The sequence below is a fragment of the Plantibacter flavus genome (assembly GCF_051487245.1).
GTDB classification, from domain to species: domain Bacteria; phylum Actinomycetota; class Actinomycetes; order Actinomycetales; family Microbacteriaceae; genus Plantibacter; species Plantibacter flavus_B.
Map to the genome: position 1 here is coordinate 227,589 of NZ_JAHVDH010000002.1, position 57,671 is coordinate 285,259.

49 protein-coding genes, 1 tRNA gene and 1 pseudogene (2 of these 51 cut by a window edge) are annotated in these 57,671 nt (G+C 67.9%); 4 read left to right on the forward strand and 47 right to left on the reverse strand.

Annotated elements, in window-relative coordinates:
- A protein-coding gene (gene pgl / locus KXS11_RS04910) for a 6-phosphogluconolactonase (RefSeq protein WP_437384380.1) crosses the window boundary here: on the forward strand, positions 1-722 show its 3' portion. It extends 67 nt beyond the left edge of the window; 722 of the gene's 789 nt are visible here — the last part of the coding sequence; the start codon falls outside the window, past its left edge; it ends in the stop codon at positions 720-722.
- A gap of 77 nt (positions 723-799) precedes the next feature.
- Here pgl and KXS11_RS04915 read toward each other — a convergent pair whose 3' ends face one another.
- From KXS11_RS04915 to coaE, 12 genes are all read right to left on the reverse strand, one after another.
- Entirely contained in the window at positions 800-1,162 is a 363-nt protein-coding gene (locus KXS11_RS04915) for an RNA polymerase-binding protein RbpA (protein WP_437384381.1), read from the reverse strand.
- An 88-nt stretch (positions 1,163-1,250) separates the two neighbouring features.
- Positions 1,251-1,499 carry a preprotein translocase subunit SecG gene (gene secG / locus KXS11_RS04920; protein ID WP_056005661.1) on the reverse strand — a complete coding sequence of 83 codons (249 nt, stop codon included), beginning with the start codon at positions 1,497-1,499 and terminating at the stop codon, positions 1,251-1,253.
- A 134-nt stretch (positions 1,500-1,633) separates the two neighbouring features.
- Positions 1,634-2,437 carry a triose-phosphate isomerase gene (gene tpiA, locus KXS11_RS04925; protein ID WP_437384384.1) on the reverse strand — a complete coding sequence of 268 codons (804 nt, stop codon included), beginning with the start codon at positions 2,435-2,437 and terminating at the stop codon, positions 1,634-1,636.
- Entirely contained in the window at positions 2,425-3,642 is a 1,218-nt protein-coding gene (locus KXS11_RS04930; protein ID WP_437384386.1) for a phosphoglycerate kinase, read from the reverse strand. Before KXS11_RS04930 ends, tpiA begins: the two co-directional genes overlap by 13 nt.
- A gap of 135 nt (positions 3,643-3,777) precedes the next feature.
- A complete protein-coding gene (gap, locus tag KXS11_RS04935) occupies positions 3,778-4,785 on the reverse strand; it encodes a type I glyceraldehyde-3-phosphate dehydrogenase (protein ID WP_437384388.1) in 1,008 nt (335 codons plus the stop codon).
- Positions 4,786-4,907: 122 nt separating this feature from the next.
- Positions 4,908-5,534, reverse strand: coding sequence for a superoxide dismutase (locus KXS11_RS04940; protein ID WP_437384389.1), 627 nt, complete (start codon positions 5,532-5,534; stop codon positions 4,908-4,910).
- Positions 5,535-5,690: 156 nt separating this feature from the next.
- A complete protein-coding gene (whiA, locus tag KXS11_RS04945) occupies positions 5,691-6,668 on the reverse strand; it encodes a DNA-binding protein WhiA (RefSeq protein ID WP_437384391.1) in 978 nt (325 codons plus the stop codon).
- Between the two features lie 129 nt (positions 6,669-6,797).
- The gene (gene rapZ, locus KXS11_RS04950; RefSeq protein ID WP_437384864.1) at positions 6,798-7,679 is read right to left on the reverse strand and encodes an RNase adapter RapZ; all 882 of its coding nucleotides are present in this window, start codon (positions 7,677-7,679) and stop codon (positions 6,798-6,800) included.
- A 33-nt stretch (positions 7,680-7,712) separates the two neighbouring features.
- A complete protein-coding gene (gene uvrC, locus KXS11_RS04955) occupies positions 7,713-9,641 on the reverse strand; it encodes an excinuclease ABC subunit UvrC (RefSeq protein ID WP_437384393.1) in 1,929 nt (642 codons plus the stop codon).
- Between the two features lies 1 nt (position 9,642).
- Positions 9,643-12,534 carry an excinuclease ABC subunit UvrA gene (gene uvrA, locus KXS11_RS04960; RefSeq protein WP_437384394.1) on the reverse strand — a complete coding sequence of 964 codons (2,892 nt, stop codon included), beginning with the start codon at positions 12,532-12,534 and terminating at the stop codon, positions 9,643-9,645.
- Between the two features lie 79 nt (positions 12,535-12,613).
- Positions 12,614-14,680, reverse strand: a complete 2,067-nt coding sequence (gene uvrB, locus KXS11_RS04965; protein WP_437384395.1) for an excinuclease ABC subunit UvrB — start codon at positions 14,678-14,680, stop codon at positions 12,614-12,616.
- Positions 14,681-14,754: 74 nt separating this feature from the next.
- Positions 14,755-15,372, reverse strand: coding sequence for a dephospho-CoA kinase (gene coaE, locus KXS11_RS04970; RefSeq protein WP_437384396.1), 618 nt, complete (start codon positions 15,370-15,372; stop codon positions 14,755-14,757).
- An 80-nt stretch (positions 15,373-15,452) separates the two neighbouring features.
- On the opposite strand from coaE, the gene KXS11_RS04975 reads away from it, so the two are divergent.
- Positions 15,453-16,043, forward strand: a complete 591-nt coding sequence (locus KXS11_RS04975; RefSeq protein ID WP_437384398.1) for a DUF4126 domain-containing protein — start codon at positions 15,453-15,455, stop codon at positions 16,041-16,043.
- Positions 16,044-16,134: 91 nt separating this feature from the next.
- Here KXS11_RS04975 and rpsA read toward each other — a convergent pair whose 3' ends face one another.
- The 4 genes from rpsA to polA form a co-directional block, all read right to left on the reverse strand.
- Positions 16,135-17,589, reverse strand: a complete 1,455-nt coding sequence (gene rpsA, locus KXS11_RS04980) for a 30S ribosomal protein S1 (RefSeq protein WP_437384400.1) — start codon at positions 17,587-17,589, stop codon at positions 16,135-16,137.
- A 180-nt stretch (positions 17,590-17,769) separates the two neighbouring features.
- A complete protein-coding gene (locus KXS11_RS04985; RefSeq protein WP_437384402.1) occupies positions 17,770-18,753 on the reverse strand; it encodes an epimerase in 984 nt (327 codons plus the stop codon).
- Positions 18,750-20,426 carry a DUF885 domain-containing protein gene (locus tag KXS11_RS04990; protein WP_437384403.1) on the reverse strand — a complete coding sequence of 559 codons (1,677 nt, stop codon included), beginning with the start codon at positions 20,424-20,426 and terminating at the stop codon, positions 18,750-18,752. The genes KXS11_RS04985 and KXS11_RS04990 overlap by 4 nt, the downstream gene beginning before the upstream one ends.
- A 58-nt stretch (positions 20,427-20,484) precedes the next feature.
- Positions 20,485-23,145: a DNA polymerase I gene (gene polA, locus KXS11_RS04995; RefSeq protein WP_437384405.1), complete on the reverse strand. Its 2,661-nt coding sequence runs from the start codon at positions 23,143-23,145 to the stop codon at positions 20,485-20,487.
- A 55-nt stretch (positions 23,146-23,200) separates the two neighbouring features.
- Here polA and KXS11_RS05000 point away from each other — a divergent pair, with 55 nt between their 5' ends.
- Positions 23,201-23,623, forward strand: a complete 423-nt coding sequence (locus KXS11_RS05000) for a hotdog fold thioesterase (protein WP_437384406.1) — start codon at positions 23,201-23,203, stop codon at positions 23,621-23,623.
- An 81-nt stretch (positions 23,624-23,704) separates the two neighbouring features.
- Here the strand turns inward: KXS11_RS05000 and KXS11_RS05005 are convergent, their stop codons facing one another.
- Positions 23,705-24,310, reverse strand: a complete 606-nt coding sequence (locus KXS11_RS05005; RefSeq protein WP_347868777.1) for an ANTAR domain-containing response regulator — start codon at positions 24,308-24,310, stop codon at positions 23,705-23,707.
- A 54-nt stretch (positions 24,311-24,364) separates the two neighbouring features.
- On the opposite strand from KXS11_RS05005, the gene KXS11_RS05010 reads away from it, so the two are divergent.
- Positions 24,365-24,448: transfer RNA gene (locus KXS11_RS05010), tRNA-Leu, on the forward strand.
- A 99-nt stretch (positions 24,449-24,547) separates the two neighbouring features.
- Here KXS11_RS05010 and KXS11_RS05015 read toward each other — a convergent pair.
- The 30 genes and pseudogenes from KXS11_RS05015 to nusB all read right to left on the reverse strand — a co-directional run.
- Positions 24,548-25,210, reverse strand: a complete 663-nt coding sequence (locus KXS11_RS05015) for a histidine phosphatase family protein (RefSeq protein ID WP_437384408.1) — start codon at positions 25,208-25,210, stop codon at positions 24,548-24,550.
- Positions 25,211-25,294: 84 nt separating this feature from the next.
- Positions 25,295-26,710 (reverse strand): pyruvate kinase, encoded by a 1,416-nt coding sequence (gene pyk / locus KXS11_RS05020; protein WP_437384410.1) that lies wholly within the window; start codon positions 26,708-26,710, stop codon positions 25,295-25,297.
- 92 nt (positions 26,711-26,802) lie between these two features.
- The gene (locus KXS11_RS05025) at positions 26,803-28,260 is read right to left on the reverse strand and encodes a glutamate synthase subunit beta (protein ID WP_437384412.1); all 1,458 of its coding nucleotides are present in this window, start codon (positions 28,258-28,260) and stop codon (positions 26,803-26,805) included.
- The gene (gene gltB, locus KXS11_RS05030; RefSeq protein ID WP_437384413.1) at positions 28,253-32,815 is read right to left on the reverse strand and encodes a glutamate synthase large subunit; all 4,563 of its coding nucleotides are present in this window, start codon (positions 32,813-32,815) and stop codon (positions 28,253-28,255) included. Before gltB ends, KXS11_RS05025 begins: the two co-directional genes overlap by 8 nt.
- A gap of 122 nt (positions 32,816-32,937) precedes the next feature.
- A complete protein-coding gene (gene lgt, locus KXS11_RS05035; protein WP_437384415.1) occupies positions 32,938-33,945 on the reverse strand; it encodes a prolipoprotein diacylglyceryl transferase in 1,008 nt (335 codons plus the stop codon).
- A 126-nt stretch (positions 33,946-34,071) separates the two neighbouring features.
- Entirely contained in the window at positions 34,072-34,884 is an 813-nt protein-coding gene (trpA, locus tag KXS11_RS05040; protein WP_437384417.1) for a tryptophan synthase subunit alpha, read from the reverse strand.
- On the reverse strand, positions 34,881-36,125 hold the full coding sequence (gene trpB, locus KXS11_RS05045) for a tryptophan synthase subunit beta (protein WP_437384418.1): 1,245 nt from the start codon (positions 36,123-36,125) through the stop codon (positions 34,881-34,883). Before trpB ends, trpA begins: the two co-directional genes overlap by 4 nt.
- Positions 36,122-36,898, reverse strand: coding sequence for an indole-3-glycerol phosphate synthase TrpC (gene trpC, locus KXS11_RS05050; RefSeq protein ID WP_437384420.1), 777 nt, complete (start codon positions 36,896-36,898; stop codon positions 36,122-36,124). The genes trpB and trpC overlap by 4 nt, the downstream gene beginning before the upstream one ends.
- Before the next feature lie 2 nt (positions 36,899-36,900).
- The gene (locus tag KXS11_RS05055; protein ID WP_437384421.1) at positions 36,901-37,131 is read right to left on the reverse strand and encodes a DUF6704 family protein; all 231 of its coding nucleotides are present in this window, start codon (positions 37,129-37,131) and stop codon (positions 36,901-36,903) included.
- 114 nt (positions 37,132-37,245) lie between these two features.
- The gene (locus KXS11_RS05060) at positions 37,246-37,950 is read right to left on the reverse strand and encodes a Trp biosynthesis-associated membrane protein (RefSeq protein WP_437384422.1); all 705 of its coding nucleotides are present in this window, start codon (positions 37,948-37,950) and stop codon (positions 37,246-37,248) included.
- 79 nt (positions 37,951-38,029) lie between these two features.
- Positions 38,030-38,407: a phosphoribosyl-AMP cyclohydrolase gene (gene hisI / locus KXS11_RS05065; protein ID WP_437384424.1), complete on the reverse strand. Its 378-nt coding sequence runs from the start codon at positions 38,405-38,407 to the stop codon at positions 38,030-38,032.
- Positions 38,404-39,168 (reverse strand): imidazole glycerol phosphate synthase subunit HisF, encoded by a 765-nt coding sequence (gene hisF, locus KXS11_RS05070; protein WP_437384425.1) that lies wholly within the window; start codon positions 39,166-39,168, stop codon positions 38,404-38,406. Before hisF ends, hisI begins: the two co-directional genes overlap by 4 nt.
- Before the next feature lie 48 nt (positions 39,169-39,216).
- Entirely contained in the window at positions 39,217-40,056 is an 840-nt protein-coding gene (hisG, locus tag KXS11_RS05075) for an ATP phosphoribosyltransferase (protein ID WP_437384427.1), read from the reverse strand.
- A gap of 68 nt (positions 40,057-40,124) precedes the next feature.
- Positions 40,125-40,388, reverse strand: a complete 264-nt coding sequence (locus KXS11_RS05080) for a phosphoribosyl-ATP diphosphatase (protein WP_437384429.1) — start codon at positions 40,386-40,388, stop codon at positions 40,125-40,127.
- Between the two features lie 78 nt (positions 40,389-40,466).
- The gene (gene rpe / locus KXS11_RS05085) at positions 40,467-41,135 is read right to left on the reverse strand and encodes a ribulose-phosphate 3-epimerase (protein ID WP_437384430.1); all 669 of its coding nucleotides are present in this window, start codon (positions 41,133-41,135) and stop codon (positions 40,467-40,469) included.
- A gap of 10 nt (positions 41,136-41,145) precedes the next feature.
- On the reverse strand, positions 41,146-42,636 hold the full coding sequence (locus KXS11_RS05090) for an RsmB/NOP family class I SAM-dependent RNA methyltransferase (protein ID WP_437384432.1): 1,491 nt from the start codon (positions 42,634-42,636) through the stop codon (positions 41,146-41,148).
- Complete coding sequence (gene fmt / locus KXS11_RS05095) at positions 42,633-43,559, reverse strand: methionyl-tRNA formyltransferase (protein WP_437384434.1); 927 nt, start codon at positions 43,557-43,559, stop codon at positions 42,633-42,635. The genes KXS11_RS05090 and fmt overlap by 4 nt, the downstream gene beginning before the upstream one ends.
- A 28-nt stretch (positions 43,560-43,587) precedes the next feature.
- The gene (locus KXS11_RS05100) at positions 43,588-45,546 is read right to left on the reverse strand and encodes a primosomal protein N' (RefSeq protein WP_437384436.1); all 1,959 of its coding nucleotides are present in this window, start codon (positions 45,544-45,546) and stop codon (positions 43,588-43,590) included.
- Positions 45,547-45,548: 2 nt separating this feature from the next.
- Positions 45,549-46,742 (reverse strand): methionine adenosyltransferase, encoded by a 1,194-nt coding sequence (gene metK / locus KXS11_RS05105; RefSeq protein WP_437384438.1) that lies wholly within the window; start codon positions 46,740-46,742, stop codon positions 45,549-45,551.
- Positions 46,743-46,940: 198 nt separating this feature from the next.
- Complete coding sequence (gene rpoZ, locus KXS11_RS05110) at positions 46,941-47,198, reverse strand: DNA-directed RNA polymerase subunit omega (protein ID WP_437384440.1); 258 nt, start codon at positions 47,196-47,198, stop codon at positions 46,941-46,943.
- A 68-nt stretch (positions 47,199-47,266) separates the two neighbouring features.
- The gene (gmk, locus tag KXS11_RS05115) at positions 47,267-48,187 is read right to left on the reverse strand and encodes a guanylate kinase (protein ID WP_437384441.1); all 921 of its coding nucleotides are present in this window, start codon (positions 48,185-48,187) and stop codon (positions 47,267-47,269) included.
- Positions 48,180-49,022 carry an orotidine-5'-phosphate decarboxylase gene (pyrF, locus tag KXS11_RS05120; RefSeq protein WP_437384443.1) on the reverse strand — a complete coding sequence of 281 codons (843 nt, stop codon included), beginning with the start codon at positions 49,020-49,022 and terminating at the stop codon, positions 48,180-48,182. Before pyrF ends, gmk begins: the two co-directional genes overlap by 8 nt.
- A complete protein-coding gene (gene carB, locus KXS11_RS05125; RefSeq protein WP_437384444.1) occupies positions 49,019-52,309 on the reverse strand; it encodes a carbamoyl-phosphate synthase large subunit in 3,291 nt (1,096 codons plus the stop codon). The genes pyrF and carB overlap by 4 nt, the downstream gene beginning before the upstream one ends.
- A complete protein-coding gene (carA, locus tag KXS11_RS05130; protein ID WP_437384446.1) occupies positions 52,309-53,472 on the reverse strand; it encodes a glutamine-hydrolyzing carbamoyl-phosphate synthase small subunit in 1,164 nt (387 codons plus the stop codon). The genes carB and carA overlap by 1 nt, the downstream gene beginning before the upstream one ends.
- Complete coding sequence (locus KXS11_RS05135) at positions 53,469-54,062, reverse strand: PH-like domain-containing protein (protein WP_437384448.1); 594 nt, start codon at positions 54,060-54,062, stop codon at positions 53,469-53,471. Before KXS11_RS05135 ends, carA begins: the two co-directional genes overlap by 4 nt.
- On the reverse strand, positions 54,062-55,429 hold the full coding sequence (locus tag KXS11_RS05140; RefSeq protein ID WP_437384450.1) for a dihydroorotase: 1,368 nt from the start codon (positions 55,427-55,429) through the stop codon (positions 54,062-54,064). The genes KXS11_RS05135 and KXS11_RS05140 overlap by 1 nt, the downstream gene beginning before the upstream one ends.
- The gene (locus KXS11_RS05145; RefSeq protein ID WP_437384452.1) at positions 55,422-56,381 is read right to left on the reverse strand and encodes an aspartate carbamoyltransferase catalytic subunit; all 960 of its coding nucleotides are present in this window, start codon (positions 56,379-56,381) and stop codon (positions 55,422-55,424) included. The genes KXS11_RS05140 and KXS11_RS05145 overlap by 8 nt, the downstream gene beginning before the upstream one ends.
- A pseudogene (gene pyrR, locus KXS11_RS05150) lies at positions 56,378-56,923 on the reverse strand (bifunctional pyr operon transcriptional regulator/uracil phosphoribosyltransferase PyrR); the annotation flags it as partial. The gene KXS11_RS05145 and the pseudogene pyrR, both read right to left, overlap by 4 nt.
- Before the next feature lie 69 nt (positions 56,924-56,992).
- A complete protein-coding gene (locus KXS11_RS05155) occupies positions 56,993-57,403 on the reverse strand; it encodes a VOC family protein (RefSeq protein WP_437384453.1) in 411 nt (136 codons plus the stop codon).
- Between the two features lie 2 nt (positions 57,404-57,405).
- Positions 57,406-57,671 carry the 3' portion of a transcription antitermination factor NusB gene (gene nusB, locus KXS11_RS05160; protein ID WP_437384455.1) on the reverse strand. Its footprint extends 151 nt past the window's final position, so the window shows 266 of its 417 coding nt (coding positions 152-417); the start codon falls outside the window, past its right edge — the gene reads right to left on this strand; its stop codon occupies positions 57,406-57,408.

Sequence of the window (57,671 nt, forward strand, 5' to 3'; positions counted from 1 at the left end):
GGTTCCTGTCACGTACCCGCGAGCTGCTGGAGTCGCAGGACACTGTGCATGTGGTGCTCACCGGCGGCACCGTCGGTATCGGCACCCTCGCCGCCGTCGCCGTGTCGAAGGATCGCGACCGCGTCGACTGGTCGCGCGTCCACCTGTGGTGGGGTGACGAGCGGTGGGTCGCTCGCGACCATGCCGACCGCAATGAGCTGCAGGCTCGAGAGGCGTTGCTCGACACGCTCCTGGCGCTTCCCGAGCGCGCGCTCCTCGAGGAGCACGTGCACGGCTATCCCGCGACGGACGACGGCATCGACCTCGATGCCGCCGCCGTGCGGTATGCCGATGAGTTGCGACGGTTCGCGCCGGAGGGCGAGGACCACCCGCGCTTCGACATCACCTTCCTCGGCGTCGGACCGGACGGCCACGTCGCATCGCTCTTCCCCGAGCGCGCCGAGGTGTCCGTCACCGATGTGTCGGTCGTCGCCGTGCGGAACTCCCCCAAGCCGCCGCCCGAGCGTCTCAGTCTCACCAGACCGGCGATCAACTCCTCGGTGCGGGTGTGGCTCGTGCTCGCCGGCGCTGACAAGGCCTCAGCGCTTGGCCTCGCCCTCGCCGGTGCGAGCTACAACGAGGTGCCGGCAGCCGGAGCCAAGGGCCGCAAGCGGACGGTGTTCTTCGTCGACCAGGATGCAGCCGCCGAAGTGCCCGACGCTCTGATCCTGCCGGAGTACTAGCCCCGGCGCATCCAGGAGCAACGCAGAGAGGCCGTTCCCTTCGGGGAACGGCCTCTCTGCGTTGCGTGGAGGTGGAGCTACTTCGTCGTCGTGCCTCGACGCGCGCGAAGCTGCTGCAGAGCCTCTTCGAGCAGCTGCTCGGCTTCCTCCTCGGTGCGTCGTTCCTTGACGTACGCGAGGTGCGTCTTGTACGGCTCGAGCTTCGCGACCTCCGGCGGGTTGGCCTTGTCGCGTCCGGCCGGCAGACCGGAGGTCGGGCAGTCGATGGTCTCGGGGATCTCCTCGTCGGGCACGTTCGCCGCGAAGTGACGCACGGTCTCATTGCCGAGGGCATCCCAGTAGGAGATGGCGATGCGGTCGGCGTGGTAGCCGTGGTCCTGTTCGCCCATGGGACCTGCGCCGACGCGTGATCCCCTGATAGCGCTTCCGCCTGATGCCATGGTGTGTCCTCTTTCTCGTGCTGTCGAGAGTGATGCGGGTGTGTTTCGTGGAACCGGAGCGCCGTCGACGGTCTGCTCCGCAGTCGGCTTACGCCGCGGCGAACTTCGTCAGGAGCCCGATGACCACGATGCAGGCGCCCCAGGTGAGCCCGAGGATGACCGTGAAGCGATTGAGGTTCCGCTCTGCGACGCCGGACGAGCCGAGGTTGCTCGAGCTGCCGCCACCGAACATGTCGGAGAGACCGCCACCGCGGCCCTTGTGCAGCAGGATCAGGAAGGTGAGCAGGAGGCTGGTGATGCCGAGCAACACCTGCAGGATGACCTGGAGAATCTCCACGTGAGACCTTTCGCATTCGCGTTCAGAGAGGCTGAACCGTCGTCAAGTATACCTCGACGGTTCAACGGGGAACGGCTCGGCCCGCGGCGGATGCCGCAGAGCCGAGCCGAAGCCGAGAAGCCGTGCCGTCGGGGTCAGAGCCCGACGTGCTGGGAGAAGCGGGCGATGCCGGCGAACTCCTCCGCGAGGAGGCTCGCGCCGCCGACGAGGGCGCCGTCGACGTCGGGCTCGCGCATGAAGCCCGCGATGTTCGAGGACTTCACCGAGCCGCCGTAGAGGATGCGCGTGCGCTGTGCAGCCGCGTCACCGAGCACCTCGGCGAGGGTCGCACGGAGCGCGGCGGCGACCTGCTGGGCCTGCTCGGGCGTCGCGGCCTGGCCGGAGCCGATGGCCCAGACCGGCTCGTACGCCACCACGATGTCCGCGTCGGCGGAAAGACCGTCGATCGCGGCACGGAGCTGTGCAACCGGCACGGCCGAGGGACCGTGCTGCTCGAGGTCCTCGGCGGTCTCGCCGATGCAGATGACGGGGACGAGCCCGTGCTTCACTGCCGCGGCGGTCTTCGCCTGGACGACGGCATCGGTCTCGTTGTGCAGGGTGCGACGCTCGGAGTGGCCGACGAGGACGTAGCGGCAGTCGAGCTTCGCGAGGAACGCACCCGAGATCTCACCGGTGTACGCGCCCGAGTCGTGCTGCGACAGGTCCTGTGCCCCATAAGCGAGTTCGAGCTTGTCGGCGGCGACGATCGTCTGCACCGAACGGAGATCGGTGAACGGCGGGAAGATGGCGACCTCAGCATCGGCGTAGTCGTGCTTGCCGTCCTTGAGCGTCCAGTCGAGCTTCTGAACGAGCGCGATGGCCTGGAGGTGGTCCAGGTTGAGTTTCCAGTTGCCGGCGATGAGGGGCACGCGCACGCGCCCGGGGGTTACTGCTGCCATCCGAGGACCTCCAGTCCAGGCAGGCGCTTGCCCTCGAGGAACTCGAGGCTCGCGCCGCCGCCAGTTGAGATGTGACCGAACTGGTCATCATCGAAGCCGAGCGCGCGAACCGCGGCGGCCGAGTCACCGCCGCCGACGACACTGAGGCCGTCGGTGCGGGTGAGTGCTTCCGCGACGGCACGGGTGCCTGCGGCGAAGGGGGCGAGCTCGAAGACGCCCATCGGACCGTTCCAGAACACCGTCTTCGAGGCGGCGACGATCTCGGCGAACGCCGTCGCGGTCTCCGGACCGATGTCCAGGCCGAGGCCCGCGGTTCCGAAGGGGGTGTCCTCGATGCGGTCTGCAGGCCGCACGACGTGCTCGGCGTCGGCGCCGAACTTCGAGGCGACCACGACGTCGGTCGGCAGGACGATCTTCACGCCCAACTCCTCGGCCTTGGCGAGGTAGCCGAGCACGGTGTCGATCTGATCGGCTTCGAGCAGACTCGAACCGACGGTGTGCCCCTTGGCGGCGAGGAACGTGAACAGCATGCCCCCACCGATGAGGAGCGTGTCGACGCGCGGCAGCAGGTGGCCGATGACGCCGAGCTTGTCCGAGACCTTCGAGCCGCCGAGGACGACCGTGTACGGACGCTCCGGGTTCTCAGTGAGCCGGTCCAAGACCTCGAGCTCCGCGGCGATGAGCAGGCCGGCCGCGCTCGGGAGGAGATTCGCGAGCTCGTAGACGCTCGCCTGCTTCCGGTGGACGACGCCGAAGCCGTCGGAGACGACGACATCGCCGAAGGCGGCGAGCTTGGCGGCGAACGCCTCGCGCTCCGCGGCGTCCTTGCTGGTCTCGGCGGCGTTGAACCGGAGGTTCTCGAGGACGACGACGTCGCCGTCGGTCTGCGCTGCGACGGCCTCGGTGGCGGCGCTGCCGACCGTGTCGGCTGCGAAGGTCACGGGCTTGCCGAGCAACTCCGACAGGCGCTGTGCGACCGGGGCGAGGCTGTACTTGGCGTCAGGGGTGCCGTCCGGGCGACCGAGGTGCGAGACGATCACGACGCGGGCGCCCTGGTTGACGAGGGCGTTGACGGTGGGGAGCGCCGCGCGGATGCGACCGTCGTCGGTGATGACGCCGTCTTTGAGTGGGACGTTGAGATCGAGGCGGACGACCACGCGGCGGCCACCGAGGGCGCCGAGCGAGTCGAGGGTGCGGAGGGTCATGTGGTGGGTCTTTCTCTGCGCTGAGCCACGGACGCCGGTGAAGCCGAACGGGCGCCCTGAAACTGATTCAGGACGCCCGTTCGGACCATGCGGTGTCTGGCTACTCTGGAAGGAGGTCGGCAGACAGCCGGTTGGTTAGAGGCGGTCCGCGACGTACTCGGTGAGGTCGACGAGACGGTTCGAGTAGCCCCACTCGTTGTCGTACCACGAGGCGACCTTGACCTGCGTGCCGATGACCTTGGTGAGGCCGGCGTCGAAGATCGAGGAGTGCGGGTCGGTGACGATGTCGCTGGAGACGATCGGGTCCTCGGTGTACTTGAGGATGCCCTTGAGGGGGCCCTCTGCAGCAGCCTTGTACGCGGCGTTGATCTCCTCGACCGTGGCCGGGTTGGTCAGCTCGACCGTGAGGTCGGTGATCGAACCGGTCGGGACCGGGACGCGCAGTGCGTAGCCGTCGAGCTTGCCGACGAGCTCCGGGATGACCAGACCGAGCGCCTTGGCTGCGCCGGTCGAGGTCGGGATGATGTTGACGGCCGCGGCGCGTGCACGACGCAGGTCGCTGTGCGGGCCGTCCTGGAGGTTCTGGTCGGCGGTGTAGGCGTGGACCGTGGTCATGAGACCGCGCTCGATGCCGAAGTTGTCGAGCAGCACCTTGGCGAGCGGCGCGAGGCAGTTGGTGGTGCAGGACGCGTTGGAGATGATGTCGTGCGTCGCTGCGTCGTAGGTGCCCTCGTTGACGCCGAGAACGATGGTGGCGACGTCGCTTCCGGTGGCGGGAGCGGAGACGAGGACCTTCTTGGCGCCGGCGGTGATGTGCTTGCGCGCATCGTCCGACTTGGTGAAGCGGCCGGTCGACTCGATGACGATGTCGACGCCCAGCTCAGCCCACGGGAGGTTCGCGGGGTCGCGCTCCTCGAGCACGATGATGGGCTTGCCGTTGACGATGATCTTGTCACCGTCGAGCTCGACCGTCGCGTCCAGACGACCCGTGATCGAGTCGTACTTCAGGAGGTGCGCGAGCGCCTTGTTGTCGGTGAGGTCGTTGACTGCGACGATCTCGAGGTCGCTTCCCTTGGCGAGGGCAGCGCGGAAGAAGTTGCGGCCGATGCGGCCGAAGCCGTTGATGCCGATCTTGACGGACACAGATGACTCCTGATACTGAGGCGCCGACGGCGCGATTGTACGGTCTGCTCGGAGTGAGCGGCCTGCTCAGATGAGCAGGGATTGGTCCGTCCCGGCCCGAGGGACCGGGACGGACCGGTCAACTACGACAGTACCAGCAGCCCGTTGGTCTGCTTGCGCGCGACCTCGAAGCGTGCCTGGACGTCAGCCCAGTTGACGATGTTCCAGAAGGCCTTCACGTAGTCGGCGCGGACGTTCTTGTAGTCGAGGTAGTACGCGTGCTCCCAGACGTCGAGCAGCAGCAGCGGAACGGTTCCGGCGGGGAAGTTCCCCTGCTGGTCGAAGAACTGCTGGATGTTGATGCGCTGGCCGAGGACGTCCCAGGTGAGCGCAGCCCATCCGGAGCCCTGCACGCCGAGCGCGGCAGCGGTGAAGTGCGCCTGGAACTTGTCGAAGTTGCCGAAATACTCGTCGACAGCCGACTCGAGTTCACCGGTGGGCTTGTCGCCGCCGTCCGGGGAGAGGTTGTTCCACCAGATGGTGTGGTTGACGTGGCCGCCGAGGTTGAACGCGAGGTCCTTCTCGAGCTTGTTGACGTTCGTGAAGTCGTTCGCGTCGCGAGCCTCCGCGAGCTTGTCGAGGGCCGTGTTGGCACCCGTGACATAGGCAGCGTGGTGCTTGTCGTGGTGCAGCTCCGTGATCGCAGCGCTGATGTGCGGCTCGAGCGCGCTGTAGTCGTAGGGCAGTTCGGGCAGAGAGTAAACAGCCATTATTCTTCGTGATCTCCTCGTGTTGTCCCGTGCGCTGTCTGCACACGGCTCTGAGCGTCAACACCCAGTCTAGTGAGCGGGAACCGCCACCAGACCTGGGTTCTTCCCAGGATGACGAAACGCGTCGGCCGGCGCAGCCGAGGATTCACCGGATGTTCAGTCCTCGTAGTCCGCCGGGAGGTTCGCATCCGTGCCGGGGATCCCGAGGTCGCTCGCATGCTTGTCGGCCATCGCCAGGAGGCGGCGGATCCGGCCGGCGATCGCGTCCTTCGTCATCGGCGGATCGGCGAAGTGACCGAGCTCGTCCAGGCTCGCCTCGCGGTGGTCCAGACGGAGGGCACCGGCGTAGCGCAGGTGCTCCGGCACCTCGTCGCCGAGGATCTCGAGCGCACGCTCCACCCGCGCGCAGGCGGCAACGGCGGCCTGCGCTGAGCGGCGCAAGTTCGCGTCGTCGAAGTTGACGAGTCGGTTCGCGGTGGCGCGCACTTCCTTGCGCTGGCGCATCTCCTCCCACGAGGTGACGGTGCCGGTCGCCCCCATGAGCGACAGCATGCCGCTGATCGCGTCGCCCTCGCGGATGACGACGCGGTGGATACCGCGGACCTCCCGCGCCTTGGCCGGGATGCCGATCCGTCCGGCGGCGCCGACAAGCGCCATGGCGGACTCGTTCCCCGGACAGACGACGTCCAGTGAGGCCGAACGACCGGGATCGGTGAGGGAACCGGTGGCGAGGAACGCACCGCGCCAGACCGCGGCGAGTTCGTCCCGCGAACCGGTGGTGAGGCGATTGGGGAGGCCACGGACGGCGCGACGACGGGCGTCGAGGAGACCGGTCTGACGTGCCAGGGTCTCGCCGCCTTCGATCACCCGCACGACGAAGAGCGTCGGCTTGCCGGAGCTTCCGGGGTTCTGGACGAGGATCTCACTGCGGATGCCGTACAGCTCACCGATGTCGCGACGGACGCGCTGCGCGAGGGTCGGGCTGTCCAGCTCCGCCTCGATGGCGACACGGCCGGAGATCGTGTGGAGCCCGCCGGAGAAGCGGAGGAGGGACGCGAGCTCGGCCGCACGGACCGAGTTGCGGGTCTCGCGGACGAGCGCCAGTTCGTTCTTGACGTCGGCGGTGAGGGCCACGGTGGTTCCTATCTGTCGTGATGACGCGGTCGCGTTGCGGCGTCGATCATGTTGCGGTGTTGTCGCTCGGCGGCATGCTGACGCCGGTGCGTTCGGCCTCGCAGACCAGTGCTGCGAGCCCGGTGGACGCTATTCGCGTCCGAGGTCTCGGTGCCGGACGTGTACGGCGACGCCGGACTGCGTGCGCAGTCGGTCGGCGAGCTCGAGTGCGACGGCGACGGAGCGGTGCTTGCCACCCGTACACCCGACCGCGATGGTCACGTGCCGCTTGTTCTCGCGCTGGTATCCCGCGAGCACGGGTTCGAGCGCACGGGAATAGCTGTCGAGGAACTCTGCTGCCCCAGGCTGGGAGAGCACGTACCTGCTGACCTCGTCGTCCTGGCCGCTCAGGGCCCGGAGCTCCGGCACCCAGAACGGATTCGGGAGGAACCGCATGTCGGCCACGAGGTCGGCATCCGGTGGGAGACCGTACTTGAAGCCGAAACTCAGCACGGTGACCTGGACGCCGGGCGTCTCGGCCCCGGCGAAGAGCTCGCGCGTCGTCGTGGCGAGTTGGTGGATGTTGAGATCGCTCGTGTCGATGATCACGTCGCTCGACTCGCGGATGTCGCTGAGACGATGGCGCTCGGCCACGATGCCGTCGAGGATCGTCCCTTCGCCCTGCAACGGGTGCGGTCGCCGGACCGCTTCGAAGCGCCTGACGAGGGCGGCGTCGGTCGCCTCGAGGAAGATCATGCGCAGATGTGTGCCGCTCCGCAGCGCCGGAACGATCTCCTGGAGCTCGCTGAAGAAGTCGCGACCGCGGACATCGACGACCGCCGCGATCCTGGGCAAGCGCGAACCGGCTCGCTCGGCGAGGTCGACGAGGGGACGGAGCATCTGCGGTGGCAGGTTGTCGACGACGTACCAGTCGAGGTCCTCGAGCGCGTTCGCGACGGTGGAGCGACCCGCGCCCGACATTCCCGTGACGATGAGCACTTCCTGCTGGTGCTGCGGCTGGCCGGGGGTCATCGACACGCTTTCCTCGAGGGTGGAAGTCCCAGCCTACCCATTCCTCGGAGGCTGTGAAGGCTGACGGGTGGTGCTCGATGCGAGTGCGTCGTGGACCGTCGCGGCGAGTTTGTCGCCGATGCCCTTGACCGCGGTGATCTCTTCGGGTGTCGCGGTCTTCAAACGCGCGACCGACCCGAAGTGCCGAAGCAGTTCTCGCACCTTCGCCGGTCCGAGACCAGGAATCTCGCCCAGGACCGTCGAGATGTCGCGCTTGCGCTTCTGTCTCTGGAAACTGATGGCGAACCGGTGCGCCTCATCGCGGACGCGCTGCAGGAGGAACAGCGCCTCGCTGCCGCGCGGCAGGATGACCGGGTACGGGTCGTCCGGCAGCCAGATCTCCTCGAGCCGCTTGGCGAGTCCGCAGAGGGTGATGCCGGTGAGCCCCGACTCCTCGAGGGCGCGAGCGGCCGCCGCCACCTGCGGCTGTCCGCCGTCGACGATGAGGAGCTGCGGTGGGTAGGTGAACTTGCGGCGCTTCCGCTCCCCCGTCGCCTCGTCGACTGTCTCGACGGGTTCTGTCGAGGTGAGGTGGGCGAGTCGCCGGGACACGACCTGGTAGATCGAGTCGGTGTCGTCGGTGGACTCGGAGACGCCGAAACGGCGGTACTCGTCCTTCCGGGACAGGCCGTCCTCGAAGACGACCATCGATGCGACGATGTTCGTCCCGCTGAGATGGGAGACGTCGAAGCACTCGATGCGCAACGGCGCCTCCGGCATGCCGAGGGCGTCACGGATGTCCTCGAGCGCCTGTGTCCGGGCGACGAAATCGGAGCTGCGGCGCGTCTTGTACAGCATGAGCGCCTGCTTGGCGTTGACGACGGCGGTCTCCATGAGCGTCGCCTTCTCGCCGCGCTGTGCAACACGGACCGCGACCTTCGTGCCGCGTCGCTCCGCGAGCCAGTCCTCGAGGCTCGAAGCGTCCTCCGGCAGCTCAGGGACCAGCACCTCTCGGGGGATGTCGGGGCCGCTCGCGGCGTCGTAGACGCGCTGGACGACACTGTCGACGAGTTCCGCCGTGGACATGTCGAGCTCCTTGTCGACGGTCCAGGACCGCACTCCGCGGATGCGCCCGCCGCGCACGATGAACTGCTGGACGGAGGCTGCGAGCTCGTCGTGATCGATGCCGAAGAGGTCCGCGTCCACAGCGTCCCGCAGCACGACGGCGCTCTTGGCGAGCACCTGGTCGAGCGCCTGGAGCTGGTCGCGGTACTTCGCCGCCGACTCGTAGTCCTGCCGCTCTGCGGCCGCTTTCATGTCGGCGGTGATCCGGGTCGTGAACCGCCGGTCGTTGCCGACCATGAAGGAGACGAAGTCGTCGACGATCGCCCGATGCTCCTCGATCGTGACCTTGCCGGAGCACGGGCCTCCGCAGCGACCGATCTGACCCGGGAAACAGGGTTTGCCCGAGGTCATCGCCCGCTTGTACGCCGAGTCGGAGCAGGTACGGACGGGGAACACCTTGATCATGAGGTCGACGGTGTCGTGGACTGCCCAGATCTTCGGGTAGGGACCGAAGTACTTGGCGCCCGGGATCCGGGTGTTGCGCGTGACCATCACCCGCGGTGCTTCATCGCCGAGGGTCACCGCGAGGTACGGATAGGACTTGTCGTCGCGGAACTTGACGTTGAACGGCGGGTCGTACTCCTTGATCCAGGTGTACTCGAGTTGGAGTGCCTCGACGTCACTGCCGACGGTCGTCCAGGTCACGCCCGTCGCGGTCGTGACCATCCGCCGGGTGCGCTCGTGCAGGGTGTGGAGCGGGGCGAAGTAGTTGCTGAGCCTGGCGCGCAGGTTCATCGCCTTGCCGACGTAGAGTACCCTCCCGGCGTCGTCGCTGAAGCGATAGACGCCGGGGAGGGTGGGGATCTCCCCCGCCTTCGGACGGTACGCGAGGCCGCTGCCGCCGCGGGCTGCCGCCACGTCAGCCCGCCTTGCGGCTGCTGCCGGCCTCTGCCTCGAACAGTTCGTTCAGGAAGAAGCCCGTGTGACTGCCGGCGACGCCCGCGAGGTGCTCCGGAGTGCCCGTGGCGAGAATGGTGCCACCGCCGGCACCGCCTTCCGGACCGAGGTCGATGAGCCAGTCAGCCGACTTGATCACGTCGAGGTTGTGCTCGATCACGATGACCGTGTTGCCCTTGTCGACCAGCCCGCCGAGCACGAGCAGGAGCTTCCTGACGTCCTCGAAGTGCAGGCCCGTCGTCGGCTCGTCGAGCACGTAGACGCTGCGTCCGTTGCTCCGCCGCTGCAGTTCGGTCGCCAGCTTGACGCGCTGGGCTTCGCCGCCCGAGAGCGTCGTGGCGCTCTGTCCGAGCCGGACGTACCCGAGACCGACCTCGACGAGTGTCTTGAGGAATCGGTGGATGGAGGAGATCGGTTCGAAGAAGTCGGCCGCCTCGGCGATCGGCATGTCGAGGACCTCGGCGATGTTCTTGCCCTTGTAGTGGATGGTGAGCGTGTCTCGGTTGTACCGTGCGCCGCCGCACACCTCGCAGGCGACGTAGACGTCGGGCAGGAAGTTCATCTCGATCTTGATCGTGCCGTCGCCCGAGCACGCCTCGCAGCGGCCGCCCTTGACGTTGAAACTGAACCGGCCCGCCAGGTAACCGCGGACTTTCGCCTCCTGCGTCTCGGCGAAGAGGTTGCGGATCTTGTCGAAGACGCCCGTGTACGTCGCGGGGTTGGAGCGCGGCGTGCGACCGATGGGAGCCTGATCCACGTGGATCACCTTGTCGAGGTGCTCGAGGCCGGTGACCCTGGTGTGCTTGCCCGGGAGCTTGCGCGCGCCGTTCAGCTTGTTGGCGAGCACCCGGTAGAGCACGTCGTTCACGAGGGACGACTTTCCTGAGCCGCTCACGCCGGTGACCGCCGTGAGGACGCCGAGTGGGAAGTCCGCGCTCACCTTCTTCAGATTGTTCGCCGAGGCACCGATGACCTGGATCTGGCGCTTCGGATCGATCGGTCGACGCTTCGCCGGGATCGCGATGGCCTTCCGACCGGACAGGTAATCGCCGGTGAGGGACTCGGTGTTGGCGGTCAGCTCCTCGTAGGAGCCTGAGTGCACGACCCGTCCGCCGTTGACGCCGGCACCCGGACCGATGTCGACGATCCAGTCGGCGGTGCGGATCGTGTCCTCATCGTGTTCGACGACGATCAGCGTGTTGCCGAGATCGCGTAGCGCGACGAGCGTCTCGATGAGGCGGCGGTTGTCGCGCTGGTGCAGACCGATGCTCGGTTCGTCGAGGACGTAGAGGACACCGGTGAGGCCGGATCCGATCTGTGTCGCCAGGCGGATGCGCTGGGCCTCTCCGCCCGAGAGGGAACCGGCGGTGCGCGAGAGGTTCAGGTAGTTGAGGCCCACCTGGATGAGGAAGTCGAGACGGAGCTTGATCTCCCGCAGGACCTGTGCGGCGATGTGCGCCTCTCGGTCGCTCAGCTCGAGGCGGTCCATGAACGCCCGAGCGTCGGTGAGGCTCAGCTCGGCGACTTCGGCGATGCTGTGCTCGTGGATGAGGACCGCGAGGACTTCGGGTTTCAGACGGCGGCCGTCGCAGACCTGGCAGGCGACTTCGCGGAGGTACTCCGACCAGCGCACGCGCTGGCTGTCGGTGTCTGCCTGGAGGTACTGGCGCTCGATGTACGGGATGACGCCCTCGAAGCCCGAGGAATAGCTCATCTCCCGACCGAAGCGGTTCTTCCACTTGACCTTGACCTTGAAGTTGTCGCCGCGGAGCACGGCCTCCTGGACGGAGTCGGGCAGCTCTCGCCACGGGGTGTCGAGTGAGAAGTCGAGGTCGCGGGCCAAGCCGTCGAGCAGCTTCTCGTAGTACTGGTAGAGGCCCTTGCCCTGGGTGGTCCACGGGATGATGACACCCTCGTTGATGCTGAGCTCATCGTCGCCCAGGAGCAGTTCGGCGTCGACGGACATGCGCGTGCCGAGACCGGAGCACTCAGGGCAGGCCCCGAACGGCGCGTTGAAGGAGAAGGTGCGTGGCTCGATCTCGGTCAGCTGCAACGGGTGGTTGTTCGGGCACGAGAGCTTCTCGGAGAAGGTTCGCCACGCGTCGTCGCCCTCTTCGTCGACGAAGTTGATCGTGACGAGGCCGTCCGTCAGGGACAATGCCGTCTCGAGCGAGTCGGTGAGGCGACCGAGGATCTCCGGGCCGGCCACGAGGCGGTCGACGACCACCGCGATGTCGTGCTTGACCTGCTTCTTCAGGGTCGGGGGCTCCGAGAGCTGGATGGCCTCGCCGTCGACGATCGCCCGAGCGAACCCCTTGGCGGACAGCTCCTTGAAGAGGTCGACGAACTCGCCCTTCTTCTGGCTGACGACAGGAGCGACGATCTGGTAGCGGCGACGCTCTTCGAGCTCCATGAGCTGGTCGGCGATCTGCTGGACCGTCTGGCGCTGGATGACCTCGCCGCAGATGGGGCAGTGCGGGACGCCGATGCGCGCCCAGAGCAGACGCATGTAGTCGTAGACCTCGGTGATGGTTCCGACTGTCGAGCGCGGGTTGCGGTTCGTCGACTTCTGGTCGATCGACACGGCGGGGCTGAGGCCCTCGATGAAGTCGACGTCCGGGCGGTCGACCTGCCCGAGGAACTGCCGTGCGTAGGCCGAGAGCGACTCGACGTAGCGGCGCTGGCCCTCGGCGAAGATCGTGTCGAACGCGAGGGACGATTTCCCCGAGCCCGAGAGGCCCGTGAAGACGACGAGGGAGTCGCGCGGGATCTCCAGGTCGACGTTCTGGAGATTGTGCACACGGGCACCGCGAACACTGAGCGTTGAGTGGTGATCTACCTTGGCAATTGACACCCTTCGAGTCTACGCAGCACCACCGACACCGGACTCCCGTCAGCGGTGCCGCCACTCCGCTCTGAGCGAAGCCGACTCGCTAGATGTGCCCCGCCTTCGCCATCTGACGCAATTCCTGCTTGAGCTCGGCGACCTCGTCACGCAGGCGTCCGGCGAGCTCGAACTTCAGCTCGGCGGCTGCGGCGAGCATCTGTGCGTTGAGGTCAGCGATGATCGATTCGAGGTCGTTCGCCCCCTCGGCGGCGATGCCCTCGCGGCGCAGGTTCGGCGTCGGGCTCTTCTTCTTGCCGTTGTCACGTCCGGCGAGGAGCGCTGCGGTGTCTGCACCCTCCCGCGCCAGCGCCTCGGTGATGTCGGCGATCCGCTTCCGCAGCGGCTGCGGATCGATGCCGCGCTCCTCGTTGTACGCGATCTGCTTCTCGCGGCGGCGGTCGGTCTCCTCGATCGCGCGTTTCATCGAGTCCGTGAGGACGTCCGCATACATGTGCACCTCGCCCGAGACGTTGCGGGCGGCCCGACCGATGGTCTGGATGAGCGACGTCGACGATCGGAGGAAGCCCTCCTTGTCGGCGTCGAGGATGGCGACGAGTGAGACCTCCGGGAGGTCGAGGCCCTCCCGGAGGAGGTTGATGCCGATGAGGACGTCGTAGACGCCCTGTCGCAGTTCGCTCAGGAGCTCCACGCGGCGCAGGGTGTCGACGTCGGAGTGGAGATAGCGGACACGCACGCCGGCTTCAGTGAGGAAGTCGGTGAGCTCCTCGGCCATCTTCTTCGTCAGCGTGGTGACGAGCACCCGTTCGTCGCGCTCGGCGCGGACCCTGATCTCCTCGAGGAGATCGTCGATCTGACCGTTCGACGGCTTGACGATGATCGCGGGGTCGACGAGGCCGGTCGGGCGGATGATCTGCTCGACGATGCCGTCGGCGATCCCCATCTCGTACTTGCCGGGCGTCGCCGAGAGGTACACCGTCTGACCGACACGATTCTTGAACTCGTCCCACCGGAGTGGCCGGTTGTCCATCGCGCTCGGGAGCCGGAAGCCGTGCTCGACGAGCGTGCGCTTTCGCGAGGCGTCGCCCTCGAACATGGCACCGATCTGCGGCACGGTCACGTGCGACTCGTCGATGACGGTGAGGAAGTCGTCGGGGAAGTAGTCGAGCAGGCAGTTCGGTGCCTCGCCGGCCGAGCGGCCGTCGATGTGCCTCGAGTAGTTCTCGATACCCGAGCAGAACCCGATCTGCTGCATCATCTCGAGGTCGAAGGTGGTGCGCATCCGGAGACGCTGGGCCTCCAACAGCTTGCCTTCGCGCTCGAGGGCTTGGAGACGCTCTGCGAGCTCCTCCTGGATCGTCCCGATGGCACGTTGGATGGTCTGCGGGCTCGCAGCGTAGTGCGAGGCGGGGAACACCGAGACCGCGTCGAGCTTCTTCACGACGTCTCCGGTGAGTGGGTGCAGTGCGTAGAGCGCCTCGATCTCGTCGCCGAAGAACTCGATGCGGATGGCGAGTTCCTCGTAGACGGGGATGATCTCGATCGTGTCGCCGCGCACGCGGAAATTGCCGCGTGAGAAGTCGACGTCGTTGCGGTTGTACTGCATGCCGACGAACTTGCGGATGAGGCGGTCGCGCCCGATGTCCTGGCCGACCTGCAGAGCGGCCATCGCTTCCAGGTACTCCTCCGCTGCACCCAGGCCGTAGATGCAGGAGACGGTGGAGACGACGATGACGTCTCGTCGGCTGAGCAACGAGTTGGTGGTGGAGTGGCGGAGGCGCTCGACCTCGGCGTTGATCGACGAGTCCTTCTCGATGAACGTATCGGTCTGCGGGACATAGGCCTCGGGCTGGTAGTAGTCGTAGTACGACACGAAGTACTCGACCGCGTTGTTGGGCATGAGCTCGCGGAACTCGTTCGCGAGCTGCGCCGCCAGTGTCTTGTTGTGTGCCAGGACGAGCGTCGGCCGCTGCACGGCCTCGATCAGCCACGCGGTGGTGGCCGACTTACCTGTTCCGGTGGCGCCGAGCAGCACGACGTCGGTCTCGCCGGCGTTGATCCGGCCCGACAGCTGCTCGATGGCTGCGGGCTGGTCGCCGCTCGGCTCGTACTCGCTGATCACCTCGAAAGGGCGGACGGCGCGTGTGGGTTCCATGCTTCGAGTCTACGGAGCGCCACCGACACCGCTCCCCCGCTTCGCCCACAGCGGATCGTCCCGTCAGATGAGGATCAGCCGGGGCGGCGGACCTCTGCGGACCCCACGGTGTTCCGCCACACGGCGTCCACCTGGTCGAGCGTGGCGGCGAGCGAACCCGCAGTGTCGATCACGATGTCGGCGGCTGCGGCACGCTGCTCGTCAGTCGCCTGGGCTGCGATGCGACGTTCGGCCTCGACCTGGTCGAGACCTCGGATCGTGGTGAGGCGTTCGGTGCGGATGTCCGCCGGGGCGAACGCGACGACGACGAGGTCGAACTCGTCCCCCCGTCCAGTCTCGACGAGCAGCGGCACGTCGTACACGACGACCGCATCCGGGTCTGCTGAGGCCTCGGCGATGAGTGCCTGAGAACGACGCTTCACCTCGGGGTGCACGATGGCGTTGAGCGCCGCCCGGGCCTGCTCGTCCGCGAACACGATCGCGCCGAGCGCCGCACGGTCGAGCGAGCCGTCCTGGCCGATGACACCCGGACCGAATCGATCGGCGATCGCCGCCAGGCCAGGCGTGCCCGGTTCGACGACCTGTCTGGAGAGGACGTCCGCGTCGATGACGACGGCACCGTGCTCGGCGAAGCGAGCCGCGATGGTCGATTTCCCGGAGGCGATGCCGCCAGTGAGGCCGATGAGGTACATGTCTGCCAGCGTACCCGCGTGGCCGCGGCTACCATGTTCGGACAGGTGGCTCCGGCCGCTGCAGCGGACGAGGAGGGCGCATGCTCGAGATCTTGACGGGAGCCGGGCTCGCCGCAGCGGCCGGCGTGAACGCGTACATCCCGTTGCTCTCCGTCGGCCTGTTGTCCCGGTTGACCGATGTCATCGCGCTGCCGGCAGGTTGGACGTGGCTCGAGAATCCGTGGGTCCTCGGCATCCTCGCCGTGCTGCTCGTGGTCGAGTTCGTCGCAGACAAGATACCGGCGGTCGATTCGGTGAACGACGTGCTCCAGACCATCGTCAGACCGTCTGCTGGTGGCATCGCCTTCGGTTCCGGGGTCGGCACCGAAACCATCGCCGTTCAGGACCCGGGTCGGCTCGTGGACTCCGGGCAGTGGGTCCCGATCGCCGCGGGCATCGCCATCGCACTCGTGATCCACCTGCTGAAGATGGGTGTCCGACCGGTCGCGAACGCGGCCACCGCGGGGTTCGCAGCCCCGGTGCTCAGCGTGCTCGAAGATGTCGGCAGTCTGCTCGCATCGGTGCTCGCGCTCATCGTCCCTGTGCTCGTGGTCGTCGGCGTGCTGCTTGCCGGGGTCGTGGCCTGGCGTCTGATCCGGCGACGTCGGCGTCGCCTCGCGACCGCAGTCTGACGGGCGTCGGACACCTCCCGGAGGAACGCAGCAGGGGGCCGCCCGAAGGCGACCCCCTGCTGGCCGTCGACCGAAGTCGACGTGGGTGTGACTAGTTGCTCGAGAGCTTCTCGCGCAGCGCGGCGAGCGACTCGTCGTCTGCGAGGGTGCCACCACCGGTGGACTCGCTGGAGAACGAGGAACCTGCCGACGAAGCGGAGGACGAGGAGGACTGGTTGGCCTCTTCGACGGCCGCAGCAGCGACCTGCTTCTTGTGTGCTTCCCAACGAGCCTGGGCTGCAGCGTAGTCCTGCTCCCACTTCTCGCGCTCGGCGTCGAAGCCTTCCTTCCACTCCTGCGTCTCGGCGTCGAAGCCCTCGGGGTACTTGTAGTTCCCGAGGTCGTCGTACTCCGTGAGCATGCCGTAGAGGGCCGGGTCGAACTCGGTACCCTCGGGGTCGACACCCTCGTTGGCCTGCTTGAGGCTCAGCGAGATGCGGCGACGCTCGAGGTCGATGTCGATGACCTTGACGAAGACCTCTTCACCGACCGAAACGACCTGCTCGGCGAGCTCGACGTGCTTGCCGGAGAGCTCCGAGATGTGCACGAGGCCCTCGATGCCGTCTGCGACGCGGACGAATGCACCGAACGGAACCAGCTTGGTGACCTTACCCGGTGCAACCTGGCCGATGGCGTGGGTGCGGGCGAAGACCTGCCACGGGTCCTCCTGCGTCGCCTTGAGCGACAGGGAGACGCGCTCGCGGTCCAGGTCCACCTCGAGGATCTCGACGGTGACTTCCTGACCGACCTCGACGACCTCGCTGGCGTGCTCGATGTGCTTCCAGCTGAGCTCGGAGACGTGGACGAGACCGTCGACGCCGCCGAGGTCGACGAACGCGCCGAAGTTGACGATCGAGGAGACGACGCCCTTGCGGACCTGTCCCTTCTGGAGGTTGTTGAGGAAGGTGGTGCGGCTCTCGGACTGCGTCTGCTCCAGGAGCGCACGGCGCGACAGGACCACGTTGTTGCGGTTCTTGTCGAGCTCGAGGATCTTCGCTTCGATCTCCTGGCCGAGGTACGGCGTGAGGTCGCGGACGCGGCGCAGCTCGATGAGCGAAGCCGGGAGGAAGCCACGGAGGCCGATGTCGACGATGAGGCCGCCCTTGACGACCTCGATGACCGAACCGGTGACGACGCCGTCGGATTCCTTGATCTTCTCCACGTCGCCCCAAGCGCGCTCGTACTGCGCACGCTTCTTGGACAGGATCAGACGGCCTTCCTTGTCCTCCTTCTGGAGAACGAGAGCCTCGATCGAGTCACCGACGTTGACGACCTCGGAGGGGTCGACGTCGTGCTTGATGGAGAGTTCACGCGAGGGGATGACACCCTCGGTCTTGTAGCCGACGTCGAGGAGGACCTCGTCGCGGTCGATCTTCACCACGGTGCCCTCGATGAGGTCGCCGTCGTTGAAGAACTTCAGAGTCTTTTCGACCGCTGCGAGGAAGTCCTCAGCAGATCCGATGTCGTTGATTGCGACCTGCTTGGGGGCGGTCGTTGCGCTTGTCATGTAGTAATTGCTCCAGTGTGGACAATGATTCAGGCCGAGCCTCGCGCATCGTTCCGGATTCATGGGAGGCCCACGGACCGTGATCGGGATGATGCTGTTGTGTGTGTTTCCGATCCGAGGATCGGAGCCGCACCGCGAGACGGGCAGGCGGATAGGACGTCACAATTGTGACAGTCCAGCTTAGCGGGATTGGGTCGCCCTGGGCAAGCTGTGAGCGGTGATGATCTCCCGGAGCGTCGGATCGAGCTCGGGGTACGCGAATCGATAGCCTGCCTGCACCAGGCGCTCGGGGAGCACCCACCGACTCTTCAGCACGAGTTCGGTCTCCGTGCGGAGCACGAACATCCCGGTCTCGAGCATCCAGCGCGGCGCGGGAAGGCCGAGCAGCCGCCCGACGGCGAAGCGCAGCGTCCGCATGAATCCGACGTTGTCCGTAGGGTTCGGCGACGAGACGTTGACGACGCCCTCGATCTCCTGGTGGTCGCGGACGAAGTGGATCGCGCCGATGACGTCGTCGATGTGGACCCAGCTGAACCGCTGTCGGCCGCCGCGGGCGCCGAACGCGTGCGCGGTACCGGCTTCACGCCGCGCGCGAGTGATCGGCCAACGGCCGTCGAGCTGCGCGCCGCCGAGTCCGAACCGTGCGAGCGCGAGCAACGGCTTGAGTGCACCGCCGTCACCCAACACGATCGCGATCCGCAGCGCCACGCGGCGGGTGGACGGCAGCTCGGGTGCGAAGAACGCGTGCTCCCACGCGGTGGCGACATCGACCGAGAAGCCGACGCCGATCTCGCCCGACGACTCCGTCATGCCTCGGTCCTCGGCGTGCCGGTAGATCGTCGCCGTCGAGGAGTTGATCCACAGCGGCGGCGGAACGGACGCTGCCTGGACGGCCCGAGCGAGCTCGTCTGTCGTCTCCACCCGCGACCGCAGGATCTCGTCTCGGTTCGCCCGGGTGTAGCGGCAGTTGACGCTCTTCCCCGCGAGGTTGATCACCAGGTCTGCGCCGTCGACGACCCTGGTGATCGCGGCGAGGTCGCCCCATACCGCGTCGGCCCGACTGCGGCCGATGACGTTGACCTCCGCCCCCTCGGCGCGGAGGGCTTCGACGAGATGCTGTCCGATGAAGCCGGAGGCACCCGCGATCACGACCCGAGCGGTCACTCGAGCAGCGCCGAACGCAGCGTGTCGAGGCCGACACCGCCGAGGTCGAGCGCCCGACGGTGGAAGCGCTTGATGTCGAACGACGACCCCTCGCGCTCCGCGACCTCGTCACGCAGCTGTTCCCAGATCCGCTGACCGATCTTGTAGGACGGAGCCTGGCCCGGCCAGCCCAGGTAGCGGTTGACCTCGAACCGGACGAATTCCGGCGACATGTTCACGTTGCGGCCCATGAAGTCGAAGGCGTACTCAGCCGTCCACATGCCGCTGCCGTCCGGGAGCGGCTTGCCGAGGTGCACACCGATGTCGAGCACGACCCTGGCAGCGCGCATACGCTGACCGTCGAGCATGCCGAGTCGATCGGCCGGATCGTCGAGATACCCGAGCTGTTCCATGAGCCGCTCGGCGTAGAGCGCCCAACCCTCGGCGTGTCCCGAGGTCCCGGCAAGCTGGCGCCGCCAGAGGTTCAGCGTGCCGCGGTTGACGACCGCCTGGCCGATCTGCAGGTGATGCCCTGGCACACCCTCGTGGTAGACGGTCGTCAGTTCCCGCCAGGTGTCGAACTCGGTGACGCCTGCGGGGACCGACCACCACATACGGCCAGGACGCGAGAAGTCGTCTGTCGGACCGGTGTAGTAGATGCCGCCCTCCTGGGTGGGCGCGATCATGCACTCCAGAGCACGGATCTCCTGTGGAATGTCGAAGTGCGTGCGCCCCAGTTCCTCCACCGCGCGATCGCTCGTCTCCTGCATCCAGCGCTGGAGCGCCTCGGTGCCGTGGAGCTTGCGAGCCGGATCCTGTTCCAAGAAGGCGACGGCTTCCTCGACGCTCGCTCCCGGGAGGATCTCGTTCGCGATGGACTCCTGCTCCGCCACCATCCGCGCGAGCTCCTCGATCCCCCACTCATAGCTCTCGTCGAGGTCTACCGTCGCACCGAGGAACCGGCGCGACTGCAGCGCGTACAGGTCGCGACCGATCCCGTCCTGCTCGGTCGCCACCGGGAGCAGCTCGTGCGCGAAGAAGTCTGCGAGACGGTGGTAGGCGACGACAGCGGCGCCGGCGCCGGCGGACAGTTCAGCGGCCAGGGACGCCGGCAGCTGGCCGGTGTCGGGCGACGCGTTCGCAGCGAACTCGACGAAGAAGCCGTCGTCGGCGCCGGTCCGGAGCACCTGCTCGTAGACCTCCGCAACCTGGCGCTTGGCCGGGGTGATGCCCCGCGAGATCCCTTCGCGCAGCGTGGCGATGTATCCGTCGATGGCGTCCGGGACGTTGCCGAGGCGAGTGCGGATGGTGCTCCAGTCGTCGACGGAGGCCGTCGGCATCAGGTCGTAGACCTCGCGGAGTTCCTGAACGGGTGATGCGATGACGTTGAGATCCCGGTACTGCAGACCGGCGTCGGAGGAGGCGATGTCGAGTTCGAGCTCGGCGGAGAGGTCGGTCTGGGTGACGCGGTCGACCGCGTCGACCGGCGAGGCGGCGCGCAGCTCGGCCAGCGTTCGCGACGCCTGTTCGAGATACGCGGCGTGCCCCTCCGGCGAGTAATCGCTGTAGCGTTCACCGACGTCGTTCCGGCCGATGTAGGTTCCGAGTTCTGGACGCAGCTGGACGAGGGTCTCCACCCAGGCCTCGGCGATGGCGTCGATCGGCGTGCTCTGACGAGGTTCTTCGTGCGACATGCCTTCGAGCCTAGTCCGCACCCGGCGTGAGCGCCGGATGCGGTTGCGAGCCCTCGGATCAGTGCGCGGCAGCGTCCCAGTTCGCGCCGCGACCGACCTGGACGTCGAGCGGCACGGAGAGGTCCGCAGCGCCCGCCATCCGAGCGCGGACGACCGTCTCCAGTGCGTCCCACTCCCCCGGAGCGACCTCGAAGATCAGTTCGTCGTGGACCTGGAGCATCATGCGGGAGGACAGCGATTGCTCGCTGAGATCGGACTCGATGCCGATCATCGCGCGCTTCATGATGTCGGCTGCTGAGCCCTGGATGGGCGCGTTGAGCGCTGCCCGCTCCGCGTTCTCCCGCACGAGACGGTTCGGGCTCGACAGCTCGGGGAACAGCCGACGTCGACCGAAGATCGTCTCCGTGTAGCCGTCGAGCTTGGCCTGCTCGACCACGTTCCGCAGGTAGTCGCGCACCGCACCGAACCGCTCGAAGTAGTCGACCATGAGCTGCTTGGCCTCGGCGCTCGAGATGCGCAGCTGTTTGGACAGGCCGAAGGCGCTCAGGCCATAGGCGAGGCCGTAGGACATGGCCTTGACCTTGTTTCGCATCGCCGGTGTGACCTCCTCGGCCGCGACACCGAAGATGCGGGATCCGACGAAACGGTGCAGGTCCTCGCCCGAATTGAAGGCCTCGATGAGGCCGGCGTCACCCGACAGGTGCGCCATGATCCGCATCTCGATCTGCGAGTAGTCGGCGGTGAGCAGCGTCTCGAATTCCGCACCGGGCTGGAACGCCGCACGGATGCGGCGGCCCTCCTCGGTGCGGACGGGGATGTTCTGAAGGTTCGGGTCCGTCGACGAGATCCGCCCTGTGCTCGTGCCGATCTGGACGTAGGTCGTGTGGATGCGGCCGTCGGAGGTGATCGCCTTGTCGAGCGTCTCGACGATCTGCCGGAGCTTCGTCGCGTCGCGATGCTCGAGCAGCAATCCGAGGAAGGGGTGCGGGTTCTTCTCCTGGAGGTCGGCGAGGGCTCCGGCGTCGGTGGAGTAGCCGGTCTTGTTCGCGCGGGTCTTCGGCATCTGGAGCTGGTCGAAGAGCACCTCCTGGAGCTGCTTCGGGGAGCCGAGGTTGACCTCCCGTCCGATCTCCGCGTAGGCGCTGCTCGCCAGCTCGGCGGCCGTGTTGGCGAGCTGCTCCGAGAGCCCGCTCAGAATGCCGTGGTCGACGCTCACGCCGTTCAGTTCCATGTGAGCGAGCACCTGCAGGACCGGAAGCTCCATGTCGAGGAGGACGCTGAGCGACCCGGGGTCGAGGGCCGCGCGGGTGGCCTCTGCGACGCGCACCGCGTACCAGGCGGTGCCGCCAGCGCCCACCGGGTCGGTCTCCGGCACGAGCTGGTTCGGGTCGGAGACCGGCAGGGTCTCGTCGAGGTAGCGCGCGACGAGGTCGCCGACGGTCTTGTCGCCGCCGCTCGGACGGAGCAGCCAGCCGGCCACGATCGTGTCGTATCCGAGCGCTGCGAAGCGCAGCCCGGCGCGCGTGATCGCCTGCAGCTGGGGCTTTGCGTCGTGCATGATCTTGGGGGCGTCGCTCGCGAGCCAGGCCTCGAGCGGTGCGTAGTCCGCCTCACCCGGCTTCCAAGCGAGGGTGACGACCTCCGTGGGCGTGGCCAGTCCGGCCGCGACGGGCAGGCCCTCGGACAGCTCGACATGGAGGCCGATGCCGCCCGGGTGGGCGGCGACCGAGCGTGTGAGCCAGGCCTCCAGCTCCTCGTCGAGGAGTTCCTTCTGCGGAGGCATGACGACACCGGCCGGAACCGGAGCGCTGACGTCCGTGTTTGACTCGAGTCCGTCGAGCTTCAGGACGCGATCCAGCAGCGTGCGGAACTCCAGGCGACCGAAGATCGCTGCGACGGCGTCGGCATCGAGCGGCCGCCGCTCGAGATCCTTCGGGCCCACCGGCAGCTCGACATCCGTGAGGAGCCGGTTGAGGCGGCGGTTCCGGATCGCGTTCTCCTTGTGCTCCCGCAGGCTCTCGCCGACCTTGCCGGTGATCTCGTCGGCCCGTTCGAGGATCTGCTCGAGCGACCCGAACTGATTGAGCCACTTCACCGCGGTCTTCTCCCCCACCTTCGGGATGCCCGGCAGGTTGTCGCTCGTCTCGCCGACGAGCGCGGCGATCTCCGGGTACTGCTCCGGACGGATGCCGTAACGGTCGAAGACCTTCGCGCCGTCGTAGCGGGTGAGGGCGGACACGCCCTGGCTCGAGGGGTACAGGAGGGTGACGTCGTCCGTCACGAGCTGGATCGTGTCACGGTCGCCGGAGACCACGAGGACGCGGAAGCCCTCCTCGGCGCCCTGCTTCGCAAGGGTCGCGAGGATGTCGTCCGCCTCGTAGTCCTCCTTGCTGATGGTCGTGATGTTCATCGCCTTGAGGGCTTCCTCCAGCAGCGGCACCTGACCCTTGAACTCGGCGGGGGTCTCACCGCGGGTGCCCTTGTACTCCGGGTACTCGCGCGTGCGGAAGGAACGACGCGAGATGTCGAACGCCACGGCGATGTGGCTCGGGTTCTCGTTCTTCAACAGACTGATCAGCATCGAGATGAAGCCGTGGATGGCGTTCGTGTGCTGGCCGTCGCGGGTTTGGAAACTGTCCACCGGCAGGGCGTAGAACGCCCGGAAGGCGAGCGAGTGGCCGTCGACGATGAGGAGGGTAGGCTTTTCTGATTCCGACACGCGCCCAGCCTACAAGCCGGTGCCGACACGGTTCAGGCACGATCCGAAGGTGGACATGACGAACGAGACCAACGAAGCCCTCGAGTTCCTGCGCACGAGAGGCAGTGGAGCCCTCGCCGCGAAGATGGGGATCGAGTTCACCGAGTTCACCGTGCAGCGCTCAGTCGCCACGATGCCCGTCGAAGGCAACACGCAACCCGCCATGCTGCTCCACGGCGGAGCCTACGTCGTGCTCGGCGAGTCGCTCGGCTCCATGGCGGCCAACCTGTTCGCCGGTCCTGGCAAGCTGGCCGTCGGCATCGACATCAACGCCACCCACACCCGCTCGGCGACGAGCGGCTCCGTGACCGGCGTTTGCACGCCCATCCACCTCGGTCGGTCACTCACCGTGCACGAGATCGCCGTGAGCGACGAGCAGGGCCGACGCTGCTCGACGATCCGCATCACCAACCTGATCAAAGACGCCCCGGGCACCTGACAGGCCACGGCGAGGACCCCGGACGCAGCAGAGCGGCCCGCCCCGAGGGGCGGGCCGCTCTTGCGACGAGGTGGGAGTGCGCTACTTCTTGGCGCTGAGCTGCTCGATGATGGCCTGGGCGACATCGTGCATCGTCAGGCGACGGTCCATCGAAGCCTTCTGGATCCAGCGGAACGCCTCGGGCTCCGACAGGCCCATCTTCTCGTTCAGGAGACCCTTCGCGCGATCGACGAGCTTCCGCGTCTCGAAACGCTCGACCATGTCGGCGACCTCGGCCTCGAGCGTGATGATCTGCTGATAACGCGAGAGGGCGATCTCGATCGCGGGGAGCAGGTCGTTCGGGGTGAACGGCTTGACGACATACGCCAGGGCGCCGGCCTCGCTCGCCCGCTCGACGAGCTCCTTCTGGCTGAACGCCGTGAGGAGGACGACGGGCGCGATGTGGGCCTTGCCGATGCGCTCAGCGGCAGAAATGCCGTCGAGCTGCGGCATCTTCACATCCATGATCACGAGATCCGGACGGAGCTCCGTCGCGAGGGCGACAGCCGTCTCGCCGTCGCCGGCCTCGCCGACCACCTCGAAACCGTTGTCACGGAGGATCTCGACGATGTCGAGGCGGATGAGGGATTCGTCCTCAGCGACGACGACGCGCCGCGGGGCTACGGGTGGGGTCTCTTGCTCGGTCACCCTCAAATCCTACGGTACTCTGATGCAGGTTGCTGTTCGCCCTGCGGCGAACGCGCCGGTGTGGCGGAATGGCAGACGCGGAGCACTCAAAATGCTTTGTCGAAAGACGTGTGGGTTCGAGTCCCACCACCGGTACCAAGACTGATGTGGGAATGCCCTCCTGGGGCACTCACAATGCTTTGTCGAAAGACGTGTGGGTTCGAGTCAGCGATAGCCCTGCACAGCAGGGAACGCGTGTCAGAAACCGCGCTCGACGTCGGCCGCCGGGCCGTCGGCGGAGGTCGTCAGTTCGGGTCCGCCCACAGCGTCGCCCGTCCAGGTCTCCACGCGCCAGCCGATCTCCTGGTCGCCGATGACGATGATGACACCCGTGTTGGTGATCGGATGCGCTCCCACGAAGTGTCCGTCGACGTTCGTCGCGCGGAGACCCAGCCAGGAACGCAGCATCGCGCCATGGCTGACGATCGCGGCGGTCTCCACACCGGAAGCCACGATCTCCTCGATCACCGCATCGAAACGCGCGAAGACCTCATGACCGTTCTCGGCCCCCGGCATGCGGGTGTCGAGATCTCCGAGGGCCCACGCGATCATCACGTCGATGTACCGCTGGACCGCCTCGGCATCACTGCGCATCTCGCCGTCGCCGGCGCCGATCTCCCGGAGACCGTCACGGACGACCACCTCGAGACCACGAGCCGCGGCGAGCGGCGCCGCCGTCTGCTGCGCCCGGGCCGCCGTCGACGCATACACCCGGTCGATCGACTCGGCGACGAGCGCACCAGGCAGAGCCGCCGCCTGCTCCTCACCCAGCGGTGTGAGGACGGCGCCCGGGATCGCCGTGTCGAGGAGCCCCGCGACGTTCGATGAGGTCTGACCGTGTCTGATGAGGATGAGGCGCATACCTCAAGCGTAGGCGACCGGCACGCACGAAGGCCGTGATCCCCGTACGGGAGGATCACGGCCTTCGGCGTTCGCCGCTGACGACTACAGGACGTCGCCCACCTTGTGGACGCGGATGTCGTTCGTCGTACCGGGGATCCCGGGAGGGGATCCTGAGATGATGATGACGGGCTCACCGACCGCAGCCTTGCCGGTCGCGACGAGGACCTCGTCCACCTGGGCGACCATCTGGTCGGTGTGCGTCACGCGCTCGACGACGAAGGACTCCACGCCCCAGTTCAGCGCCATCCGGCGACGGATCGCCGGGTCGGGCGTGAACGCGAGGATCGGGATGCGGTTACGCAGACGGGCCATCCGGCGGACGGACTCCCCCGACTCCGTGAACACGCAGAGGAACTTCGCACCGACGAAGTCGGCGACCTCGACAGCGGCCAGCGTGATCGCACCGGCCTGCGTGCGCGGCTTCGTGCCGAGCGGCGGAACACGGTCCAGGCCGTGGATCTCCGTCGACTCGACGATGCGGGCCATGGTCTGGACGGTGATCACCGGGTAGGCGCCGACACTGGTCTCGCCACTCAGCATGACCGCGTCAGCGCCGTCGAGCACCGCGTTCGCGACGTCGGACGTCTCGGCGCGGGTCGGGATGGGGCTGGAGATCATGGACTCGAGCATCTGCGTCGCGACGATGACCGGCTTCGCCATACGGCGGGCGAGTTCGACTGCGCGCTTCTGCACGATCGGCACGGCTTCGAGCGGAAGCTCGACGCCGAGGTCGCCACGGGCGACCATGATGGCGTCGAACGCCTCGACGATGCCCTCGAGGTTCTCGACGGCCTGCGGCTTCTCGATCTTCGCGATGACGGGGACCTTGCGGCCCTCCTCCGCCATGATCTCGTGCACACGGTCGATGTCGGCCGCATCGCGGACGAACGACAGGGCGATGAGGTCCGCTCCGAGACGGAGGCCCCAGCGGAGGTCCGCCTCGTCCTTCTCGCTCAGCGCGGGGACGTTCACGGCGACACCCGGCAGGTTGATGCCCTTGTTGTTGGACACGGGTCCGGCGACGACGACGCGCGTCGTCACGACGGTGTCATCGGCCTCGACGACCTCGACCTTGACCTTGCCGTCGTCGATGAGGAGGAAGTCGCCCGGCTTGACGTCCTGGGGCAGTCCCTTGAACGTCGTCGAGGAGATCTCCTTCGTGCCGAGGATGTCCTCGATGGTGATCTTGAAGATGTCGCCGACCGCGAGGTCGTACGGGCCGCCCTCGAACTTGCCGAGGCGGATCTTCGGACCCTGGAGGTCGACGAGGACGGCGACAGCACGGCCGGAGTCCTCGGTGGCCTTGCGCACGTTGGCGTAGATCGCCTCGTGCACGTCGTAGCTGCCGTGGCTCAGGTTCATCCGGGTGACATCGACGCCTGCATCGATGATGGCCCGGATGTTCTCATAGCTGGAGACCGCGGGGCCCAGCGTTGCGACGATCTTGGCTCGTCTCATGTGTGTGTGTTCTCCATGATTTCTGCGCCGGAGGCGCTTCGGTACTCACTGCTCGGCATGGTTCGTCCGACGCTTGTCGTCCGTCTGAAAGCCTAGAGGGAGATCGGCTGGTCCGTTGGACGGACCGGGAAGGGAAGCTGGGTCTCGCCTTCCAGGTACTGGTCGACGGCGGCGGCCGCAGCACGGCCCTCCGCGATCGCCCAGACGATGAGGGACTGGCCGCGACCGGCGTCACCCGCGACGAAGACGCCAGGCTCGCTCGTCTGGTAGTCGTCCTCGCGAGCCACGTTGCCGCGCCCGGTGAAGGGCAGCTTGAACTGCGACTCGAGGGTGTCGGCCTCGGGGCCGGTGAAGCCCATGGCCAGCAGGACGAGGTCCGCTGGGATCTCGCGCTCGGTGCCGCTCTTCGGGACGCGACGTCCATCGACGAACTCGGTCTCGGCGACGCGCACGGCACGCACCTCACCGGCGGCGTTGTGGAGGAACTCGACGGTCGACACGAGGTACTCCCGCTCACCGCCCTCCTCATGCGCGCTCGCGACCTCGAAGATCGTCGGCTGCATGGGCCACGGCTGGTGATCGGGCCGGTCGTCGCCCGGCTGCTTGCCGATCGCGAGGTTCGTCACCGACGCGGCACCCTGACGGTGCGCGGTGCCGATGCAGTCGGCACCCGTGTCGCCACCGCCGAGGACGACGACGTGCTTGTCCTCCGCCGTGATCTGGCCGGGCACGCTGTCTCCTGCACCGACCTTGTTCGCCTGGACGAGGTACTCCATCGCGAAGTGCACGCCTGAGAGGTCGCGGCCGGGGATCGGGAGGTCGCGCGGGACCATGGCGCCGGTCGCGATCACGACCGCGTCGTACCGGGCACGGAGCTCGTCCCAGGTGATGTCGACGCCGATGTTGACGCCGGCACGGAAACGGGTGCCTTCGTCCTGCATCTGCTTGAGACGCACGTCGAGGTGCTTCTTCTCCATCTTGAAGTCGGGGATGCCGTAGCGCAGCAGGCCGCCGATGCGGTCATCGCGTTCGTAGACGGCGACCGTGTGCCCGGCGCGCGTGAGCTGCTGCGCGGCGGCGAGCCCGGCGGGTCCGGAGCCGACGACCGCGACGGTCTTGCCCGTGAGACGCTCGGGCGGGTGCGACTCGACCCAACCGTTCGCGAACGCCTGGTCGATGATCGAGACCTCGACCTGTTTGATCGTCACGGCGGGCTGGTTGATGCCGAGGACGCACGAGCTCTCGCAGGGGGCCGGGCAGAGCCGACCCGTGAACTCGGGGAAGTTGTTGGTCGCGTGCAGGCGCTCGATCGCAGAGCGTCCTTCACCGCGCCACATCAGGTCGTTCCACTCGGGGATCAGGTTCCCGAGTGGGCAGCCCTTGTGGCAGAACGGGATGCCGCAGTCCATGCAGCGACCGGCCTGCTTGCGCAGTGTCGACGGATCGCCCTGCTCGTAGACCTCTTTCCAGTCCATGATGCGGACCGGCACCGGCCGACGTTTGGGGAGCTCGCGCTCCTGTACCTTCAGGAATCCCTTGGGATCAGCCACCGGTCACCTCCAGAATTCGGTTCCACACGATGTCGCCGTCGGGGTCGAGACCCTCGTCGACGGCGCTCTGCCGGGTCGCGAGGACCGCGGCGTAGTCGCGTGGCAGGACTTTGACGAAACGTGAGACGGTCTGCTCGAAGTCTGCGAGCAGGCGTCCGGCCAACGGAGAACCGGTCTCCGCGACGTGGCGTTCGAGCAGGTCGCGGACGATCTCCACATCCCCGCTGCCGAGGGGCAGCAGGGTCAGCTCACCGGAGGCGAGGGAGTCGCGGTTCACCTGGTCGCGTTCGAGGTCGAACACGTAGGCGGTTCCACCCGACATGCCTGCGCCGAGGTTGCGACCCGTCTGACCGAGGATGAGGGCGAGGCCACCGGTCATGTACTCGAGTGCGTGGTCACCGACGCCCTCGACGACTGCCGTCGCACCGGAGTTCCGCACGAGGAAGCGTTCGCCGACCATGCCACCGAGGAACATCGTGCCCTGCGTCGCCCCGTAGCCGATGACGTTGCCAGCGATGACGTTCTCCTCGGGGGCGAACGTGACGCCCTCCGGCGGTCGGACGACGATCTGTCCACCGGACAGTCCCTTGCCGACGTAGTCGTTGGAATCGCCGATGAGGCGCAGCGCGATGCCTCCGGGGAGGAACGCGCCGAACGACTGTCCGGCGGAACCCCGCAGGGTGATGTCGATGCTGCCGGCCGGCAAGCCGTTCTCACCGTGACGCAGCGTCACCTCGTGGCCGAGCATGGTGCCGACGGCACGCTCGGTGTTCCGGATCGGCAGGTCGACGGCGAAGTGACCGCCGTGCTCCAGGACGTCGGCAGCGGCCCGGATCAGCTGCTGGTCGAAGTGCTTCTCGAGCTCGTGTTCCTGTGGGCGACGGTTGATCCGCGGCTCGTCGTCGGCGAACGCCGGACCGACGAGGACAGGCGAGAGGTCGAGCCCGGATGCCTTCCAGTGCTCGATCGCCCGGTCGGCGTCGATCAGTTCGTTGTGGCCGATGGCCTCCTCGAGCGACCGGAAGCCGAGCTCGGCGAGGTACTCCCGGACCTCCTGCGCGATGAACTCGAAGAAGTTCACGACGAACTCCGGCTTCCCGGTGAACCGCTCCCGGAGGACGGGGTTCTGGGTCGCGACACCGACGGGGCAGGTGTCGAGGTGGCACACACGCATCATGACGCAACCCGAGACGACGAGTGGCGCGGTGGCGAAACCGAACTCCTCGGCGCCGAGCAGCGCGCCGATGACGACGTCGCGGCCGGTCTTCATCTGACCGTCGACCTGGACGACGACCCGGTCGCGCATGTTGTTGAGCATCAGCGTCTGCTGGGTCTCGGCCAGACCGAGTTCCCAGGGCGTCCCGGCGTGCTTCAGCGAGTTGAGTGGACTCGCACCTGTGCCACCGTCGTGTCCGGAGACGAGGATCACATCGGACAGCGCCTTCGCGACGCCCGCCGCGACGGCACCGATGCCGGACTGGCTGACCAGCTTCGTGTGGATCCGCGCCTTCGGGTTCGCTCGCTTCAGATCGAAGATGAGCTGCTTGAGGTCTTCGATCGAGTAGATGTCGTGGTGCGGCGGCGGTGAGATGAGTCCGACGCCTGCGGTCGCGTGACGGGTCCGGGCCACCCAGGGGTAGACCTTCGTCGGCGGCAACTGGCCACCCTCACCGGGCTTGGCGCCTTGGGCGAGCTTGATCTGGATGTCGTCGGCGTGCGTCAGGTACATGCTCGTGACGCCGAAGCGCCCCGAAGCGACCTGCTTGATGGCGCTGCGGCGCGTGGGGTCGAGCAGGCGGTCGACGTCCTCGCCGCCCTCGCCGGTGTTCGACTTCGCACCGATGCTGTTCATCGCGATCGCGAGCGTCTCGTGGGCTTCGCGGGAGATCGACCCGTAGCTCATCGCACCGGTCGAGAACCGCTTGACGATGGACGCGACGGACTCGACCTCGTCCAGGGCGACCGGAGGACGCGCGCCGGTGCGGAGCGTGAACATGCCGCGAAGGGTCATGAGCTGCTCGGCCTGCGAGTCGACGAGGTGCGTGTACTCGCGGAAGATGTCGTACCGTCGCGTCTTCGTGGCGTGCTGGAGCTTGAACACCGTGTCGGGGTTGAAGAGGTGCGGTGAACCGTCGCGGCGCCACTGGTACTCACCGCCCGACTGCAGACGCTCGTGAGCGGTGGAAGCAGCGTCGGCGGGGTACGCGTAGCGGTGACGCTTCGCGTTCTCCTCGGCGATGACGTCGATGCCGACGCCGCCGAGCTTCGACTCCGTGCCGGTGAAGTAGGCCTCGACCAGCTGTTCGCTCAGCCCGACGGCCTCGAAGGCCTGTGCGCCGGCGTACGAGGACACCGTCGAGATGCCCATCTTGGACATGATCTTCAGGACGCCCTTGCCGAGCGCCTTGATCACGTTCTTCACGGCCTGCTCGCGACTGACGCCCTGGATCAGGCCGCTGCGTACGAGGTCCTCGCAGCTCTCCATGGCCAGGTACGGGTTGATCGCCGATGCGCCGTACCCGATGAGGAGTGCGACGTGGTGCACCTCGCGGACGTCGCCTGCCTCGACCACCAGGCCGACCTTCATCCGGTTCTCGGAGCGGATGAGGTGGTGGTGAACGGCTGCTAGCGAGAGCAGCGACGGGATGGGCGCGAGGTCGGAGTTCGAGTCGCGGTCGCTCAAGACGATGAACTCGGAACCCGCCTCGATCGCCTCGTCGACCTCGTCGCACATCTCGCGCAGACGGGCTTCGAGACCGCGCGCGCCGTCCTCGACCCGGTACAGCGCCTTGACGGTCGCCGTGAGCTGGCTGCCGGGCCGGGGGTCGATGTGCTGGATCTTGGCGAGCTCGTCATTGTCGATCACCGGGAAGTCGAGGACGACCTGCTTGGCATGGTCAGGACCCCACGACAGCAGGTTCCGTTCCGGTCCGAGGCCGAGCTTCAGCGAGGTGACGACCTCTTCGCGGATCGAGTCGAGGGGCGGATTGGTCACCTGCGCGAACTGCTGCACGAAGTAGTCGAACAACAGTCGAGGGCGCTCCGACAGCACGGCGATCGGCGTGTCGGAGCCCATGGCACCGAGCGGTTCCGCCCCGTTCTGACCCATCGGCTGCAGGAGGATGCGAACCTCTTCCTCGGTGTAGCCGAACGTGCGCTGACGGCGCGTGACCGAGGCGGGCGTGTGCACGATGTGCTCGCGCTCCGGCAGGTCGCGCAGGTGGATGCGGCCGGCGTCGAGCCACTCCCCCCAGGGCGCTGCACCGGAGAGTTCGTCCTTGATCTCGTCGTCCTCGATGATGCGTCCTGCGACGGTGTCGACGAGGAACATCTTGCCTGGACGCAGACGGCCCTTGCGCTTCACCCGACTGGGCTCGACGTCGAGGACACCGATCTCGCTGCCGAGCACGACCAGGCCGTCCGTGGTCTCGAGCCAGCGCCCGGGGCGCAGTCCGTTGCGGTCGAGCGTCGCACCGACGAGCGTTCCGTCGGTGAAGGTGAGGGCGGCAGGTCCGTCCCAGGGCTCCATCTGCATGGAGTTGAACTCGTAGAAGTCGCGTCGTTCCTGCGTCAGTCCGGTCTGCTTCTCCCACGCTTCCGGCACCATCATCATCATCGCGTGCGGCAGCGACCGCCCGGTGAGGGTGAGGAGCTCGAGCACCTCGTCGAACGACGCCGAATCGCTCGCACCCGGAGTGATGATGGGCAGCAGTGGACGCACGTCTCCGATGAGTTCGGATTCGAGCTGTGACTGTCGGGCACGCATCCAGTTGCGGTTGCCCTCGACGGTGTTGATCTCGCCGTTGTGCGCCATCATGCGCAGCGGCTGCGCGAGCGGCCAGGACGGGAACGTGTTCGTCGAGTAGCGGGAGTGCACGATCGCGAGCTTCGTTGCGAAGCGCTCGTCGGAGAGGTCCGGGTAGAACGGTTCGAGCTGCAGGGTCGTGACCATGCCCTTGTAGACGAGGGTGCGGCTCGACAGGGAGATGAAGTACGCGCCGAGCTCACGCTCCGCTCGCTTCCGCAGCCGGAACGTCAGACGGTCGAGTGCGATCCCGGCGGGCTTCGAGCCGTCGGCACCGGTCACGAAGAGCTGCTCGAACGCCGGCATCGCCGCGCGCGCGAGCTTGCCCAGCTCCAGAGGGTCGACCGGTACCTCGCGCCAGCCCAGCACGGAGAGCTGCTCCTCGGTCGCGATGGTCTCGATCCGCGCCTGGAGCTCGGCGCGCTCGACCTGATCGGTGGGGAGGAAGGCCATGCCGACCGCGTACTCGCCGAGCGGCGGAAGCTCGAACCCGGCCACGCCGCGGAGGAACTCGTCCGGTATCTGCGTCAGGATGCCGGCGCCGTCACCGGTTCCGGCGTCGGAGCCGATGGCCCCACGGTGCTCGAGGTTGCGGAGCGAACCGAGAGCGGCGTCGATGATGCTGTGCGAGGCCTCACCGGTGAGCGTCGCGACCATGGCCAGGCCACAGGCGTCCTTCTCACGGGCAGGGTTGTAGAGGCCCTGTTTGGGCGGAACCGCGCTGAACGAAGCGTACGGTGCGTGCGCCATGGATATACCGTCCTCACGAAAGGGGGATCAGGAAAGGGACGCCACTGGCCCTGGGACGAAACGGTTGCTGAACCCCGCAGACACTCGGGGAACGCCTGGCCGGAGAAAGGTGTGCGCCTGGCCTAGGATGTGGAGCCGGTTCTGCTTGTGGCGACCGTGGCTTCGGACTCCGGAGCGGACGTCGCAGCGCTGTCGGCTCCGTCGGCGTCGTTGTCGTCGGAAGCACTGCGCAGTCCCAGGTTCTCCGCGTCGGTGTCGTAGAAGTCTACAGCAGCCTTCGGGTCCTTCCACTCCCGGCCGGTGACGTACGCCGAGGGCTCGGCACCAGTGTGACGGCGCGTCTGCACGATGATGATCACGATGCCGACGGCGATGGCGAGCAGTGCCGCCCAGACGTTGGCGCGGATGCCGAAGAGGTACTCGCTCGGATCGACGCGGATCGTCTCCCAGACGGTCCGGCCGGCGCCGTACCAGATCAGGTAGACGGCGAACAGGCGGCCCCACTGCGGGTTGAAGCGTTTGCCGATCCAGAGGATGACGGCGACGCCGAGGAGGTTCCAGATGATCTCGTAGAGGAACGTCGGGTGGAAGAGCGTTCCAGCGGGCAGCCCGATGGGGAACGCCGGGTTGCTGGCCTTGATCTCCAGGCCCCACGGCAGGTCCGTCGGCAGGCCGAAGAGTTCGTTGTTGAAGTAGTTGCCGAGTCGACCGAACGCCTGGGCCAGCAGGAGGCCCGGCGCGAGCGCGTCGGCGAAGGTCCAGAAGCGGATGCCGGTCATCCGGCAGCCGATGTACGCACCGACCGCTCCGCCGAGGAGGGAGCCGAAGATCGCGATGCCGCCCTCCCAGATGTAGAGCGTGCGCAGCAGGTCCGCGCCGGGGTAGAAGTAGTCGCCCGGGTGCGTGAGCACGTGGAAGACGCGTGCGCCGATGATTCCGAGCGGGATGGCCCACAGGATGATGTCGAGCACGATGCCCGGCTCGGCACCGCGTTTGGTGAGGCGGCGAGAGGTGAGGATCGTCGCGGCGATGATGCCGGCGATGATGCAGAGCGCGTAGAAGTGCACCGTGAACGGGCCGACACTGAAGCTCGAGACGTCGGGGCTCGGGATGCTAAGGGGTGCAATCACTGCGGTGGTCGCCTTTCGTGGGGAACTCTGATCGAGTGTACGGCCTCGGTCGGCGCATCGGTGCTGAGGTTACCCTCACCGCTCACCTGCCGACGGGCACGTCCGGGACGTGGCGTGGGTCGCCGTTCAGCGCGCCGCGCCTGCGGCGAGGGCACGCGTGACTTCGGCGACTGCTGGCACGCCGCCGTCGGCGAGAGCCTTCACGAACACCGAGCCGACGATCGCTCCGTCGGCGTATTCGAGCACGGAGCGCACCTGGTCGGCGGTCGAGATGCCGATGCCGACACACGCGTAGTCTGCACCGGCACTGCGGAGCCGACCGACGAGCGTCTTGGCAGCGGCGTCGAGGTCCTGCCGTGCACCGGTGATGCCCATCGTCGAGACCGTGTAGACGAAGCCCCTGGAGTGCTCGGTGACGAGCGAGAGACGCTCCTCCGATGAGGTCGGTGCCGCGAGGAACACGCGGTCGAGCCCGTGGCGCTCGCTCGCCTCGAGCCAGTCGGCTGCAGCGTCCGGCGTGATGTCGGGAGTGATGAGGCCGGCGCCGCCCGCGGCGACGAGGTCCGCGGCGAACCGGTCCACCCCGTACTGCAGCACGGGGTTCCAGTAGGTCATGACGAGGACGGGGACGTCGACGGCGGCACGGATCGCACTGATCGCCGTGAAGACGTCGCGTAGACGGAACCCGCCGGACAGCGCGGTCAACGTCGCAGCCTGGATGACGGCCCCGTCCATGACCGGGTCGGAGTAGGGCACACCGAGTTCGAGGACGTCGACGCCGTTCTCCGCGAGGGCGATGGCTGCGTCGATACTGGTCTGCAGATCGGGGAAGCCGACCGGGAGGTACCCGATCAAGGCTCCACGACGCTCCGCTTTCGCTTGGTCGATGGCGGTGGCGACGGGTGACGCGGTCACCGAGGAGGATTCGATCGTGCTCATGCTGACTGCCCGTCGTCGAGGAGGCCGAAGTAGGTCGCCGCGGTCTCGACGTCCTTGTCGCCTCGGCCGGAGAGGTTGACGAGGATCGTGGCGTCCGGGCCGAGTTCCTTGCCGAGCGCGATGGCACCGGCCAGTGCGTGCGCTGATTCGATCGCAGGGATGATGCCCTCGGTGCGGCTGAGGAGTTGGAACGCGTCCATGGCCTCTGCATCGCTTGCCGGCATGTACGTGGCGCGACCGATGTCGGCGAGCCAGGAGTGCTCGGGCCCGACGCCGGGGTAGTCGAGACCCGCCGAGATCGAGTGCGACTCGACCGTCTGTCCGTCCTCGTCCTGCAGCACGTAGGTGCGTGCTCCATGGAGCACGCCGGGGCGGCCGCGTTCGATCGACGCGGCGTGGCGGGCGGTGTCGATGCCGTCGCCCGATGCCTCGACGCCGTACAGGGCGACGTCCGCGTCGTCGAGGAAGGCGTGGAAGATGCCGATCGCGTTCGATCCTCCGCCGACGCAGGCGACGACCGCATCGGGGAGCTCGCCCGTGAGCTCGAGGAGTTGCGCGCGGGCCTCCTCGCCGATGATCTTCTGGAAGTCGCGGACCATGACGGGGAACGGATGCGGACCGGCGGCCGTGCCGAAGATGTAGTTGGTCGTCTCGACCGACGCGACCCAGTCGCGGTACGCCTCGTTGATGGCGTCCTTCAGTGTGCGCGAACCGGTCTTGACCGGGATCACTGTTGCGCCGAGGAGCCTCATGCGGGCGACGTTGAGCGCCTGGCGTTCGGTGTCCACCTCCCCCATGTAGATGGTGCACTCGAGCCCGAACAGCGCCGCTGCGGTCGCGGTCGCGACGCCGTGCTGGCCGGCGCCGGTCTCCGCGATGACCCGGGTCTTGCCGATGCGCTTCGTGAGGAGTGCCTGGCCGAGGACGTTGTTGATCTTGTGGGAGCCTGTGTGGTTGAGGTCCTCACGCTTGAGGAACACTCGCGCTCCCCCTGCGGAGGCGGCGAAGCGCGGCACCTCGGTGATGATCGACGGGCGTCCCGCGTAATCGCGCAGGAGCGTCGTCAGTTCCTCTTGGAAGCTCGGGTCCGCCTTCGCGGCCTCGTACGCCTCTGCGAGTTCATCGACGGCGGCGATGAGGGCTTCGGGCATGAAGCGGCCACCGAAGTCTCCGAAGAACGGTCCGTGTTCGTCCCGAAGACGGGTCGTTGCAGGCGCGTTCGGGGTGGTTGATTGGGTCATGCGGTGACTCCCAGGAACTGTTCGAGGGTGGCGACGGGGTCGCCGGTGACGAGCGCCTCGCCGACGAGGACGACGTCTGCGCCGTCCTGGCGGTAGGCCGCGACGTCGTGAGCGCTGAGGACTGCGGACTCCGCGACCTTCACGGCATCCGCAGGGAATCGCTCGCTCAGCGTCCCGAAGAGTCGCTGGTCGAGCTCGAACGTGCTGAGGTTGCGCGCGTTCACGCCGATGAGCCTGGCACCGATGTCTGCGGCGCGGGAGAGTTCGTCGGCCGAATGGGTCTCGACCAGCGGCGTCATGCCGAGTTCGAGGATGAGCTCGTGGAGGGAGACGAGCGTGGACTGCTCGAGGCCCGCGACGATCAACAGCACCAGGTCCGCCCCAGAGGCTCGTGCCTCGAAGACCTGGTACGGCACGGAGATGAAGTCCTTACGGAGGACCGGGATCGTGATGGCCGCCCGAACAGCTTCGAGGTCTTGCAGGGAGCCTCCGAAACGGCGGCCTTCGGTGAGCACGCTGACCGCGCTCGCGCCACCCTGCTCGTAGAGCGAAGCGAGGAGGGCAGGATCTGGGATGTCCGCGAGGGCGCCTCGAGACGGGCTCGAACGCTTCACCTCGGCGATGATCTTGACGCGGTCGGCCGGAGCGAGGGCCGCAAGAGCGTCGATGGCCGGAGGGGCCTCGAGCGCGGCGGCCTCGACCGCCGCCGAGGAACGCCGAGTCAGACGCTCAGTGGCGTCCTCCATCGCGCCGGCCATCAGGTCGGCGAGCATGTTCAGTGCTCTTTCGCCACGTACTTGGCGCCGCCGACACCGTACCCGGCCTTGGCGAGCACGCCGCCCGTGATCCAACCGAGGACCAGGACGCCGGCCGAGACCCAGACGAGCACGGGCATGTCGAGCCAGAAGAAGACCGTTCCGGCGGCGAACGCCACCAACATGATGATCACGGCCGTCCAGGCGGCGGGCGAGTGTCCGTGGCCGGGGTCCGAGGGATCGGTGCTCATGATTCTCCTTCTGTGCGAGTGCGGCTTCCAGTGTATCCGGAAGACGAGGGTCGTTCGGCGCTCGGGCCACGAGTCGTCAGGTGGCCTTGGCGCTGGTGCTCAGCGCGTGCGGGGTCAGCGGGTGGGGTCGTCGCCTCGGCTGAGGTCGTCCCAAGCGCCGACGGGGTCTGCGGTTGGGGCGGTGTCGGTCTGCTCGAAGCGCACGGTCTGATACTTCTTGGACGGTCCCGGCCACACGCGGTGCGTGAGGACCGTGGCGATACCGGCGAGGGCGAGCAGGACACCGAGGATCACCGTGACGATCGGCCAGGCGGTGAGCGACGTGGCCTGGACGAGGTCGATCGTCGACTGCGATCCCGCGACTCCCGTTGCCTCGGTGACCGCTGCTCCGCCGGCCGCTGCTGGTGAGATGAGCACGGCGATCGCCGAGTAGGCGACGCACGCGCCGATCACCGCTTCGAGTGAGCCGAGGATGACCCGGAACACCGGTCCGGCGATCGCGAGCGCTGCGACGAGGGCGAGGCCGGCGAGGGCGAGGGCGGACAGAGCCGGGGCCGCGACGGACCCGACGACGTCCAGCGCACCGGAATGCGGTCCGACACCGACGAGACTGATCGAGAGCCAGGTCTGGGTCCATGACGCGAGGATCACCGCGTTGAACAGGACCGCAGCGAGCAGAAGGGTGCTCTTCACCCGTCGCTGCCGGCTGCGGAGCGCACGTGCCGCTGCCGCGTCCTCTGCGGAGACGTCCTCGGAGGCCGTCTCAGGTGTGGTCGCGTCCTCGCGCTCTCGGTTCGATGCTGCGTCGGACTCGCTCATGCTCGTACTCGATTCATGGTGTTGGCGATGGTCACGGTGGCCAGGACGTCCTGTCCGCGTGAACCGTTCGATGTCGGTGTCACTCCCCCACGACGACATCGAGGGGGCGGCCGTCGAAGCAGCTGCGGGAACCGGTGTGGCACGCTGCGCCGTGCTGGTCCACCTCCACCAACAGGGTATCCCCGTCGCAGTCGTAGGCCAGCGAACGGACCAGTTGGATGTGACCGGAGGTGTCGCCCTTCCGCCAGTATTCCTGGCGCGAGCGGGACCAGTACGTGACCCGTCCCTCGGTCATCGTGCGACGGACCGCCTCAGCGTCCATCCAGCCGAGCATGAGGACGTCGCGAGAATCCCACTGCTGGACGATCGCCGGAAGCAGGCCGTCGTCGTTGAAGACGAGTTCGGCGATGGCGGTCTCGGCGCTCGCACCCTCCGGGATCGTGATGTCGGCGCTCATACCCGCACCGTCCAACCCGCGGACTGCAGCTCCTGCTTGACCTCGGCGATCGTGAGCTCGCCGTTGTGGAACACGCTCGCGGCCAACACCGCGTCGGCACCGGCCGCGATCGCGGGCGGGAAGTCCGCGAGGCGCCCGGCGCCACCGGAGGCGATCACTGGGACGCGACTGATCTCGCGCATGGCCGTGATCAAGGCGGTGTCGAAACCGGCCTTGGTGCCGTCTGCGTCGATGGAGTTGACGAGCAGTTCGCCGGCACCGCGTTCGATCGCCTCGGCAGCCCAGGCGAGGGCGTCGAGTTCGGTGTCGCGGCGGCCCCCGTGCGTGGTGACGATCCAGCCGGACGCGCTGCCCTCGTGCCGTTTGACATCGAGCGAGAGGACGAGGACCTGGGCACCGAAGCGGTCGGCGATCTCGCCGAGGAGTTCCGGGCGGGCGATGGCGGCACTGTTCACGCCGATCTTGTCGGCTCCGCTCGCGAGGAGTCTCGCGACGTCCTCCGTCGAGCGCACGCCGCCGCCGACCGTCAGTGGGATGAAGACCTGTTCGGCTGTCCGGCTGACGAGGTCGTAGGTGGTGTCACGACCAGCGACCGTCGCGGTCACGTCGAGGAAGGTGAGCTCGTCGGCCCCCTGCTCGGCATAGCGTTTCGCGAGTTCGACCGGGTCCCCTGCATCACGCAGATCAAGGAAGTTGACGCCCTTCACGACGCGTCCGTCGGCGACGTCGAGACACGGGATGACACGGGTGGCGAGTGACACGGTGGCCTCCGCTGATGCGACTGGTGAGCTGATGGTGATGGGTGCGGCTCAGAGCCTGGCCGCGTGGATCGCGGTGACGAGGATGGCGCGCGCGCCGAGCTCGTAGAGACGGTCCATGACGTCGTTCGCGTCGCCGCGAGCGATCATGACCCGGACGGCGACCCACTCTGGGTCGCGCAGCGGCGAGATCGTCGGCGACTCGATGCCACCGGCCACCGCGGTCGCCTGCTCCAGGAGGGCGACGGGCAGGTCGTAGTCGACGAGGACGTACTGGCGTGCGACGAGCACGCCCTGCAGGCGACGGATGAGGGTGTCGGTGCCCGGCTTCGTCTCCGGGGAGGTGATGAGCACGGCGGTCGACTCCAGGATGACGGGACCGAAGATCTCGAGTCCGGCCTTCCGGAGTGTCGTGCCCGTCGAGACCACGTCGGCCACGGCGTCGGCGACACCGAGCTGTACCGCCGATTCGACGGCGCCGTCGAGCTGGACGAGCGTCGCTTCGACGCCGGCAGCCTCCAGGAAGTTGCCGACGAGACCCGGATAGCTCGTCGCGACCGTCTTGCCGGCGAGGTCGGACAGCTCGGAGAACTGTCCGGCAGGGCCCGCGAAGCGGAAGGTCGAACCGCCGAATCCGAGCTCGGCGAGTTCGGTGGCGGCCGAGTGCGAGTCGAGCATGAGGTCACGACCGGTGACGCCGATGTCGAGAGCGCCGGAACCGACGTAGGTGGCGATGTCGCGCGGGCGGAGGTAGAAGAACTCGACGCCGTTGCGCGCGTCGACGACGTGCAGCTCCTTGGTGTCGCGGCGGGTGGCGTACCCGGCCTCCTGGAGCATCTCGACGGCGGTCTCGGACAGCGAGCCCTTGTTGGGCACGGCGACTCTCAGCATGGGGTGGTTCTCATTTCGTGACTCGGGAGGAAGTGGTGGGACCGTTGGACCGCTCAGAGGGCCCTGGCTCACAGATGTCGGTAGACATCGGCAGGGGTCAGCCCCTTCGCCACCATCATCACCTGCACGTGGTACAGCAGCTGGGAGATCTCCTCAGCCGTCTCGGTGTCACTCTGGTATTCGGCGGCCATCCATACCTCGGCCGCTTCCTCGACGATCTTCTTGCCGATGCCGTGCACGCCGGAGTCGAGCTCACGGACGGTGCCGGAACCCTCCGGCCGCGTCTCGGCCTTCATCTGCAGCTCGTCGAACAGCTCGTCGAAGGTTTTCACGTGCTCCAGGTTAGCGGTTCGGGGCGGTGCTTCGTGCCGCGCGACGTCTCGTCGGCACGGAGCCGGCTGCCCGGTGGGTCAGTGCGTGTGGGTCGCCGAGGTCGCTGCAGCGCGCAGACGGGCGATGTTCGCGGCCGGATCGGAGCCTCCGTACACGGCCGAACCCGCCACGAACGTGTTCGCTCCGGCCTCGGCGGCGATCCCGATCGTGTCGGCCGTGATGCCGCCGTCGACCTGGAGCCACACGTCGAGACCCGTTCGGGCGACCTCGGCCGAGAGCGCCCGGAGCTTCGGCATCGTCTCGGGCATGAACGACTGCCCACCGAAGCCCGGTTCGACCGTCATCACGAGAACCTGGTCGAACTCCGGGAGCAGCTCGAGATACGGATCCACGGCGGTCCCGGGCTTGAGGGCGATGCCAGCCCGGGCACCGATCGAGCGCAGACGGCGTGCGAGCGCGACCGGATCGGTCGCCGCCTCCGCGTGGAAGGTCACGGAGTACGCGCCGAGTTCCGCGTAGCCCGGGGCCCAGCGGTCGGCGTCCGAGATCATCAGGTGGACGTCGAGCGGCACGGGAGACACGTCCTGGATGCGGCCGACCATCTGCGGACCGAAGGTGAGGTTCGGCACGAAATGGTTGTCCATGACGTCGACGTGGACGAGGTCGGCTGTCGCGATGCGCTCCAGATCGGCTTGGAGGTTCACGAAATCGGCGGACAGGATGCTCGGGTTGATGCGCGCTGACATGGAGTCGAGCCTACCGACCTGACGTGGCGTCGTCCGACGTCGACGGGCGCTGGAGCAGGGCGATGTACATGGCGTCGGTGCCCTGGCGGTGCGGCCACAGCTGGACTGCTCCGCCTGGCGCCGCAGCGTCGAGCGGTTCCGATGTCACCTCGTCGAGGACGGCCGTGGTGTCGAGCCGTTCCATCTCCGGGTGCTTCCGCAGCGCGCTCTCGACGATCAGGGCCGTCTCGCCGACGTGCGGTGAGCAGGTGACGTACGCGACGATGCCGCCCGGAGCCAACGCGGTGATCGCTGCGTCGAGCAGCGACGACTGGAGTTTCGTGAGGTCGGCGACGTCCTTCGGGGTCTTCCGCCAGCGTGCCTCGGGACGGCGACGAAGAGCGCCGAGCCCGGTGCACGGCGCGTCCAGGAGGATCCGGTCGTAGGTGCCTGCATGGGCGTTGGCGAGTTCGGTGCCGTCCGCCGTCGAGACCTGCACGTCGAGCGGGACGCCGACGAGCGCGCGTTCGACGAGCTTCGCGCGGGCGGGTACCAGCTCGTTCGCATCGAGCAGCGCACCACCTGCGAGTGCCTCCGCAGCGAGCAGTGCGGCCTTGCCACCCGGACCGGCACACAGGTCGAGCCAGCGCTCACCTGCTGCCACGGGGCGAGCCCTGGTCAAGGCCAATGCGGCGAGCTGTGACCCCTCGTCCTGGACACGGAGGCGGCCGCCACCGGTTCCGACGAGTTGGACCGGGTCTCCACCAGAGGAACGGAAGCCGTAGGGCGAGAAGCGGTTGTGTTCGGCGTCCTGGGGGCGCTCAGCGAGGCCTGGGAGGGCGATGAGGTTGACCTGGGGTGCGACGTTGTCGGCTGCGAGGGCTGCTTCGAGTTCGTCACCGCGGTCCTGGAGGTCGAGGGACTGCCGGATCGCACGGACGACCCACGACGGGTGAGCGGTACTGATGGCCAGGCGGTCGATCTCGTTCGTCGTGTCACCGAGCAGGATGCGCTCCCACTCGGCGGGTTCCGTCCGCGAGATGGTTCGCAGGACGCCGTTGGTGAAGCCGGCGGCCGAGCGGGAACCGGCGCTGCGGGCCAGTTCGACGGACTCGTTCACCGCGGCATGGCCGGCGACGCGCATCGACAGCAGCTGGTGTGCTCCGAGACGAAGGACGTCGAGGATCGCGTCGTCGATCTCGGTGACCGGCCGATTGGCGGCGTGCGCGATCACGCGGTCGTAATACCCGCGCCGACGGAGCGTGCCATAGGTCAACTCGGTGGCGAGCCCGGCGTCAGCCGGGCTCAGTCGCGCCTCCGCGAGGCGGTGCGGCAGCAGGAGGTTCGCGTAGGCATCGGAGGTGCTGACCGCGTGGATGACGTCGAAGGCGACGCGGCGAGCCGGCTGGACGGTCGCCTCGCGCGGGCGGGAGGGTCGCTGGCGTCCGCGACGCGGCTCCTCGCCGCGCGGTCGCTGGTCGGCGCGGCGAGGGTCGCGTCCGCTGGACGGCGCGGGGCTCATGCCGTCACCAACCGATCCGAACTGTTCGCGGCACCACGCCACCAGTCAGCCGCGGACATGGCCGTTCGCCCGGCAGGCTGGACCTGCAGCAGTTCCAGCGGCTGGTCGGCGGTGCCGACGACGACCCGTCCGTCCATGAGAGCGACGACGCCGGGATCGAGGGCTGCAGCTGCTGCAGACCACGGGGCGGCGCGATGGATCTTCAATCGGGCACCGTCGAGCATCGTGTACGCCCCCGGCTCCGGCGTGACGCCTCGGATCTGCGCCCACACGCGATCCACCGCGCGGTTCCAGTCGACGTGCCCGTCTCCACCGTCGAGTTTGGGGGCGAGGGACACTTCACCGGACTGCGGTGATGCCACTGCGGTGCCCGCGGCGATGCCGTCGACGACCTCGAGCGTGAGTGGGGCACCCAGGACCGCGAGGCGGTCGAGCAGCTCGCCGGCGGTCTCCCCCGGCTCCACAGCGGTCGACAGGCTGGCGAACACGTCACCGGCATCGAGTGCCGGGACGAGCTGGAACACCGAGGCGCCGGTGACCGGCTCGCCTGCCAGGACCGATCGCTGCACAGGCGCAGCGCCGCGCCAGGCGGGCAGGAGCGAGAAGTGCAGGTTGATCCAACCGTGCTCGGGTGCCGAGAGCAGCGGCTCGCGGACGAGCCCGCCGTAGGCGACGATGACGCCGAGGTCCGCATGCAGCGCGATGATCCGCGCCGTCGCATCCTCGTCGAGTCGGGCCGCCTTGATCACGGGTAGGCCGTGTCGCTCAGCGGCTCGAGCCACCGGAGAGGGGGTGAGTACCCGCTTGCGACCGAGTGGGGCGTCTGGACGGGTGACCACACCGACGACCTCGTGTTCGGAGGCGACAAGGGCTTCGAGCGTCGCGACGGCGACGGCGGGAGTACCGGCGAAGACCAGCCTCATACGGTGCGGGCTTCGTGCGCGGGGTGGATCATGACAGCATCTCCGGATCGTCGAATCGTACTCTGAGTGTAGGCGGGGCTTTCGGCGCTCGTCTGCCGGGCGTCGGCTTGCGACGCTTCGCCGCCTGGGCGACGACCCGCGCGCGCAGCTGCTCGGCGACCGCTCTGGCGTGGCCGTAGTCGACGCGCAGGATCGCAACGGTGTCGCCGTTCTCGTCGACCGTCGGGCCGAGCACCCGCTGGCGGTATTCCGGTGGGAGGTCCGCGAGCGCCGCGTCGACGGCGTCCCGCTCCCCCGAGAGCGTCGCACTGCGGACGGCCGGTGGGAATCCGAGTTCGCGCCGCTCCGCGAGCTCCTCGCTGGCGAACCGTGGTTGCTGCCAGAGCGCGAGAGCGGTTGCGATCGGCGCGTCGACGCCGATGAGCAGCACCGGGCCTCCGGGACGCGCGAGCGCCGCGGCGTTCGACCACCAACGCAGGCAGTCCTCGGCCACGCGGAGCGACTCGCGAGCGAGCATCCGATCGGCGTCGACCAGGAGGACCGCAGCGTACCCGCCGTCGGCGATGGGTTCGGCTCCGCGCGTCGCGATGACGAGGGCCGGTTCGGGGCCGACGTCGAGTTTCGGGGCGTCGCCGTCGGAGACGATCACCTTGAATCGCGGGAACGCTCGACCGAGTTCCTCCGCGGTACGGCCGGTACCGGCCGCGGTGACGCGGAATGCGGTGTCGTGACAGGTCTCACAGGACCAACCGGTCGCGAGATGGCCGCACCAGCGGCAGGCGGGCTGAGAACGGGCGGTCGCGAGATGCAGGGGGCCGTGGCACACTGCGCAGTGTGCCCGGGTTCCGCAGCGTCGGCAGGCGAGGTGCGGGGCGTAGCCCGGCCGTGCAACCTGGACGAGGACCGGTCCGGCCGCGAGCGCCTCGTCGACCGCCCGCCACGCGCGCGACGGGATGCGGGCCTGGCTGGTCATCGTGTCGTCACCGCTCTGACGGGACACGACGACGCGCGGCCGTACTGCAGGCGATGGAAGCACCTCGTGCAGCCACCCGATCTCGACGAGTCGTTGCGTCTCGGTGCTGCGCGAGTGGGCGGCGAACACGAGCGCCGCACCGGTCATCTCCTGGCGGGTCAACGCGACGTCCCGTGCGTGGACGTATGGTGCAAGCTGCTCCTGGTGGAGCGGGTCACCGTCGTCCCACACGGCGATCAGTCCGAGTTCGTGCGCCGGGGCGTACACCGCCGACCGGTTGCCGACGACGATCCGCGGCACCGGCCAGAGGCCGTTCAAGTACGAACGGTACCGCTCGGCGGGAGTCTGCTTCGCGTCGGCACGGGCGACGGCGTCTCCGGCACCCAGTTCGGCCAACGCTTCCAGGAGGTGCTCGACGTCGCGGTAGTCGGGGACGGCGAGCACCGAGCTCCGGCCGTCGGCCAGTTGATTGACGGCCAGGGCGGCGAGGGTGAAGGCCCAATCAGGGATCGAGCGCCCACCAGCGGTCCGGCTGAGGACGGGGACCGCGCTGACGGCGTAACGCTCGCCGGGACGGAGGCGGTCCAGTGTGTCCGGCGCGAAGCCTGGGACGGTCCGTCGCTCGACGATCGGGGAATCGGGGGTGGGACTCGCTGCCCAGCTCTTCTCCACCCGCACCTGCCGTGGTGGCATCGCGAGTCGCAGGACGTCCATCGCGCTGCCGGCGCTGCGGTCGGCAACGCGCCGCGCCAGCGTCCAGAGCGTCGGCGGCAGGACCGGCACCGGCGAGACGACCGACTGGAGCGGGCTGAGCTTCCCGCCGAAGGCGCTCGACTCGACGAGCTCGACGATGAAGCCGTTCGCCGTGCGTCCAGCCGTCCGGAGGGACACCGACACCCGGGCACCGAGGACGGCGTCCTCGGCGAACTCCTCAGGGATCGCGTAGTCGAACAGGTGGTCGAGCTGCGGCAGCGGCGAGTCGAGGACCACCCTGGCGACCCTCGCGCCGGCCACGGTTAGATCCCGGCTGCTGACCGCAACGCCTCCACCCGGTCGAGACGCTCCCAGGTGAAGTCGGGGAGTTCGCGGCCGAAGTGCCCGTACGCGGCGGTGTTCGCGTAGATCGGGCGGATGAGGTCGAGGTCGGCGATGATCGCGGCCGGGCGCAGGTCGAAGACGTCGCGGATGGCCCGGGTGATCCGGTCTTCCGGAACGTGGGCAGTGCCGAAGGTCTCGACGTACAGGCCGACCGGTGCCGCCTTGCCGATCGCGTAGGCGACCTGGACCTCGAGGCGGTCGGCGAACCCGGCCGCGACCGCGTTCTTCGCCACCCAGCGCATCGCGTAGGCGGCCGAGCGGTCGACCTTGGAAGGGTCCTTGCCGCTGAACGCACCGCCGCCGTGACGGGCGGCACCACCATAGGTGTCGATGATGATCTTGCGGCCCGTGAGGCCCGCATCGCCCATCGGCCCACCCACGACGAAGATCCCGGTGGGGTTGATGAGGTGCGTGACGTTCGAGCTGTCGAGCTCCACCGTGGCGAGCACCGGCTCGATGACGTGGCGCTGCACGTCGCGGCGCAGCTGCTCGGTGGAGACGCCCGGGTTGTGCTGGGTGGAGACCACGACGGTCTCGACCGTCTTCGGCACGAAGCCGTCGTAGCCGATGGTGACCTGGGTCTTGCCGTCGGGACGGAGGTAGTCGAGCTGGCCGGACTTGCGGACCTCGGACAGACGCTCGGCGAGGCGATGGGCGATCCAGCTCGGGAGCGGCATGTACTGCGGCGTCTCGGTGGTCGCGAAGCCGAACATGATGCCCTGGTCGCCGGCGCCCTGGAGGTCGTACGCGTCAGAGCTGGCCTGCTCGCGCGACTCGAAGGCGTGGTCGACGCCGGCCGCGATGTCTGCCGACTGCGAGCCGATCGAGACGCTCACGCCGCAGGAGTCGCCGTCGAAGCCGATGTCTGAAGAGGTGTAGCCGATCGAGCGGATGCGGTCACGGACGATCGTCGGGATGTCGACGTAGCCGCTCGTCGAGACCTCGCCGGCGACGTGCACGAGACCGGTGGTCACGAGGGTCTCGACGGCGACTCGGCTGCGCGGGTCGACCTCGAGGAGCGCGTCGAGGATGCTGTCCGAGATCTGGTCGCAGATCTTGTCGGGGTGGCCCTCGGTCACGGATTCGGAGGTGAACAGGCGCAGCTCGGTCATACGGTCTCCCGTCGGAAGTGGGGTTGCTGGAGGGCTGGGCCGTCGCGGACTGGCCGGGGCCTCGGCACCAATCACTCTAGCCCAGGCACCCGACACGACCCGCGTGGATGACGAACAGGGTCGTGACGTGACGGTTCCGGCCGGACATGACGAATCCGCCGGTCGTCTGACGGCCGGCGGATTCGTGGTGGCGGTGCGTTATTCGGCGATCGGCCGGATCTGGAGCTTGTCCTCGTTGATCTCGTGCATCGCGATCGAGAGCGGCTTGTCCTCGACCGACGAGTCGACGAGCGGCCCGACGTTGTCGAACAGGCTGCCCTCGTGCAGATCGGCGTAGTAGTCGTTGATCTGGCGCGCGCGCTTCGATGCGAAGATCACGAGCGCGTACTTCGACTCGACCTTGGTGAGCAGAGAGTCGATGGGCGGATCGATGATGCCCTTGAGCTTGTCAGCCATGCTGGTTCACACTCCTCGTGTGGTTGTTTCGGGGATGGAGAGGATCGATGCGGGGTGCGCGTCGGACGTCAATCCCCGTGAATCTTCATCAAGTCTACGACTTCTTGGGCCGCGCGGGCCACGTCGTCGTTCACGACACGGTGGTCGAACTCGTCCGCGGCGGCCAGCTCGACCTTCGCGGTGCGCAACCGACGTTCCCGTTCCTCCTCGTCCTCCGTGCCTCGACCGACGAGCCGTCTGACCAGTTCGTCCCAGCTCGGCGGGAGCAGGAAGACGAGCGTCGCCTCCGGCATCGCAGCCCTGACCTGGCGCGCGCCCTGGATGTCGATCTCGAGGAGGGCGCTGTCGCCGGCCGCGAGCGCACGCTCGATCGGTTCCCGCGGTGTGCCGTATCGGTAGGCGTTGTGGACGGTCGCATGCTCGAGGAGCTGGTCACCGTCGACGAGCGCATCGAACTCGTCGTCGCTCACGAAGTAGTAGTTCACCTCGTGCTGCTCCCCTGGGCGGGGCTTGCGTGTCGTGGCGGAGACGGACAGATGCACCTCCGGGTAGTTGTCGCGGATGTAGGCCGCGACGGTCCCCTTGCCGACGGCCGTGGGCCCGGCGAGGACGACGAGGCGACTGCGCGCCGTGCCCGGATAGCGCTCGGCGATGAACTCGCGCAGGCGTTCACGCTGGAGACGACCGAGGCCACCGAGACGCTTCACCGAGGAGATCCCGAGGGACTCGAGGATGCGGCCGAGCTTGGTGACGCCGACGCTGGGGATGCTGAGCAGGTACTCGGTGATCCGGATCCCGCCCTCGATGCCGTCGGGATCGGCCGTTGCGGCGTCGAGGACTTGCAGCGGCGTCCGGGCACCTGACGCGATCGACGACTTGACCGTCGCGCGGGCGCGTCGTTTGCGGACGGCTTCGCGCGAGGCGGCTGCGCGGTCGACCTCCGGCATTGCCCGAGCGGACTGGGGTCGGCTGGACGACTGGTCACCCATGGGCGCTCCTGACTGCTGCTGCTGAACGCTCGACGGCCTCGGCGATACCGACCGGGCCCGCGGCGAGGATGCTGCGGGACTCGGAGACGATGACTCCGGGCGCGAACGCGCCGTAGATCGACTCGAGGTCCGCGACGGTGGCGCCCTGGTGGCCGAAGCCGGGCGCGAGGACCGGCAGCGTCGTCGCGGGGGGTTCGGTGAGACCGAACTCCTCGAGCGCAAGTGTCGCACCGATCACGGCGCCGATCGAACCGGTGGCTCCGGGATGCCGAGCGGCGTTCCAGACCGCGATCTCATGGACGATGCCGGCCGAGACGGTGCGGCCGTCGGGCGTCTTCGCGAGCTGGACGTCGCGCCCTTCAGGGTTGGATGTCGCCGCGAGGGCGAACAGCCCCTTGCCGTTCGCTTCCGCGAGTTCGAGCGCGGGACTCAGAGAGCCGAAACCGAGGTACGGATTGACGGTCAACGCATCGACCTCGAGCGGGGAGCCCGGGGTCAGCCAGCCCTCGGCGTACCCGTGCATGCTCGTGCCGATCTCGCCGCGTTTGGCGTCGCCGATCACGAGGAGGCCGGCTTCCCTGGCCGCAGTGAGGACTCCCTCGAGCGCCACGTACCCGGCGGACCCGAACCGTTCGTAGAAGGCCACCTGCGGTTTGACGATCCCGGCGCGGCCGGCGGTCGCCTCGACGACCGCGAGACCGAACGCACCTGCTCCGGCCGCCGTGTCGGGGAGCCCCCAGGCCTCGAGCAGGAAGCGGTGGGGGTCGATGCCGACGCAGAGGCGACCCGACTGGACGAAGACCTCGTCCAGCCGGGTCCCGAAGGAGGACGTCACGAGCGCGCGGCCCGATCGAGTGCGTACTCCTGCAGCGAGCGGACCTCGAAGCCCCCACCCAGTGCCTCGAAAGACCCGACCGCCGCAGTGAGCTGCGCGATGGTCGTGAACAGCGGCTTGTCCGCCGCGACCGCTGCCGCGCGGATCTCGTAGCCGTCGGCGCGGGCCGAGCGACCGCTCGGCGTGTTGATGACCATGTCGACCTCGTCGCGGTTGATGAGGTCGACGATCGAGTCGTCCTCACCGGCTGCGCTCGTCTCGCTGTACTTGCGGACGGTCCGGGCGCTGATGCCGTTGCGGTTCAGCACCTCCGCGGTGCCGTCCGTCGCGAGGATGTCGAAACCGAGCTGCTGCAGGCGCAGCACCGGCAGGATGATCGAGCGCTTGTCGCGGTCGGACACCGAGACGAACACCGTCCCGGAGCTCGGCAGACCACCGTAGGCGGCCTCCTGGCTCTTGGCGAACGCACGTGGGAAGTCCTTGTCGATGCCCATGACCTCACCGGTGGAACGCATCTCCGGGCCGAGCACACTGTCGACGATCTGGCCGTCCTTGGTGCGGAAACGCTTGAACGGCAGCACGGCCTCTTTCACGGAGACGGGCGAGTCGATCGGGACGCGCGAGCCGTCCACCGGGGGCAGGAGCCCCGAGTCCTTGAGCTCGGCGACGGTCGCGCCGGTCATGATGAGCGATGCTGCCTTGGCCAGCGGAATGCCCAGCGCCTTGGACACGAACGGCACGGTGCGCGATGCACGCGGGTTCGCCTCGATGACGTAGAGGATGCCGGCACCGATGGCGAACTGCACATTGAGGAGGCCGCGGACGCCGATGCCCTGGGCGATCGCGAGCGTCGCATTGCGTACCCGGTCGATCTCGGCGCGACCGAGCGAGACGGGGGGCAGGGTGCAGCTCGAGTCTCCGGAGTGGATACCTGCCTCCTCGATGTGCTCCATCACGCCGCCGATGTAGAGCTCCTCGCCGTCGAACAGTGCGTCGACGTCGATCTCGATCGCGTCGTCGAGGAAGTGGTCGACGAGCAGCGGCTGGGCAGGACCCACGATGCCCTGATCCTCGATGCGCACGAAGTAGTCCGCCAGGGACGCGCCGTCGTAGATGATCTCCATGCCGCGTCCACCGAGCACGAAGCTCGGGCGGACGAGGACCGGGTAGCCGATCTCCTCGGCGACCCGAAGCGCACCCTCGACCTCGGTCGCCGTACCGTTCTTCGGCGCGATGAGGCCCGCGGCGTCCAGGATCTCCTGGAACTGGCCGCGCTCCTCCGCGAGGTCGATCGCGGTGGGGGTGGTGCCGAGGATCGGGATGCCAGCGGCTTCGAGCCCCTTGGCGAGCCCGAGCGCGGTCTGGCCGCCGAGCTGCACGACGACGCCGACGAGTTCGCCGGACTCGCTCTCGGCATGGATGACCTCGAGCACGTCCTCGAGCGTGAGCGGCTCGAAGTAGAGGCGGTCGCTCGTGTCGTAGTCGGTCGAGACCGTCTCGGGGTTGCAGTTGATCATGATGGTCTCGAAGCCGGCGTCCTGCAGTGCGAACGAAGCGTGCACGCAGGAGTAGTCGAACTCGATGCCCTGACCGATGCGGTTCGGGCCGGAGCCGAGGATGACGACCTTGCGACGGTCGCTCGCGGTGACCTCGGTCTCGGTGTCGTAGCTCGAGTAGTGGTAGGGCGTGAGGGCCGGGAACTCACCGGCGCAGGTGTCGACCGTCTTGTAGACCGGGCGGACGCCGAGGATGTGACGCACCTCGCGCACCTCCTGCTCGCCGAACCCGCGGAGCTGGCCGATCTGGGCGTCGGAGAAGCCGTGGTTCTTCGCCGTGCGGAGCACCTCGGTGTCCAGGCGCTCGGCACCGGCGATCCAGTCGGCGACGTCGTTGATGAGGACGATCTGGTCGATGAACCAGGGGTCGATCTTGGTGGCCTCGAAGACCTGCTCGGCCGTGGCGCCGAGTCGCAGTGCCTGCTGGACGACGACGATACGGCCGTCGGTCGGGATCTTCATGACCTCGAGGAGCTCCTCGACGCTGCGCGACTCCTCGCCCCAGTGGAAGCTGGAACCGCGCTTCTCGAGCGAGCGGAGCGCCTTCTGCAGGGCTGTGGCGTAGTTGCGACCGATCGCCATGGCCTCGCCGACGGACTTCATGGTCGTCGTGAGGGTCGGATCCGCCGCCGGGAACTTCTCGAATGCGAAACGCGGGACCTTGACGACGACGTAGTCGAGCGTCGGCTCGAAGCTCGCGGGCGTCACCTTCGTGATGTCGTTCGGGATCTCGTCGAGGCGGTAGCCGATGGCGAGCTTCGCCGCGATCTTCGCGATCGGGAAGCCGGTCGCCTTCGACGCGAGGGCGCTGGAGCGGGACACCCGGGGATTCATCTCGATCACGATGATGCGGCCGTCGGCGGGGTCGACGGCGAACTGGATGTTGCAGCCGCCGGTGTCGACGCCGACGGCACGGATGATGTCGATGCCGATGTCGCGGAGCTTCTGGTACTCGCGGTCGGTGAGGGTGAGTGCGGGGGCCACCGTGATCGAGTCGCCCGTGTGCACGCCGACCGGGTCGACGTTCTCGATGGAGCAGACGACCACCGTGTTGTCGGCGGTGTCGCGCATGAGCTCGAGCTCGTACTCCTTCCAGCCGAGGATGGACTCCTCGAGGAGCACCTCGGTCGTCGGGCTCTGGTGGAGGCCGTCGCCGACGATGCGGCGCAGCTCCTCCTCGGTGTACGCGAACCCGGAGCCGAGGCCACCCATCGTGAAGGAGGGCCGGACGACGAGCGGGTAACCGAGGTCCTCAGCGAAGGCCACCGCCTCCTCGACGGTGTGCGCGATGTGCGACCGCGCCACGTCGGCGCCCGCGTCGAGCACGAGCTGCTTGAAGATCTGGCGGTCCTCGCCCTTGTTGATCGCCTCGAAGTTCGCGCCGATGAGCTCGACGTCGTACTTCTCGAGGATGCCGTGCTCGTGCAGCTGGATCGCCGCGTTCAGGGCCGTCTGCCCGCCCAGCGTCGGGAGGATCGCGTCGGGCTTCTCCTTCGCGATGATCGTCTCGATGACCTGCCAGGTGATCGGCTCGACATAGGTCGCATCGGCGAAGTCCGGGTCCGTCATGATCGTGGCCGGGTTGGAGTTCACGAGGATGACGCGCACGCCCTCCTCGCGGAGGACGCGGCACGCCTGGGTGCCGGAGTAGTCGAACTCGGCGGCCTGCCCGATGACGATCGGCCCTGAGCCGATGACGAGGACGCTGTTGATGTCGTCGCGCTTGGGCACTAGTTGTTCTCCTTGGTGCTGGCCGTGGTGGCGTGGGTGAGGACCAGGTCGCGGAACCGGTCGAACAGGTAGGTGGCGTCGTGCGGGCCGGCCGCGGACTCCGGGTGGTACTGCACCGAGAACGCGGGGATGTCGATGCAGTTGAGGCCTTCCACGACCTCGTCGTTCAGGCTGTAGTGGCTGACCTCGGCGAGACCGAAGCCCGCCGGGGTCTCGTGCTGGCCCTCGATCGGCAGGTCGACGGCGAAGCCGTGGTTCTGCGAGGTGATCTCGACACGACCGGTGGCCTTGTCGAGCACCGGCTGGTTGATGCCGCGGTGACCGAAGGGCAGCTTGTAGGTCTCGAAGCCGAGGGCGCGGCCGAGGAGCTGATTTCCGAAACAGATGCCGAAGTACGGCACGCCGGCACGCAGCACATCCTGGAGGAGCGCGACGTGCGCGTCGCTGGCGCCGGGGTCGCCCGGGCCGTTCGAGAAGAACAACGCGGACGGCTCGAGTGCGAGGACCTCCGCGGAGGTGATCGACTGGGGCAGCACGATCACGTCGAAGCCGCGGGCGGCGAGGTGGTTGAGGGTCGAGGTCTTGACGCCGAGGTCGAGGACGGCGACCGAGCCGACCTTCTCCCCGACCGCCGGGACGGTGTACCGCTCGGTCGTGGACACCTGTCCGGACAGATTGAGGCCTGACATCTGGACGCCGGCTCGGACGAGGCTCAGTTGTTCGGCGCCGGAGAGGTCGAAGTCCTCCCCGGAGAACACTCCGGCGCGCATCGAACCGGCGGAGCGGATGTGGCGAGTGACAGCGCGCGTGTCGATGCCGCTGATCCCGACGATGCCGTCCTCGACGAGCTCCTCGTCGAGGGAGCGGTCGGCACGGAAGTTCGACACGACACGCGATGGGTCGCGGACCACATATCCGGCGACCCAGACGCGGGACGACTCCATGTCCTCGCGGTTCACACCGGTGTTGCCGATGTGCGGGGCCGTCATGAGGACGATCTGGCCGGCGTAGGACGGGTCGGTGAGGGTCTCCTGATAGCCGGTCATGCCGGTGGAGAAGACGACCTCGCCGAGTGTGTGGCCGGTGGCGCCGTAGGCGTGGCCGAGGTAGCGGTTGCCGTCCTCGAGGACGAGGACCGCCGGGCTGGGTGGGGTGAAGGTCATGATGCGCTCTCGTTCTGCGTGCTGGTCGGTTCGTCGGCGACGGCCGAAGGCGCGTCGCCGGAGTCGGGAGTGATGCTCGGCTGCAGCTCAGCCTCGCGCGTGGGGATGATTGCGGTCACGGCGTCGATGAGGCGCGCTCGGTCCGCTTGCTCGAGGACACGGAACGTGCTGTCCGCGACGACTTCTGGACGAGGGCGCCAGCTCAAGCGGATCAGGCCACCAGGCTCGACGACGCGGTCGATGGTGAGGTTCGTCTGGTCGATGCCGACGATCGCGTCGGCCGGGACGAAGGTGGGACGCTCCCCCGGGACGTCGATGATGACACCGGCGCCGCTGACCTCGACGGCCACGCGCGAGCGGAAGCCGAGTCCGGGGAGCGCGAGACGCTCGAGCGGACGGTCGTGTTCGGAGGTCGCGACGTACAGCACAGTGAGGGACAGCTCAGCGCGGGGACGTGGTTCCGGCACCGTCGCCTCGGGAGCCGAGGGCGCATCGCGGACGACGCGTCGTCGCCAGGCGAGCGCCATCAGCGTGAGGATGCCCAGGAGGGCGACGACCACGATGATGGCGGCGAGGAGGCGTCCGTCCATCAGTGCTGGACCTCCGTCCGCCGAGCGGCGGACCACGCCGCGGCCGCGACCTGCTCGGCTGGCAGGACAGCGCCGTCGGCGACGGTCGCGTAGCCCTGGTGGAAGGTGCCCACGACCCGCCCAGGGAGCTCGAGACCGAGGTAGGGCGAGTTCACACCCTTGCCGGCGAGGTCGACGGTGCCGAAGGGGCGGCTCACGGAGGGGTCGTACAACACGATCTCAGCGGGTGCCCCGAGCTCGATCGGTGCGCCCTGGCCACTGATGCGCCCGATGCGCGCGGGCGTCGCCGAGAGGACCCGGCTGACATCGGTCCAGTCGAGCAGGCCGTTCGAGACCATGGACGCGTGCACGACCGACAGGGCGGATTCGAGACCGACCATGCCGTTCGCCGCTGCACCCCACTCGCAGTCCTTCGCTTCGACCGGGTGTGGCGCGTGGTCGGTGGCGACGATGTCGATCGTGCCGTCCGCGAGAGCTTCTCGGAGCGCCTGGACGTCTTCGGAGCGACGCAGGGGCGGGTTCACCTTGTACCGGGCGTCGTAGCTCGCCACGAGCTCCTCGGTGAGCAGCAGGTGGTGCGGCGTGACTTCGGCGGTGACCTGGATGCCGCGCGCCTTCGCCCAGCGGATGACGTCCACCGAGCCTGCGGTGGACACGTGGCAGATGTGGAGACGCGAGCCGACGTGCTCGGCGAGGAGGACGTCTCGAGCGATGATCGACTCCTCGGCGACCGCCGGCCAGCCGGTGAGGCCGAGTTCGCCGGACAACGCGCCCTCGTTCATCTGCGCGCCGACCGTGAGCCGCGGCTCCTGCGCGTGCTGGGCGATCACACCGTCGAACGCCTTCACGTACTCGAGCGCCCGGCGCATGAGGAGCGGGTCGGACACGCACATGCCGTCGTCGGAGAACACGCGCACCTTGGCTCGCGAGGACGCCATCGCGCCCAGTTCGGCGAGTCGCTCCCCCGCCAGCCCGACCGTCACGGCGCCGATGGGCTGCACCGTGGCGTAGCCGGCGAGCTCGCCGAGCGAGCGCTCCTGCTCGACGACCCCGGCGGTGTCGGCCACGGGCGAGGTGTTCGCCATCGCGAAGACGGCGGTGAAGCCACCTGCTGCTGCAGCTCGGGTGCCCGTGAGGACGGTCTCGCTCTGCTCGAAGCCGGGCTCCCGCAGGTGGGTGTGCAGGTCGACGAGGCCCGGGAGAGCCAGCAGACCGTCGGCGTCGACGACGGTCGCGCCCGCTGCGCTCAGTCCGGTTCCGAGTTCGGCGATCCGCCCGTCGCGAAGGACGAGGTCGGTCCGCGTACCGTCAGCGAGCGTCGCCCCGGTGATCAGGGTCGTGGTGGGGCTCGGGGTGGTCTCAGACACGGGGTGATTCCTCTCGATCGCCGGACAGCAGCAGGTACAGGGCGGCCATCCGGACGGACACGCCGTTGGCGACCTGTTCGAGGACGGTCGACTGGGGTGAGTCCGCTGCCCCGGACGAGATCTCCAGTCCGCGGTTCATCGGCCCGGGGTGCATGACAATGCTAGTCGGGTCGAGGCGTGCCAAACGCTCGTCGTCGAGCCCCCAGCGTCTCGAATACTCCCGGCTGTTCGGGAAAAACGCCGCATGCATCCGCTCGGACTGGATACGGAGCATCATGAGGACGTCCGGTCGTTCGGCGATCGCGTCGTCGAGGTCGTACCGCACCGTCGCCGGCCAGGGGGTCAGATCCACGGGCAGGAGCGTCGGTGGGGCGACGAGCGTGACCTCGGCTCCAAGCGTCGAGAGCAGCCAGACGTTCGAGCGGGCGACCCGTGAGTGCAGGATGTCGCCGACGATCGTCACCGCGACCCCGTCGAGTGCGCGCCCGCGGGATCGCGCACCGTGGATGCGCTTGCGCATCGTGAACGCGTCGAGGAGCGCCTGCGTGGGGTGTTCGTGGGTTCCGTCGCCGGCGTTCAGGATGCCGGCGTCGATCCAGCCGCTGGCAGCCAGCGTCTGCGGAGCGCCGGAGGCTGAGTGACGGATGACCACCGCGTCGGCGTGCATCGCAGCGAGCGTCTGGGCGGTGTCCTTGAGGCTCTCGCCCTTCGACACGCTCGAACCCTTGGCGCTGAAGGTGATGACGTCTGCCGAGAGACGCTTCGCCGCCGCCTCGAAGGAGATCCGAGTCCGCGTCGAATCCTCGAAGAAGAGGTTGACGACGGTCTTGCCGCGGAGCGTCGGGAGCTTCCGGACCTCGCGGTCCTGCGTCTGCGCCATGTCCTCGGCGACGTCGAGGATCTCGATGGCTTCGTCACGGCTCAGGGTCTTCGTGGACAGGAGGTGCCTCATGCGTCACTCCCGTCGATGCTCACGGACTCTTCACCGTCGAGTTCGGCGAGTCGGACGTAGATGCGCTCGGACTGCGAGGACGGCAGGTTCTTCCCCACGAAGTCGGGACGGATGGGCAGTTCGCGGTGGCCGCGGTCGACGAGTGCAGCGAGGCGGACGACGCGTGGACGGCCGAGGTCCGTCAGGGCGTCGAGGGCGGCGCGGATGGTTCGACCGGAGTAGAGCACGTCGTCGACGAGGACGACCGTGCGCCCGTCGATGCCCTCCGGAGGAAGCGTCGTCGCCTTCGGAACACGGGTGGGATGCTTCGCGAGGTCGTCGCGGTACATCGTGACATCGAGGGCTCCTGACACGATCGTCGTGCCGGAGATGCTGGAGATCGTCTCAGCGATGCGCTTCGCGAGGATGACACCGCGCGTGGGGATTCCGAGGACGACGAGGTCTTCTGCTCCGCGGTTGGACTCGAGGATCTCGTGGGAAATCCGAGTCAACGCCCGCGTGATGTCAGCTTCGTGCAGCACGGTTCGTGCGCTCATCGCCGACTCCCTTCTCCGCCTCTCTGGACGGTCTTAAAGGTTGTCTTGGTCAACACCCGAGCCTAGCAGCCCGGACTATGCCTCGTAGAGCTCCAGCGGCAGATCGTCCGGGTCGAAGAAGAACAGCATCTTGCGTCCCGTGTGCGGATCGACTCGGACGTCCTCGACCCGGACGCCGAGTTCGACGAGCCGCGCGTGTCCGGCCTCGACGTCGTCGACGGCGAACGCCAGATGCCGGAGCCCCAGCGCCTCCGGCCCGGACGGGCGCGCCGGAGGCGTCGGGAACGAGAACAGCTCGATCAGGTACTCGCCGTTCAAGGCGAGGTCCCCCATCCAGGAGTCACGCTCCGCGCGGTACACCTCGGTGATCAGCTCGCAGCCGAGCACCTCGCGGTAGAACTGTTTCGAGCGCTCGTAGTCGCTCGCGATGATCGCGATGTGATGCACCCGCTTGAGCGCGAGCGGAGAGCCGTTTCCGTCACTCATGATCAGCGAGGGTTGATCTGCGAGATCTTGCCGAGCAGTCCGTTGATGAACCCGGCGGAGTCGTCGGTCGACAGGGTCTTCGCGGCCTCCACCGCCTCGTCGATCGCGACACCGTGCGGAACCTCGTCGTTGAAGAGGATCTCCCAGATGGCGATCCGCAGGATCGCCCTGTCGACCGTCGGCATACGGGCGAGGGTCCACCCCTGCGCATAGGTCTCGATCTGTTCGTCGATCTCCTCGGCGTGGTCGCCGACGCCGTCGACGATCT

Excerpts from the sequence above, each read along its gene's own strand:
- trpA (WP_437384417.1), bottom strand. The coding sequence starts at position 34,884 with ATGAGCACGATCGAATCCTCCTCGGTGACCGCGTCACCCGTCGCCACC.
- tpiA (WP_437384384.1), bottom strand. The coding sequence starts at position 2,437 with ATGGCAGCAGTAACCCCCGGGCGCGTGCGCGTGCCCCTCATCGCCGGC.
- metK (WP_437384438.1), bottom strand. The coding sequence starts at position 46,742 with ATGACCGAGCTGCGCCTGTTCACCTCCGAATCCGTGACCGAGGGCCAC.
- KXS11_RS05090 (WP_437384432.1), bottom strand. The coding sequence starts at position 42,636 with ATGAGCCCCGCGCCGTCCAGCGGACGCGACCCTCGCCGCGCCGACCAG.
- gmk (WP_437384441.1), bottom strand. The coding sequence starts at position 48,187 with ATGGGTGACCAGTCGTCCAGCCGACCCCAGTCCGCTCGGGCAATGCCG.
- rpoZ (WP_437384440.1), bottom strand. The coding sequence starts at position 47,198 with ATGGCTGACAAGCTCAAGGGCATCATCGATCCGCCCATCGACTCTCTG.
- KXS11_RS04940 (WP_437384389.1), bottom strand. The coding sequence starts at position 5,534 with ATGGCTGTTTACTCTCTGCCCGAACTGCCCTACGACTACAGCGCGCTC.
- KXS11_RS04975 (WP_437384398.1), top strand. The coding sequence starts at position 15,453 with ATGCTCGAGATCTTGACGGGAGCCGGGCTCGCCGCAGCGGCCGGCGTG.
- KXS11_RS04930 (WP_437384386.1), bottom strand. The coding sequence starts at position 3,642 with ATGACCCTCCGCACCCTCGACTCGCTCGGCGCCCTCGGTGGCCGCCGC.
- gltB (WP_437384413.1), bottom strand. The coding sequence starts at position 32,815 with ATGGCGCACGCACCGTACGCTTCGTTCAGCGCGGTTCCGCCCAAACAG.
- pyk (WP_437384410.1), bottom strand. The coding sequence starts at position 26,710 with ATGAGACGAGCCAAGATCGTCGCAACGCTGGGCCCCGCGGTCTCCAGC.
- hisG (WP_437384427.1), bottom strand. The coding sequence starts at position 40,056 with ATGCTGAGAGTCGCCGTGCCCAACAAGGGCTCGCTGTCCGAGACCGCC.
- KXS11_RS05060 (WP_437384422.1), bottom strand. The coding sequence starts at position 37,950 with ATGAGCGAGTCCGACGCAGCATCGAACCGAGAGCGCGAGGACGCGACC.
- KXS11_RS04915 (WP_437384381.1), bottom strand. The coding sequence starts at position 1,162 with ATGGCATCAGGCGGAAGCGCTATCAGGGGATCACGCGTCGGCGCAGGT.
- rapZ (WP_437384864.1), bottom strand. The coding sequence starts at position 7,679 with ATGACCCCCGGCCAGCCGCAGCACCAGCAGGAAGTGCTCATCGTCACG.
- rpsA (WP_437384400.1), bottom strand. The coding sequence starts at position 17,589 with ATGACAAGCGCAACGACCGCCCCCAAGCAGGTCGCAATCAACGACATC.
- KXS11_RS05135 (WP_437384448.1), bottom strand. The coding sequence starts at position 54,062 with ATGGACGGACGCCTCCTCGCCGCCATCATCGTGGTCGTCGCCCTCCTG.
- rpe (WP_437384430.1), bottom strand. The coding sequence starts at position 41,135 with ATGTCAGCGCGCATCAACCCGAGCATCCTGTCCGCCGATTTCGTGAAC.
- trpB (WP_437384418.1), bottom strand. The coding sequence starts at position 36,125 with ATGACCCAATCAACCACCCCGAACGCGCCTGCAACGACCCGTCTTCGG.
- trpC (WP_437384420.1), bottom strand. The coding sequence starts at position 36,898 with ATGCTCGCCGACCTGATGGCCGGCGCGATGGAGGACGCCACTGAGCGT.
- carA (WP_437384446.1), bottom strand. The coding sequence starts at position 53,472 with ATGACCTTCACCCCACCCAGCCCGGCGGTCCTCGTCCTCGAGGACGGC.
- KXS11_RS05000 (WP_437384406.1), top strand. The coding sequence starts at position 23,201 with ATGACGAACGAGACCAACGAAGCCCTCGAGTTCCTGCGCACGAGAGGC.
- KXS11_RS05015 (WP_437384408.1), bottom strand. The coding sequence starts at position 25,210 with ATGCGCCTCATCCTCATCAGACACGGTCAGACCTCATCGAACGTCGCG.
- coaE (WP_437384396.1), bottom strand. The coding sequence starts at position 15,372 with ATGTACCTCATCGGCCTCACTGGCGGCATCGCCTCCGGGAAATCGACC.
- KXS11_RS05145 (WP_437384452.1), bottom strand. The coding sequence starts at position 56,381 with ATGAGGCACCTCCTGTCCACGAAGACCCTGAGCCGTGACGAAGCCATC.
- hisI (WP_437384424.1), bottom strand. The coding sequence starts at position 38,407 with ATGAGCGCCGACATCACGATCCCGGAGGGTGCGAGCGCCGAGACCGCC.
- uvrB (WP_437384395.1), bottom strand. The coding sequence starts at position 14,680 with ATGGAACCCACACGCGCCGTCCGCCCTTTCGAGGTGATCAGCGAGTAC.
- fmt (WP_437384434.1), bottom strand. The coding sequence starts at position 43,559 with ATGAGGCTGGTCTTCGCCGGTACTCCCGCCGTCGCCGTCGCGACGCTC.
- KXS11_RS05055 (WP_437384421.1), bottom strand. The coding sequence starts at position 37,131 with ATGAGCACCGATCCCTCGGACCCCGGCCACGGACACTCGCCCGCCGCC.
- KXS11_RS05155 (WP_437384453.1), bottom strand. The coding sequence starts at position 57,403 with ATGAGTGACGGAAACGGCTCTCCGCTCGCGCTCAAGCGGGTGCATCAC.
- KXS11_RS04990 (WP_437384403.1), bottom strand. The coding sequence starts at position 20,426 with ATGTCGCACGAAGAACCTCGTCAGAGCACGCCGATCGACGCCATCGCC.